Source organism: Phytoamicus setariae (genome assembly GCF_016722925.1).
Lineage (GTDB): Bacteria > Pseudomonadota > Alphaproteobacteria > Rhizobiales > Rhizobiaceae > Rhizobium_E > Rhizobium_E setariae.
On sequence record NZ_JAEQNC010000023.1, the window covers coordinates 1 to 49,486 of the forward strand.

General features: G+C 57.9%; 53 protein-coding genes and 7 pseudogenes. 19 read left to right on the plus strand and 41 right to left on the minus strand.

Translation table 11 applies throughout. The annotated features are described in order from the left end of the window. Nucleotides 1–141 (minus strand): peptidoglycan-binding domain-containing protein (locus tag JJB09_RS25390; RefSeq protein ID WP_201661612.1); only part of this gene is annotated, 141 nt, incomplete at its 3' end. 169 nt (nt 142–310) lie between these two features. On the opposite strand from JJB09_RS25390, the gene JJB09_RS25395 reads away from it, so the two are divergent. Continuing rightward, nucleotides 311–535, plus strand: coding sequence for a DUF6894 family protein (locus JJB09_RS25395; protein ID WP_201663903.1), 225 nt, complete (start codon nt 311–313; stop codon nt 533–535). 324 nt (nt 536–859) lie between these two features. Here the strand turns inward: JJB09_RS25395 and JJB09_RS25400 are convergent, their stop codons facing one another. The 8 genes from JJB09_RS25400 to JJB09_RS25435 form a co-directional block, all read right to left on the minus strand. Next, the gene (locus JJB09_RS25400; RefSeq protein ID WP_201663904.1) at nt 860–1,681 is read right to left on the minus strand and encodes a class I SAM-dependent methyltransferase; all 822 of its coding nucleotides are present in this window, start codon (nt 1,679–1,681) and stop codon (nt 860–862) included. A 189-nt stretch (nt 1,682–1,870) separates the two neighbouring features. After that, nucleotides 1,871–2,020 (minus strand): hypothetical protein, encoded by a 150-nt coding sequence (locus JJB09_RS25405; RefSeq protein WP_201663905.1) that lies wholly within the window; start codon nt 2,018–2,020, stop codon nt 1,871–1,873. 49 nt (nt 2,021–2,069) lie between these two features. Next, nucleotides 2,070–2,849 (minus strand): phage tail protein, encoded by a 780-nt coding sequence (locus JJB09_RS25410; RefSeq protein ID WP_201663906.1) that lies wholly within the window; start codon nt 2,847–2,849, stop codon nt 2,070–2,072. Nucleotides 2,850–3,065: 216 nt separating this feature from the next. After that, nucleotides 3,066–3,437 (minus strand): hypothetical protein, encoded by a 372-nt coding sequence (locus JJB09_RS25415; RefSeq protein ID WP_201663907.1) that lies wholly within the window; start codon nt 3,435–3,437, stop codon nt 3,066–3,068. A gap of 35 nt (nt 3,438–3,472) precedes the next feature. Beyond that, nucleotides 3,473–3,757: an EamA family transporter gene (locus JJB09_RS27205; protein WP_425523770.1), complete on the minus strand. Its 285-nt coding sequence runs from the start codon at nt 3,755–3,757 to the stop codon at nt 3,473–3,475. After that, a complete protein-coding gene (locus JJB09_RS25425) occupies nt 3,747–3,923 on the minus strand; it encodes a hypothetical protein (protein ID WP_201663909.1) in 177 nt (58 codons plus the stop codon). Before JJB09_RS25425 ends, JJB09_RS27205 begins: the two co-directional genes overlap by 11 nt. Nucleotides 3,924–4,077: 154 nt before the next feature. Continuing rightward, entirely contained in the window at nt 4,078–4,839 is a 762-nt protein-coding gene (locus JJB09_RS25430; RefSeq protein ID WP_201663949.1) for an LLM class flavin-dependent oxidoreductase, read from the minus strand. Beyond that, a complete protein-coding gene (locus tag JJB09_RS25435) occupies nt 4,815–5,105 on the minus strand; it encodes an LLM class flavin-dependent oxidoreductase (protein WP_343229090.1) in 291 nt (96 codons plus the stop codon). Before JJB09_RS25435 ends, JJB09_RS25430 begins: the two co-directional genes overlap by 25 nt. A gap of 124 nt (nt 5,106–5,229) precedes the next feature. Here JJB09_RS25435 and JJB09_RS25440 point away from each other — a divergent pair, with 124 nt between their 5' ends. After that, a complete protein-coding gene (locus JJB09_RS25440; RefSeq protein ID WP_201663911.1) occupies nt 5,230–5,634 on the plus strand; it encodes a PDDEXK family nuclease in 405 nt (134 codons plus the stop codon). A gap of 280 nt (nt 5,635–5,914) precedes the next feature. Here JJB09_RS25440 and JJB09_RS25445 read toward each other — a convergent pair whose 3' ends face one another. Next, a complete protein-coding gene (locus JJB09_RS25445; RefSeq protein WP_201663912.1) occupies nt 5,915–6,232 on the minus strand; it encodes a hypothetical protein in 318 nt (105 codons plus the stop codon). A 609-nt stretch (nt 6,233–6,841) separates the two neighbouring features. On the opposite strand from JJB09_RS25445, the gene JJB09_RS25450 reads away from it, so the two are divergent. The 3 genes and pseudogenes from JJB09_RS25450 to JJB09_RS25460 all read left to right on the plus strand — a co-directional run bounded on the left by JJB09_RS25450 (nt 6,842) and on the right by JJB09_RS25460 (nt 9,256). Beyond that, nucleotides 6,842–7,348, plus strand: a complete 507-nt coding sequence (locus JJB09_RS25450; protein ID WP_201663913.1) for a hypothetical protein — start codon at nt 6,842–6,844, stop codon at nt 7,346–7,348. A gap of 263 nt (nt 7,349–7,611) precedes the next feature. Next, nucleotides 7,612–7,997 (plus strand): annotated as a pseudogene (locus JJB09_RS25455) (type II toxin-antitoxin system VapC family toxin). Nucleotides 7,998–8,233: 236 nt separating this feature from the next. Next, the gene (locus JJB09_RS25460) at nt 8,234–9,256 is read left to right on the plus strand and encodes an LLM class flavin-dependent oxidoreductase (protein ID WP_201663914.1); all 1,023 of its coding nucleotides are present in this window, start codon (nt 8,234–8,236) and stop codon (nt 9,254–9,256) included. Nucleotides 9,257–9,530: 274 nt separating this feature from the next. On the opposite strand, the gene repC is transcribed toward JJB09_RS25460, so the two are convergent. The 3 genes from repC to repA form a co-directional block, all read right to left on the minus strand. After that, a complete protein-coding gene (repC, locus tag JJB09_RS25465) occupies nt 9,531–10,802 on the minus strand; it encodes a plasmid replication protein RepC (RefSeq protein WP_201663915.1) in 1,272 nt (423 codons plus the stop codon). Nucleotides 10,803–10,959: 157 nt separating this feature from the next. Next, nucleotides 10,960–11,967: a plasmid partitioning protein RepB gene (gene repB, locus JJB09_RS25470; protein WP_201663916.1), complete on the minus strand. Its 1,008-nt coding sequence runs from the start codon at nt 11,965–11,967 to the stop codon at nt 10,960–10,962. Beyond that, nucleotides 11,964–13,145 (minus strand): plasmid partitioning protein RepA, encoded by a 1,182-nt coding sequence (gene repA, locus JJB09_RS25475; RefSeq protein WP_201663950.1) that lies wholly within the window; start codon nt 13,143–13,145, stop codon nt 11,964–11,966. The genes repB and repA overlap by 4 nt, the downstream gene beginning before the upstream one ends. 579 nt (nt 13,146–13,724) lie before the next feature. Between repA and JJB09_RS27085 the strand changes: the two are divergent. Both JJB09_RS27085 and JJB09_RS25485 read left to right on the plus strand, forming a co-directional pair. After that, nucleotides 13,725–13,817 (plus strand): annotated as a pseudogene (locus tag JJB09_RS27085) (IS6 family transposase); the annotation flags it as partial. Between the two features lie 85 nt (nt 13,818–13,902). Further along, nucleotides 13,903–15,915 (plus strand): bifunctional metallophosphatase/5'-nucleotidase, encoded by a 2,013-nt coding sequence (locus JJB09_RS25485; RefSeq protein WP_201663917.1) that lies wholly within the window; start codon nt 13,903–13,905, stop codon nt 15,913–15,915. A gap of 117 nt (nt 15,916–16,032) precedes the next feature. On the opposite strand, the pseudogene JJB09_RS25490 reads toward JJB09_RS25485, so the two are convergent. Next, nucleotides 16,033–16,134, minus strand: a pseudogene (locus tag JJB09_RS25490) (IS6 family transposase); the annotation flags it as partial. Between the two features lie 207 nt (nt 16,135–16,341). Between JJB09_RS25490 and JJB09_RS25495 the strand changes: the two are divergent. After that, entirely contained in the window at nt 16,342–17,415 is a 1,074-nt protein-coding gene (locus JJB09_RS25495; protein ID WP_201663918.1) for a nucleotidyltransferase family protein, read from the plus strand. Here JJB09_RS25495 and JJB09_RS26825 read toward each other — a convergent pair. From JJB09_RS26825 to JJB09_RS25510, 3 genes and pseudogenes are all read right to left on the minus strand, one after another. After that, a pseudogene (locus tag JJB09_RS26825) lies at nt 17,339–17,707 on the minus strand (DDE-type integrase/transposase/recombinase); the annotation flags it as partial. The gene JJB09_RS25495 and the pseudogene JJB09_RS26825 sit on opposite strands and share 77 nt — an antisense overlap. 74 nt (nt 17,708–17,781) lie before the next feature. Beyond that, entirely contained in the window at nt 17,782–18,204 is a 423-nt protein-coding gene (locus JJB09_RS25505) for a hypothetical protein (RefSeq protein ID WP_201663919.1), read from the minus strand. A 724-nt stretch (nt 18,205–18,928) separates the two neighbouring features. Then, a complete protein-coding gene (locus tag JJB09_RS25510) occupies nt 18,929–19,216 on the minus strand; it encodes a WGR domain-containing protein (RefSeq protein WP_343229089.1) in 288 nt (95 codons plus the stop codon). Between the two features lie 538 nt (nt 19,217–19,754). Between JJB09_RS25510 and JJB09_RS25515 the strand changes: the two genes are divergently transcribed. Further along, on the plus strand, nt 19,755–20,318 hold the full coding sequence (locus JJB09_RS25515; protein WP_201663920.1) for a hypothetical protein: 564 nt from the start codon (nt 19,755–19,757) through the stop codon (nt 20,316–20,318). Between the two features lie 33 nt (nt 20,319–20,351). Here the strand turns inward: JJB09_RS25515 and JJB09_RS25520 are convergent, their stop codons facing one another. The 6 genes from JJB09_RS25520 to JJB09_RS25545 all read right to left on the minus strand — a co-directional run bounded on the left by JJB09_RS25520 (nt 20,352) and on the right by JJB09_RS25545 (nt 24,268). Beyond that, nucleotides 20,352–20,543 (minus strand): hypothetical protein, encoded by a 192-nt coding sequence (locus tag JJB09_RS25520; RefSeq protein WP_201663921.1) that lies wholly within the window; start codon nt 20,541–20,543, stop codon nt 20,352–20,354. Next, nucleotides 20,540–20,851 (minus strand): hypothetical protein, encoded by a 312-nt coding sequence (locus JJB09_RS25525; protein WP_201663922.1) that lies wholly within the window; start codon nt 20,849–20,851, stop codon nt 20,540–20,542. Before JJB09_RS25525 ends, JJB09_RS25520 begins: the two co-directional genes overlap by 4 nt. A 321-nt stretch (nt 20,852–21,172) precedes the next feature. After that, a complete protein-coding gene (locus tag JJB09_RS25530) occupies nt 21,173–21,628 on the minus strand; it encodes a hypothetical protein (RefSeq protein ID WP_201663923.1) in 456 nt (151 codons plus the stop codon). 567 nt (nt 21,629–22,195) lie between these two features. Further along, a complete protein-coding gene (locus tag JJB09_RS25535) occupies nt 22,196–22,471 on the minus strand; it encodes a hypothetical protein (RefSeq protein ID WP_201663924.1) in 276 nt (91 codons plus the stop codon). Between the two features lie 51 nt (nt 22,472–22,522). Beyond that, nucleotides 22,523–23,509 carry a hypothetical protein gene (locus JJB09_RS25540; protein ID WP_201663925.1) on the minus strand — a complete coding sequence of 329 codons (987 nt, stop codon included), beginning with the start codon at nt 23,507–23,509 and terminating at the stop codon, nt 22,523–22,525. Nucleotides 23,510–23,740: 231 nt separating this feature from the next. Next, nucleotides 23,741–24,268 (minus strand): hypothetical protein, encoded by a 528-nt coding sequence (locus JJB09_RS25545; RefSeq protein WP_201663926.1) that lies wholly within the window; start codon nt 24,266–24,268, stop codon nt 23,741–23,743. Nucleotides 24,269–24,659: 391 nt separating this feature from the next. Between JJB09_RS25545 and JJB09_RS25550 the strand changes: the two genes are divergently transcribed. Then, on the plus strand, nt 24,660–26,018 hold the full coding sequence (locus JJB09_RS25550) for a replication initiation protein (RefSeq protein ID WP_201663927.1): 1,359 nt from the start codon (nt 24,660–24,662) through the stop codon (nt 26,016–26,018). 55 nt (nt 26,019–26,073) lie between these two features. Here JJB09_RS25550 and JJB09_RS25555 read toward each other — a convergent pair whose 3' ends face one another. From JJB09_RS25555 to JJB09_RS25575, 5 genes are all read right to left on the minus strand, one after another. Further along, entirely contained in the window at nt 26,074–26,757 is a 684-nt protein-coding gene (locus JJB09_RS25555) for a hypothetical protein (RefSeq protein WP_201663928.1), read from the minus strand. Next, nucleotides 26,758–27,297 carry a metallophosphoesterase gene (locus tag JJB09_RS25560; protein ID WP_201663929.1) on the minus strand — a complete coding sequence of 180 codons (540 nt, stop codon included), beginning with the start codon at nt 27,295–27,297 and terminating at the stop codon, nt 26,758–26,760. A 1-nt stretch (nt 27,298) separates the two neighbouring features. Further along, nucleotides 27,299–29,203, minus strand: a complete 1,905-nt coding sequence (locus tag JJB09_RS25565; protein ID WP_201663930.1) for an AAA family ATPase — start codon at nt 29,201–29,203, stop codon at nt 27,299–27,301. Nucleotides 29,204–29,431: 228 nt separating this feature from the next. Continuing rightward, entirely contained in the window at nt 29,432–30,424 is a 993-nt protein-coding gene (locus JJB09_RS25570; protein ID WP_201663931.1) for a hypothetical protein, read from the minus strand. An 81-nt stretch (nt 30,425–30,505) separates the two neighbouring features. Continuing rightward, the gene (locus JJB09_RS25575) at nt 30,506–31,423 is read right to left on the minus strand and encodes a DNA cytosine methyltransferase (RefSeq protein WP_201663932.1); all 918 of its coding nucleotides are present in this window, start codon (nt 31,421–31,423) and stop codon (nt 30,506–30,508) included. A gap of 726 nt (nt 31,424–32,149) precedes the next feature. Between JJB09_RS25575 and JJB09_RS25580 the strand changes: the two genes are divergently transcribed. From JJB09_RS25580 to JJB09_RS25600, 5 genes are all read left to right on the plus strand, one after another. Then, complete coding sequence (locus JJB09_RS25580) at nt 32,150–32,293, plus strand: hypothetical protein (RefSeq protein ID WP_201663933.1); 144 nt, start codon at nt 32,150–32,152, stop codon at nt 32,291–32,293. 56 nt (nt 32,294–32,349) lie between these two features. Further along, the gene (locus tag JJB09_RS25585) at nt 32,350–32,901 is read left to right on the plus strand and encodes a hypothetical protein (protein ID WP_201663934.1); all 552 of its coding nucleotides are present in this window, start codon (nt 32,350–32,352) and stop codon (nt 32,899–32,901) included. Between the two features lie 144 nt (nt 32,902–33,045). Further along, nucleotides 33,046–33,300 (plus strand): hypothetical protein, encoded by a 255-nt coding sequence (locus tag JJB09_RS25590; protein WP_201663935.1) that lies wholly within the window; start codon nt 33,046–33,048, stop codon nt 33,298–33,300. A 611-nt stretch (nt 33,301–33,911) separates the two neighbouring features. Beyond that, complete coding sequence (locus JJB09_RS25595; RefSeq protein ID WP_201663936.1) at nt 33,912–34,259, plus strand: hypothetical protein; 348 nt, start codon at nt 33,912–33,914, stop codon at nt 34,257–34,259. Nucleotides 34,260–34,538: 279 nt separating this feature from the next. Then, nucleotides 34,539–36,365 (plus strand): DEAD/DEAH box helicase, encoded by a 1,827-nt coding sequence (locus JJB09_RS25600; protein WP_201663937.1) that lies wholly within the window; start codon nt 34,539–34,541, stop codon nt 36,363–36,365. Here the strand turns inward: JJB09_RS25600 and JJB09_RS25605 are convergent. Next, complete coding sequence (locus JJB09_RS25605; RefSeq protein WP_201663938.1) at nt 36,362–36,634, minus strand: hypothetical protein; 273 nt, start codon at nt 36,632–36,634, stop codon at nt 36,362–36,364. The two genes, JJB09_RS25600 and JJB09_RS25605, sit on opposite strands and share 4 nt — an antisense overlap. Before the next feature lie 172 nt (nt 36,635–36,806). Here JJB09_RS25605 and JJB09_RS25610 point away from each other — a divergent pair, with 172 nt between their 5' ends. Beyond that, complete coding sequence (locus tag JJB09_RS25610; protein ID WP_201663939.1) at nt 36,807–37,139, plus strand: hypothetical protein; 333 nt, start codon at nt 36,807–36,809, stop codon at nt 37,137–37,139. Nucleotides 37,140–37,141: 2 nt separating this feature from the next. On the opposite strand, the gene JJB09_RS25615 is transcribed toward JJB09_RS25610, so the two are convergent. Then, entirely contained in the window at nt 37,142–37,279 is a 138-nt protein-coding gene (locus JJB09_RS25615; protein ID WP_201663940.1) for a hypothetical protein, read from the minus strand. On the opposite strand from JJB09_RS25615, the gene JJB09_RS25620 reads away from it, so the two are divergent. Next, on the plus strand, nt 37,278–37,892 hold the full coding sequence (locus tag JJB09_RS25620; RefSeq protein WP_201663941.1) for a hypothetical protein: 615 nt from the start codon (nt 37,278–37,280) through the stop codon (nt 37,890–37,892). The genes JJB09_RS25615 and JJB09_RS25620 overlap by 2 nt on opposite strands. Nucleotides 37,893–38,312: 420 nt before the next feature. Here JJB09_RS25620 and JJB09_RS25625 read toward each other — a convergent pair whose 3' ends face one another. Beyond that, nucleotides 38,313–38,639: a type II toxin-antitoxin system RelE/ParE family toxin gene (locus tag JJB09_RS25625; protein WP_201663942.1), complete on the minus strand. Its 327-nt coding sequence runs from the start codon at nt 38,637–38,639 to the stop codon at nt 38,313–38,315. Further along, nucleotides 38,636–38,875 carry a type II toxin-antitoxin system ParD family antitoxin gene (locus JJB09_RS25630; protein WP_201663951.1) on the minus strand — a complete coding sequence of 80 codons (240 nt, stop codon included), beginning with the start codon at nt 38,873–38,875 and terminating at the stop codon, nt 38,636–38,638. The genes JJB09_RS25625 and JJB09_RS25630 overlap by 4 nt, the downstream gene beginning before the upstream one ends. A 311-nt stretch (nt 38,876–39,186) precedes the next feature. On the opposite strand from JJB09_RS25630, the gene JJB09_RS25635 reads away from it, so the two are divergent. Further along, complete coding sequence (locus tag JJB09_RS25635) at nt 39,187–39,891, plus strand: IS6 family transposase (protein WP_201663943.1); 705 nt, start codon at nt 39,187–39,189, stop codon at nt 39,889–39,891. Between the two features lie 180 nt (nt 39,892–40,071). On the opposite strand, the gene tnpB is transcribed toward JJB09_RS25635, so the two are convergent. The 8 genes and pseudogenes from tnpB to JJB09_RS25670 all read right to left on the minus strand — a co-directional run bounded on the left by tnpB (nt 40,072) and on the right by JJB09_RS25670 (nt 48,119). Then, nucleotides 40,072–40,260 carry an IS66 family insertion sequence element accessory protein TnpB gene (gene tnpB / locus JJB09_RS27210; RefSeq protein WP_201663944.1) on the minus strand — a complete coding sequence of 63 codons (189 nt, stop codon included), beginning with the start codon at nt 40,258–40,260 and terminating at the stop codon, nt 40,072–40,074. 32 nt (nt 40,261–40,292) lie between these two features. Further along, nucleotides 40,293–40,682: a cupin domain-containing protein gene (locus JJB09_RS25645; RefSeq protein ID WP_201663945.1), complete on the minus strand. Its 390-nt coding sequence runs from the start codon at nt 40,680–40,682 to the stop codon at nt 40,293–40,295. 8 nt (nt 40,683–40,690) lie between these two features. Further along, a complete protein-coding gene (locus JJB09_RS26990) occupies nt 40,691–41,164 on the minus strand; it encodes a 4-hydroxyphenylacetate 3-hydroxylase C-terminal domain-containing protein (protein WP_343229091.1) in 474 nt (157 codons plus the stop codon). Nucleotides 41,165–41,267: 103 nt separating this feature from the next. Then, nucleotides 41,268–42,167, minus strand: a pseudogene (locus JJB09_RS26995) (4-hydroxyphenylacetate 3-hydroxylase N-terminal domain-containing protein); the annotation flags it as partial. A gap of 16 nt (nt 42,168–42,183) precedes the next feature. Further along, on the minus strand, nt 42,184–42,720 hold the full coding sequence (locus JJB09_RS25655; protein ID WP_210341825.1) for a flavin reductase family protein: 537 nt from the start codon (nt 42,718–42,720) through the stop codon (nt 42,184–42,186). A gap of 241 nt (nt 42,721–42,961) precedes the next feature. Beyond that, nucleotides 42,962–43,621: a GntR family transcriptional regulator gene (locus JJB09_RS25660; RefSeq protein ID WP_201663946.1), complete on the minus strand. Its 660-nt coding sequence runs from the start codon at nt 43,619–43,621 to the stop codon at nt 42,962–42,964. 152 nt (nt 43,622–43,773) lie between these two features. Continuing rightward, the gene (locus tag JJB09_RS25665) at nt 43,774–46,950 is read right to left on the minus strand and encodes an efflux RND transporter permease subunit (RefSeq protein WP_201663947.1); all 3,177 of its coding nucleotides are present in this window, start codon (nt 46,948–46,950) and stop codon (nt 43,774–43,776) included. Further along, complete coding sequence (locus JJB09_RS25670) at nt 46,947–48,119, minus strand: efflux RND transporter periplasmic adaptor subunit (RefSeq protein WP_201663948.1); 1,173 nt, start codon at nt 48,117–48,119, stop codon at nt 46,947–46,949. The genes JJB09_RS25665 and JJB09_RS25670 overlap by 4 nt, the downstream gene beginning before the upstream one ends. A gap of 107 nt (nt 48,120–48,226) precedes the next feature. Between JJB09_RS25670 and JJB09_RS25675 the strand changes: the two are divergent. Then, nucleotides 48,227–49,092, plus strand: a pseudogene (locus tag JJB09_RS25675) (IS6 family transposase). A 146-nt stretch (nt 49,093–49,238) separates the two neighbouring features. On the opposite strand, the pseudogene JJB09_RS25680 reads toward JJB09_RS25675, so the two are convergent. Further along, nucleotides 49,239–49,486, minus strand: a pseudogene (locus JJB09_RS25680) (type II toxin-antitoxin system HipA family toxin); the annotation flags it as partial.

Sequence of the window (49,486 nt, forward strand, 5' to 3'; positions counted from 1 at the left end):
AATGCCGTCGACGGCCAGATGCATTGCCGTCTGGTAGCGTTTGAGCGCGGCGATCGTCTGTCGGCCAAGTATGCCGTCCAAGGATCCCGGATCATAGCCGAGCTCCTTCAGTCGGCGCTGGATATCCAACGTCGTCTTCATTGCGATTTTCCTTATTGAGAAACCGTTGATACGTGGCGCTCGCCGCTACCCTGTTTTAGAATTTGGAAACCAGTTCAACTATAGACCCGAAGACCTGTTGAACTCGTTCGGGGATATGAAATCCACCGGCAGGCGAGCATCAAAGTCATGCAAACTTCGGAGACAATGATTGCCTCTGTTCTACTTCACGCTGCGCATGCGCGATCACAGCGTCAGCGAACCCTTTGCACACGAATTGCCGGATCTTGAGGCCGCCCGGTCGCTGGCTTCTCAAGCTGCGGCTAAACTAACTCCGGAGGCTCCGGACTGCACCAGTGCCGGTCCATTCATCGAGATTTACGATCCGGCGGGCGCGCTACTGGATGTCATTTCCGTTGCCGGGTCGCTGCTGTAATGACTTGAGGGAACAATATGCCGATGTGGTTTGTTGAGCCTTTGAATATTCGGACAAGGGACATGGTCGAGGCGATAGTTGCAGGTGGTGCATTTTTGGTCTTGCTGCTGGTAATCGCGGTTGTTTGGTCTGCGTTGAGCTTTTCACCAAGCGATTACTGGTAGTTCGCCGGCTACTGATCATCGGCGACGTTAGCGAGATGGTATCCGTTTTCTGCAGCGCTCATTTTGCGACAAAAGTTTGCTCACCTATTCGACGGATGCGTCCGAAGACCGGACAACCGTCCACGTGATGTCGTGGATAGGAGGCCGAAGCGCTAACCGCCTAAACCTGCGATTTCCGCGCGATGAACGTCGCCCTTTGTCCGCTATAGTAGCGATCCTCAAGCCCCTTTGCTGTTGGCTTGAGGCGGACGATGTCACCGAAACCGCAGTATTCTAGCAAACTTTTAACTGCGGGGGCATTGGGCGAGAATTGACAAAAGTCTTTTGGTCGCCAGCGAGCTGTGCTGATGTTACTCGCATCCGGTGTCGCGGCCGAAACCCTGCGCATGTGCCACAATGGCCATCGCTCAAGGATTGGATTGATGAGCGGTACCTTCATGAGCGTGGTGTCGACCACCAAAACTTCACCCGTTATGGCCGAGATACGCTTCATTGTGAAAACCGGATTCTCCAGATGATAGAGAATACCGAGGCACAGCACGAGATCGAAGACGCCGTGCGTGGAGGGGTGGAGCTCCAGGAGATCGATCTGCTGGAACTCCAGATTCGGCAACCCGATCGTATCCTTGACGAAGTTTGCCTGCTCTATGTAGTGCGGGTCGATATCGATGCCGCATACATACTCGGCCCCTGACCTTGCTGCTTGGACTGAGAAGCCGCCGCAGTTGCAGGCGATGTCGAGAACCCGCTTCCTCTTCAATGATCCGCCGCAGGCAGCGACGATGTCGCCCCATGCGTGATCGAGGAAGGTTGGTAATCTCGTGCGTTCCCGGTTCTGCCGGGAGAGCTCCGGAACATAGGTACTGAGGCCGTAAGGCAGGTCGATGGCGTGATGGAACGGGGCGAGGTGATGAACAGTCGCCTCAATTTCAGCCTTGCTTTTCGCCTCGTTCTGAGGCGCAGCTTTTCGCAGGGGTAGCATCGTGCTTCTCCACGGTTGCAATTGTCCTAAAGCAAAATGCTGCAGGGAATCGCAATGGAACCTGCCAAACAATCAGGAGATCGAAAGGGTTCCATCACGATGTCTGTCAAAAAAGGCCAGAGCAAGTCCGACGTCCATTGCATAGAGGCTTTTCACTTTCCCACAGCTGCAGCCCCTGACGAACTCCAATTACTTTGGCCAGTAAACGTTGTTTCCGATGTCAAGCGGGATGGGGTCCATCTTCTGCAGCGCCCATTTCGCAGCGTAGAGCTTGGTCAGATAGTCGACAGACGCGCCCCATACATCGACGAGCGTCTGCCATGTGATCTCGTGTTCCACATCGCTGCCATCCTTGAACACGAACGTCGAGGTGTCCCCCGGGCGATTTTTAGCTGGGCGATGCTCGCAAGGCTTTGCAGGTTGCGCACCATCTTGTCTTCGGCGGTGATATGCACGCCGGAGAACAGCTTTCCTGCAAGCTCTCGCCGCTCATGCTCCGACTTGATCGCCCGCAGCATCTGGCCGGTATCGCGCTCCGGCTGGCCGAGTCGCTGTCATTCGGGTTCGCCTCTCGAATGGCAAGCCAGACAATGCCGTCGTTGCAGAGTGTGACGTCACCGGCGATGAACTTCTTGTTGACGTAGCCGAGCCGGGTCGAATTCCAGTCTATGACGTCGCGGGGTTCCAGCTTGCGCGCCCATGCCGGCAGCGGGATCACATGCTTGACCAGCCGCAGATTGTCGTTGACCGCAAACCTCGCCACGCGCTGTGCCTGGGTGTTCGATCGGCAATAATCGAGGGTCATCTCGATGGCGCGGATCTGGCCGTTGTCGGCCGCCAGCTGGTCGGCATTGGTGCGGCGTTTGAATGCCTTCATCTGCCCGCCGTTCTCGGGCTCGCAATAGCTGCCGGTCACGGAATTATAGACGCTCTCGCGACCGGGGAACATGTCGCCGGAAACACCCTGCGAAATGACGATATCGTCGTCGGTGATCGAGACGACCGCTGCCGGAATAGCACCGGTATAGACCTTGTAGATTCCGCCGCTTTCGACCAGGCGACCGTTGCAGGCCGAGAGAATGCGCTCGATGACGGTCAACGGTTCGGAGAGATTGATCTCCGTGCCGACCCGGTAACGCTTCTCGGTGCTACCGTTGGCAAGCGTCATGTTCTCGTCGCAGACGTTTGCAGCCGCTGTCCAACTATCATTATCGAAGCGCCGTGCCGGTCAGGCCCAGCCACCGTAAAGCCGTTCGTTGCCTCGATAGATACCGCGCATGATATCGTAGGCGGCGACGATCGGATTGGCCGAATACTCATAAGTGCTTTCATCGCCCCAACGATGCGCCCCAGACCCACCATTGGTGGAATCCTTGCGCCAGTCCTAGAGCGGCATTCCCTGCACGACGGCGGGCGCCGCCCTCCTCTCCTCCTCGTCGGGGAGCGCCTGAAAGGCCTCGCGGAAAGATTCGAGCATCGCCATCATGCCGGCGATGCGGCGTTCGAACGCCCGCGGATCGCGAGCCCAAGCGGAGAGCATGGTCTCAAGCGTGAACATCTCGGACAGCCGGAGGGCGTCTCCGGGCTCCCTACCCGGGCGCGGCTCCGACCATCGCTGTCCCGCTGTTCCGTGCACACCGTCGAGCAGCGATCTGTGCCAGGCACGGAACCTGCTCGCCCCCACGTAACGAGCGAGGGGCGCCCGGTCGCGCCGCTCGTCGTCCATCCAGTCTACCGGGAGGGAGAGCACCAGCATGGGCAGCTCCGCTACGTCTTCTTCGTGGCGTGGGCCTACCAGGAGCTGCCATCCGAGCCGCTCGCTACCATGATACAGACGCCCAGTAGCGCGAAACAACTGGTCCAAAGGGCTCTACTGGCGGGAATCTCTCCGAGCAGGCCCCAACCCAGGAAGGCGGTAACGAACGGCAGGGCGGCGTATATTACCGCGCAATGCGCGACGGACGTATGAGAATAGGCGGTGATCAGCATGACCGTTCCCGCCATCGTGTTTGCAACACATAATAATTCGGGCTTACCTATTCTAACGAATTCGCGATACCAATCCCTACCGCGCAAGGATCGAGACGCCGACTAGGCTCAATGATCCGAAGATGCCGCGCCGTGCAATCACGGTAACGCTGTCGAGCGCTATCAGCCGAGTGAAGTAACCAGTGAAGCTCCAGGCTAATGCCGACAACAGAATAAATACGATGCCTGCAATGTATTCGCGTCTATCGCTCATGGCATTCTTCTAAAATATCGATTTTAAGCGGATTTCAGCGATCTCTCCCGAACGCATTCTTCGAGCGAGATGCAAAACTTCAGCCGTTTGCGAGCCTGCGCTTTTGTTGCTGTCGACGGGCCGCGCGCTTTGTCCGCCGCTGCTCCGCTCTAGTTCACGCCACGGTTTCAAGCGAATTGACCGGCCGCTTTTGAGGATATACCGGCCCTCGGCTGAGCCCCAACGTCTCGCGCACGGTGGTACCGGGATACTCGGAACGAAACAGCTTGCGTTCCTGAAGGATTGGCACGACGAGCCGGCAGAAATCCTCAAGCCCACCCGGTCCCGAACCGAAATTCAACATGAAACCGTCGGCTCCACGCTCTTCGAACAGGTGCTGCATGTGGTCGGCAACCTGTTCCGGCGTACCAGTTACCCCAGAACCGCTGCCCACTCCCGCATACCGGCGTGCGGTTTCGGCAAGGCTCAATCCTTCTTCACGGCTGAGCGACAGCAATGTCTGGTAAATGCCGCGTGATCCCACCTCGCTCTCGAAATCAGGCATCGGACCGTCTTTCGGGAAGAGGGTGAGATCGATCCCGATATGTTTCGACGTCGTCCCGATTGCGAGTTCATCGCTCATCAAGCTGTTGCAGAATTCCAGCTTCTCGCGGGCAATTGTCTCCGTCTCGCCAACCGTGACCCTCAAACCAGATAGGATGGCGCAGTCATCGGGCGACCTACCGAACGAGGTAATGCGCCGTTTCATATCGTTGTAGAAGGGCTGCAGGTCGTTCAGATCTGTGCCACTGGCAAAAATCATTTCAGCCCAGCGGGCCGCGAACTCGCGCCCTCTTTCGGATGAGCCTGCCTGGATGATAACCGGCCGGCCCTGCGCACTTTGTGGCGTGGTCAGGGCCCCCGCGTCTTTACATATTTGCCGACATAGTCAAATTCTTGCAGTTGCGCCGGGTCTATGTACACGCCAGCGGACTTGTCGGCGACGATCGCGTTTCGTCCAAAGCTTTCCCAAAGCTGCGCCGCGGCTTCAAGAACCTCTTCGGCACGATCATAGCGAGCGACGCGATCCAGGAGCTTTTCCATTCCAAAGCATTTGGCAGATTTATCGATGGTCGACGTCACTACATTCCAGGCGATCCGTCCGCCGCTCAATAGGTCAAGTGTGCCAAGAGCGCGCGCAATGTTAGGTCAAATGCGGAAACGATTTCCGCTTCGCGCCATAGGTGGGACGTCCATCATCCGAAGCTGAAGGGAGAGAACGTCGAAAAGCAACAGGCTATGATGGGTCCATTACCCCGTTCCCGGAATGAAGCGCATCACCTGCAACATCGCCCTGCCCGCCTTAAAGATCGCAGTCTTCGATGGCTGCTTTTGGCATAGGTGCGATATCCATCCGTCATCGGTGAAGAAGAACACCTCCTTCTGGATGGAGAAGATCGAACGCAACCGCGCACGTGACAGCCGTGTCCGCGCGCACCTTGCAGAGATCGGCTGGACGACTCTTCGTTTCTGGGAGAATGAGGCGGTCGAAGCAATCGTGAAGAAGATCCTTTCGACCGTCGAACAATATAGAGCAGCAAAACTCTCACCTCGCGGCAGCGCGCGCTCGTTGCAGAACATGAAGCGGGCGCCTGGACAATTCGAAGCTGTCGACAGGGAAGTAGTTTCGACTGATGTCCAGACGGTCGAACAGCTTCCTCGCGTCCCATAGCGGGTGTACGACGACTCCCCATCGGCTCTTGTGCTCATCGAGTGAGAAGACCGGGATATCCAGTCTCTCCTTGACGCTCGAGACCGTGTTGCCGGGGATGAATGTTTTCGTCTGGAGCGCAAGCTCCATCGCGGCCTTCGGCCAGTCGCTAAGCTCAAAGTGGCCGTAATTCCCATCCATCCCGCACTCGTAGCAGGGATCTACCATCAGTCGAGAAGACCGTGAAAGTTCCTGTTGTTGTACCTCTGCAGGCACCTGTAGCAGGAAGATCCGCACCGCTTCATGTGGTCGGGGTCGACGATGTCGGTTCTCGGCCAGGCGCGCCCTCCTCGTCGAGGATGCTGCCTATCAGGGAGGAGACCGGGATGGTGCTGTCGCCCACCAGATGGCGGCAGAAGCCCGAGCCGTTCGGCAGCGCGTCCGATATCTCGAGATATGGCAGCCGCTCACCGCTCGGCGAGTGCATAATGTTCGGCGCCAGTGCGTCGAACTCCTCCGGCGCGATGTCGAGATCCAGGGCTGCGCGCTGGACGATGATCTCCGTCGCCGAGATTGCCGCGGCGCGGACGCTTGTGCGGGACGGTTCGCGGCGCCCCATGGAGAGGCCGATGTCCATGTCGAGTAGGCGGAGGTTATCCCGTCGGCGCGGGCTGCCTGGCTCGCCTCCACCAAGGTCACCAACTCGCTGCAGATCGGACCGGTCAAGCTCTATCTGGCAATCCGCTCGCCGAGCTGCGCCAATGCGCTGCCGGCGTCGGAAATCGGTCGCAGTAGGCTCGAGATGGGCAATTTCGCCAGTTCGTATCAGATTGCTTTTATAGCATAATATTTTCTAAACGGATGTTATCTATCTATTTGCATCGGTCACCGCATACCTTGCAGAAAATGTTCATCACTTTCGATAGGTAGCAAGTATCGATAGTGATGGATGTGGCGGAGAAAAGCGGCCCAATTCGTATTCCGGTGCCGCAAAACGCGCCCGAGAAACCCCAGAAATAGCAAAGGGACAGGATTCATGCCATCGAGCCCGATGATTACGTCCCGAGTGTTCGGACCCCAGCCCTACTCGTGCAGATCGGACGCGAACACCTGGTACAGGCCCAGACGACCAAGGAAGATAGATCGGCAGATATGCTCAGGTTTGGTGAGCTTGGAACTTTCCGGGCACTGACGCCGTTCCACGATCTTCAGAAGGCTGAGAAATCAGATGAGCAAGGCATTGTTGACAGCCTCCCTCCTCATATCGCTAATGGCCACATACCAGACGTTGGCCAGCGAGGCGAGTTTTCTGAATGCGATGCAAGGCTCATATGTGGGCCGGGGCATTGTTAGGCTTCGCACGAATTTGGAACCGATCAAGGTCAAATGCAGGTTCCGATCATCCGCCACAGCAAGTTCGTTGTCGCTGAGCGGTTCTTGCGCCGGTCTGGTGGTTATTTCCAAAAAAATCAGCGCAGATATTCGGCTGGCGGGCACACGCTACAAGGGAACCTACCTTGGCGCCGGTACCGGGCCTGCTGCGCTGAGTGGCAAACGACTGGGCAACGCAATCGCATTTTCCGTTCGCTGGGCCAAAAATGTCAACGGTGACCGCGACGCGACGCTGACCGTCGAGAAAGTGGGCGCAGCGGGATTAACGTTGAAAACGACCGATCGCGATCCAAAAACCGGAAAGCTGGTTATCACCAGCGAGATCGTCATGACGCGGCGGTAATTGCCTGGTGCCCGAATTGCCAATACGCGCCCCGCGGTCAAAGAGGTTGGCCTCCATCGCGTCCTCCATCTGAACATGCATGGCCGAATTATTGCAGCGCACCAGTCCTAAGAGCGCTCAGCGTCGATCAGTCTTCGCCAAGCAACTAATGTGGCTGCGCTCGGTTGATCCGCTCATCCATCTGAGTGCTCTGCCCTCCCGGTGATCGATCATCGACCCGCTGACGGAATCCTCGGGTATGACGACGACGGACTGCCGAACTGATGGTCATCGACACATCGGTCATCGTTGCCTTAGCCATGAATGAACCCGAAGCGGCTGACCTCGAGCGAAAGATCGCCAACGACCCACTTCGTCTCATCTCAGCGGCAAGCGTCCTCGAACTGGCAATGGTCATCGAAGCCCGCCTCGGTGAAGCAGGTGCCGCCGAGCTCGACCTGTGGCTGCACAAAGCAAATGTGGAGATCGTTTCTGTCGATCGCGAGCAGATAGATGCCGCCTAGCGTGCCTGGCGAAGATTTGGAAAAGGCCGACATCCCGCCGGCTTGAACTTTGGAGATTGCTTTTCCTACGCCCTCGCCTCGACCCGCGGCGAGCCTTTGCTGTTCAAGGCAATGATTTCTCCCAGACCGATATCCTGCAGGCATGAGGCCGGCACACCGGAAACGTTCGAATTCGCTGCCTGGCGTGTCTCCGTTGAACGGTTTGCGCAGACCTCGACGTCCCTGTTCTGGTCACTATCGGGGCAACCGCCGCACTGTCGAACAGACAGCATCGCTATTCAGGTAGAAATAGCCTCCTCCGCAGGCTTGCAATCCTGAAGCCGTGCTCCGACTTATGAAGTCGGTGTCCACGCGCGGCAGAAAACACGAAAGAGCTGATTATATGAAGAAAATTGGATTTCTTTCTTTCGGTCACTGGTCGCCCTCGCCCCAGTCGCAAACACGCTCGGCCTCGGACACATTGCTGCAGTCCATCGACCTTGCGGTCGCGGCCGAGGAGCTGGGTGCCGACGGCGCCTTTTTTCGGGTTCACCATTTCGCCCGCCAGCTTGCCTCGCCCTTTCCTTTACTGGCCGCAATTGGCGCAAAGACAAGCCGCATAGAGATCGGCACGGCCGTCATCGATATGCGTTATGAAAATCCTCTCTACATGGCGGAAGATGCCGGAGCGGCGGATCTGATCTCCGGCGGCCGTCTGCAGCTCGGTATCAGCCGTGGCTCGCCAGAACAGGTGATCGATGGCTGGCGTCATTTCGGTTATCAGCCGTCCGAAGGCGAGACCGATGCAGATATGGGACGCCGCCATGCCGACGTCTTTCTCGATATTTTGCGCGGAGAAGGGTTCGCCGAGCCGAATTTGCGTCCGATGTTTCCCAACCCACCGGGGTTACTGCGGCTAGAGCCGCATTCCGAAGGCCTTCGCGAACGGATCTGGTGGGGTGCAAGCTCCAATGCAACCGCCATTTGGGCGGCTCAGAAGGGGATGAATTTGCAGAGCTCGACACTCAAGAACGACGAGACTGGCGAACCATTCCATATCCAACAAGCTGCCCAGATCCGCGCGTATCGCAATGCGTGGAAGGAAGCCGGCCATGCACACGCACCGCGTGTCTCGGTCAGCCGCAGCATCTTCGCGTTGATAAGCGACATGGATCGCTCCTATTTCGGCGGAGGCCGGCCCGACGAAGACAAGGTCGGTTTCATCGACGAGCAGACCCGGGCGATATTTGGCCGATCCTATGCCGCTGAACCTACCGAACTGATCGGGCAGTTGCGGCAGGATGAAGCGATAGCCGAAGCCGACACGCTGCTCCTTACAGTTCCCAACCAGCTCGGCGTTGAATACAATGTCCATGTCATCAAGACCATTCTGGAACAGGTTGCCCCTGCCCTCGGCTGGCGATAACCATCGTTTTCTTCGGCAACCTTTCGGCGGTTGACACATACATTCCGCCTTGCTTGATTAGTGTGATCGGAGGAATGGTGCCATGACTTATGACTGGGATGGGCAGCGGACTCGACGGTTTCACCGTTTGAAACTTGTGACGGCAATGGCAATTGGGCTGGCCGTCCCACTCACAATCACAGCATTGTCCTATATCCATTGATGGCCTCGCGACGTTGAATATGGCGGGTCGGAATACGCGACCGACCGGCTTTCGAGTTCGCCGCCAACGTCCTCACGACGCAGCCCGCCGCACTCCTGCGTTGGTCCTTGACAGCGCCATCAGCATGGGGCCGAGGCCGAATTCGTCCCTTTCGGCGCGGCGCGTCAGATCGCGCAGGTAACCGCCGGCTGAATTGATGTGCCCTCCCCGTTCCAGGATGCAGGCGATAACGGTTGCGGCATTTTCTGGTCCCATCACCTCGCAGGCATCCTGATAGGCAGACGGAGAAACCCCCAGCATCGATCGGACCACCACGGCGGCCGACATCATGTCGCGCCAACTGGCGATCGCTCCGCCCGGGCCGTAATCCACAATTTGCGGGCAGGCCTGAAGAACAAAGCCCAGCGGAAATGCCCGTATGTCGGATGGACCGCTCGCCTGGGCCTCAGATTTCAGGCTTTGCCTCTGCATATTGGATCCTTCGGCCATCCTGCGCCCGGTCGTATGGTTCTCCAGCGTCGCGTCCTGCTTCTTTTCGAAGCGAGGTTCAGATTCAGAATAGGATTCGGTATTTGAATTCTGTATGTGCCGCTCACTTTGCAATGGATTGCCGTTATGATTTTGTGTTTTCATCTGCATTTCCAACGCGTTGACGATCCCTTCGCGTAAGAGCTCCATCTCATCCAGGCTAGATGCTACTTGCATCGCGGTCGGTGTCCGCGGGACGGCGTCGACAATCGCCCGGTAATGCACGTGATGCGCTTCCCAATCTCCTGCTGCACCTTCAGCGATCGCGGCAGCGATGAGCTTGGCGACATCCCGGCGGCAGATCGTCAGACGCTCGCGGAGCCGTTGGAACACAAGACGCTCTGCCGCAGCATCCGCGGCCAGCATTTCTATCTCTTCTGCTCTCGCGAGAAGCGGGGCCAGGGAAAATCCGAACGCGTCGTCGATGCCGCCCTCGCCGTCCCGCCGAGCAAAGCGCTTGCCGTTGGCGCTATCCTTTCGCGCGATCAACCCGGCGTCGACCAATATGGCCAAATGGCGCCGGATCGTTGGTTCCGCCATGCCATGCGCGCGCGCCGAGAGCTGGGCATTCGATGGGAAAACGATCAGCAAGTGCTCGGCCGACAATTCTGCCTTCGGATAAAAGGTCAGCAAGGCATTAAGCAGCGCCAAAGCTCTATCCGTCACGCCGAGGCGCGTGCGCGCTTCACAGAGCGCTCTGTACAGCATCCATTTGTCGATGGTTTTATTCTTGTCGACCTCGATCGACTGACTTGCCACCATGGCAAGCGTCATCGGCCGCCGCCCAAAGGGCGTCGTCACAGTCCCACTCTGCATCGTCCTTTACCTTTCAAAAAGGCAAAAGAAACCTACCCGCCAAAAACGGTGCCAATGACTCTTGACTGCGATTCGTGAAAATGCGATTCTCTGCTTTGCGAGAACATGAGAAGGGCTTCCACGACTTGGTCGTTTGGGGGCCTTTTTCTTTTGCTGTTTAGTCTCCTGTCTTGCTGTCTCCCGACTTGCGGAATTGCTGGTAGAGCACATCCAGATTGTCGGATATCCACGCGCCGAACCTGGCTCCCCGACCTTCACTGACAGCCAGCGTCACGCTTTTTGGACTGCGCTTCACCGTAACACTCACCTGTCGGTCACCGGGCTCCCACTTCAGCGTCTCCGTCGAGGCTCCCTCTGACGGCGCCTTTTCGGGGCTGTTTTTCAAGAATGTCAGCAACTGCTGGAAACGCGCATCAGAAGCGAGCCTCCCAAATGAGCTTTGAGAGACAAACTCGCGAGCACGACCTTCATTTCCCGGATGCATGTGGACCCTTGAGAATTCTTCCCAACGCCCTCGCCCTATCCCCGGAGCCTTTCCTATGGCACGAATGATCTCCTTCGGAAGCGAAGCCACGATCTTGATCATTTCCGATACATGCGACTTGCTGGTCGACAGCGATGCGCAGATCGTCTCGCGACGAAAGCCGTTCTCTTCCTGAGCAAGAGCAAAGGCGCACTTTTCAATGAAAGAGAGATCCTGACGGGCAGTGTTTTCCTCGCCCTGAAAGATGACGGCCTGCTCTTCCGAGAGTTCACGAACAGCAGCCTTGAATTTGACGCCCAGAGTCTTGGCTGCGGCCAGCCTTCTGCGTCCGAAGACGATTTGAAAGTAGCCGGGGCGATCGGCGGCAGGGCGCACGAGGCCCGGCACAATCTGCCCTCGCTCCCGCATCGATTCCACAATTTCAAGCACTGCTTCGTCATCATAGGAACCCTCGAAGCGATCATGGATCGAAGATGGGAGTACCTTGTCCGGATCGATCTCGACAATCCTCTCGCCATCCTTCAACAGCATGTCGGCCAGTTCACCGCGTTCCTGAATCTGGCGCACACCCTCGGCCACTTTGAGCAGATGTGGCGACGCACTCTTCATCGTCTGGCGCGGCTCGTTATCCAACTGCCCGAGAACCGCGGCGAACATTCCCTTGGAGTCTTTACGGCTCATGGTTCACGTCTCCATGCCTGGTTGATCAGGACTTCGATCTCGGCGTTTGCGGCATTGATCGACTCAATGGCGCGGTCGTAAGTCTTCGGCGCCGAAAACCGCGACCGCTGCACTTCATAAAGACTCTGCTTCCAGGTCAGCGCATCGGCAACGGCCGTCGACTTTATGACCGCATTGAGCAGCAGGTCTTCACCGAAGACCTGCCGCATCAGGGCCTGCATGTTGGCTTGCGGGTGATCGTTAGGCTCGAACTTAGTGATCAGGAATTTCGCGAAGTCCCATGTGGCCCCTGCCCCGATTTCATCGAGGATCTGCATGTAGGATGCGGCCAACTCGAGAAACTTGCCGGTCGAATCCACATCCAGCATGTGAGCCGGCACAGGAATCAGCACACCCGTCGATGCGGTCAGCGACGAAAGCGTCAAGAAGTTGAGAGACGGCGCGCAATCCAGCAGAATGACATCATAGTCGCCGGCGACCTGTTCCAAGGCCTGAGCGACACGCAAGAGAAAGCCTGTGCCTCCCGTCTTGCGCATTTCCATTGCAACCGCAGTTTCGAACTCTGTGAGCTCCAAGCCAGCACAGATAATGTCGAAACCGGCAATGTGTGTCTTGTGAATGATCCCTGCCGTCTCCACCGGGTCGTCAAAGCGTATGGCGGAATAGAGGGTATCCCCTTCCCTGTAATCGAAGCCCGGCAACGTTCCTTGCAGGCTGGTCAGCGACGCCTGCGGATCCATATCGACGGCCAAAACCCGATAGCCCCGAAGCGCGAGCCAGTGGCCAAGGTGGATCGTGGTTGAGGTCTTCGATGACCCGCCCTTGAAATTCGTAACGGCTATGATCTGGCAGGCTTCATCCCCTACCCGCCGGGGATTAATCCATTTCTTCCGGCCCTTTTCCGCAAGGTGCATCCGCAGGTCCAGGACCTGCTCCAATGAATACAGCCTTCTGCCGTTCTGGGTAATTTCCGGCTCAGGCCCGAGCCCCTTCAGAGAAACCTGCCTTATATAAGCCTCGGTCACGCCCAGAAGCGCTGCGACTTCCGAAGATGCAAATTTCCGCATCGTCCGCCTTGCGTCCGGCGGATACTGTGCCATCGATAGATTATTTAGCGCTATCTCGAGCTTGCTCGAGAATGTTTGCATGAACTGCAAACTGCTTAAACTGCGCGACACTCGATTCTCTCCTTGTCTCCACTCCTGACACAACACATCAGATATGGTTAACAAGTGGTTAACATTGCTTTGACTACGCATAATTTCGAAAATTCGGGATTTGCCCGTAGTTAAGAAAGGCTATGCCGATTCGGGAGGCAGTGGCAATCGCGGTTAAGACATCTTCAGAGTTCCCAACTGGGAACTTTGCATTTGTACGCCTGGCCGCCACCCACAAAAACAGAGTGGCCGCTTAACGGAAGCACGGGCTCTTCTCCTTTCGCACTGTTCGAATGAAGAGTTCCCTGCTGGGAACTCGCAAAAACTACCGGGGCACCGATGCAAAATCGTCGCCTTAGTGCGAAAGCGAGCCGAGGCTTGCCCTCCCCGGTTCAATGGAGAGTCCGGCGTTGGTGCATGGGGTCAGCTAAATGAAAACCGTACGCCGACAAACCCGTCGGCCACGCCAGAACTGCCCTGCTTGTCAAAACGATATCTAAACTGTCAGTTCGATGTAACCGCGCCGGGGCAGGAGGCCGTCCACCTCATAAAGCCCAGAATTCTGCCGTCAGCTACAAGCGCCACCGTTTCCCGCAACAGATCATCTCGAATGCGGTCTGGCTGTATTTCAGGTTTCCGCTGAGCTTACGCCTTGTCGAGGAAATGCTGAGAGAGCGCCGAATTGGCGGTACCCTTCATGCCACTGTCATGCGGGCTCGGTAGTGCAGCAGCGCACAGATGCTCGCATCCTGCGCGTTACTGACAAGAGGGCACACTAATGACGAAACATGAAGGCCGTTTCTCTCGGCGCTCGGTCCTGAGAGGCGGAGCAGCGCTCGCAGCCACTGCGGCCGTCTCGCCATACCTGGTATTTCGCGCTCACGCGGCGCCCGCAACGGGCGAACTGGCCATGATCGCAGGCACGCCGAACCCGAACGGTGCCTTGGAGAAGCTCTATCTGCTTAAAGGCGACCCGCTTGCGGGACCGATCCAGTCCATCGTCACTGAAACTGGGGCGTCGGTCCCTGTCTCCGGGCTTGAGCGGGGCGAGCGCCGACTGGTGCGGCTGATGCACTTCAACGACATGCACAATCACATCACCGAAATGCATGCGAAGAAGGGCGACACACACGTCTTTTCGCAGATGGTCAAGCAAGTGAAAGCGCTCCGCGCCGCCGCAGCCGCCGACGAGGTGGTCTTGTTCATCTCCGGTGGCGACGACCACACCGGCTCAATCTTCGACGAACTGATGGGCTGGTCGCCACAGGAATTCCTCGCTGATGCCGGATATAGGGTCTATTCGGCCGGAGGCGTCGATGTTGCGGTGCTAGGCAATCATGAATTCGACCGCGGCGCCGAAGTGCTCAAGAAGGGCATTGCCACAGATGCTCGCTTTCCGCTGCTCTCCGCTAATGTCCATGGATCGGCTTTCTTGAAGCGCGACGATGACTACGTGGCCGCTGCCATTGGCGAGGTAAAAGGGCTGAGGATAGGCTTTGTCGGCCTCACTACCTCCGTCGATACCCGTGTAGGGCAGCCCGCCGATCCGGGGTTGGCGGTTGCGAGCCCGCTTGATGCGGTACGCAACGTCCTGCCGGCGTTGGCCTCGATTACCGACATGGTCGTGGTGTTGTCGCATTGCGGCTATGGCAGCGAGCAGCACAAGAGCGGTAAGGCGGGCACAACACGGACTATTGGCGAAGGCGATTTTGCAATCGCCGAAACCATCGCCCCGCTGACGGACAAGCCGATCGTGATCATCGGCGCTCACACCCACACCAAGCTCAACGCCGAGGGCATAGACCCTCACAATATGGTCGAGGGCGTTCTGATCACCCAAGCCCAGGCACACGGCGCCTTCCTTGGCGAGATCGCCATGTCGATCCGCGCCGAAAATGGTCGCAAGGGCTGGTTCAGTTCAGTTGGGCTGCGCCACACCAAGAGCCGAGACAAGCGGGTCAAGGCTGGTGAACCTGGCTTCGAAGCTCTCGAACAAGAGGAGGACTATGACGTCGATTTCGAACAGGCCCATGTGGCACCGCTGATCAAGGCGCTCGACACGCGTCTGAACGAAGTTATCGGCCAAGTGCCCGACGACCAGCTTGTCTCGACCGAGCGCACCTTCGCCGACCGCTATGTCGGCGAAACGGCGCTGGCAAACTTCATGAACGATGCCCTGGTCAAGCGTTCGGAGAACTTCCCGAATGGTCGCATCGACATTGCCTTGTTTAACGCCTCGGGCCTTGCGTCGGGCCTGTCGCAGGGTTCGCTCAGCTTTCGGCAGTGGTATGATGTGATGCCTTATGCCGACGGCGTGCACGTTGCGACTATGACCGGGGCGCAGATCCGGGACATGCTCACGAGCAACGCAAAACGCATCCTGCGGCCCGAGGAGGTCGACAAGGTCGATACTTCTGCGTTTGTGTCGCGCGGGTTCCTGCACTTTTCTTCCGCCTTGCGTTACACCATCAAGCTCAATGGCAGTGCTGGCGAAGCCGAGGCGGTCGATATCACCATAGCGGGCAAGCCGATCGAGCATGCACTCGATAAGGATTACAAGGTGGCGTTCAACACCTATATTGCCCTGGGTGGATTTGGCGAGACCTGGAACGGTAAGCCGATAGGCGGCGATGTCCCCGGACAGATCCCTAGTATGGATCTCAGGGACCTGCCTTATGACCACACCGGGTTGATTTATCGCAATGAAGTCGTGGCGATGATCCGCGAAGTCAGAACCATGGTAGCGCAAACGGGCGTTGCGCTCGATCAAAGGGTTCATCTCCTCCGCTAGGATCCACCGCGCCGGATGGAACGATGCGATAACACGCAAAGCCGCGTTTCCGAAGGAGATGCTGCTTTGCGTGGGCCATAGCCATATCGAGATCATCAACGTACCAGGCGCTTCGAACAGGCTGAGCGGAAACCGGAAATATAGCCACACGGCATGGGCAACCACGTCCGCTGGAAATCGGTGACGACGATAACAAGGTGCACGGGCGAATGAGGTTATGCCGCCAGATCCCACATCTTGATCGACGTTCGGTTAACTTGACGGTGCCAGTGACGTTGCAAACATCACTTTGGCACATCGCGTTGCCGTCGGGAGGGCATCCACTCCATCAGTTCTCAGTGGGAATCAACGTCATGATTTCTCACTTTACCTTTATAGGCTCACTGTTATACTGAAATTGCAAATACAGTATAACGAGCGCGAACGATGAAACAGATTGACCTGATCTATCGCACCATGATTGCCGAACTCGGGCAAAGACTGCTCGATGCCAGCTTTGCAACTGACTTCCCAATTGAGGGCCGGTTTGTGCCGGTCACGGTCAAACAACGGGTCTACTGGTATTTCGATCAGCCCTCACCTGAAGGCGAAAAACGGCGCTATGTTGGCCCCGCTGATGATGAAGAAATTACCCGTCGTGTCGAGGCTTTCAAGGAAATCAAAGGCGACGCCAAAGCCCGTCGCAAGCTCGTTTCGACCTTGACACGGGATGCCGGTTTGCCGGCGCCTGAGCGTTTCTCGGGAGATGTCGTCGAGGCTCTTGCTGATGCAGGAATTTTCCGACTGCGGGCCTGCCTGGTCGGAACCGTCGCATTCCAGACCTATGCCGGCGTACTCGGTGTTCGCCTGCCGGCGACCTCGATGATGACAGGCGATGCGGATTTCGCCCAAGACTATGCAATCTCGGCGGAAGTGGAGGACTCCATTCCCCCTATTCTCCAAATCCTGAACGATCTCGATCCGACGTTTCGGCCGGTGCCGCACCGATCCGGTTCGGCCCGGACTACGGCATTTCAAAACGCTGCTCGATATCGGGTGGAATTTTTGACGGGAAATAGGGGAAGTGATGACTATCTGGATCAGCCGGCCGAAATGCCCGCTCTCGGTGGCGCGTCGGCCGATCCGCTGTGGTTTCTCGATTTCTTGATCTATGAGCCGATCCGCGCTGTTTTACTGCATAAGTCCGGAATATCGGTGATCGTCCCGGCTCCTGAACGCTACGCGGTCCACAAGCTTATTGTGGCCTCGCTCCGGGTGGTCGATACGACGGACGTGGCTAAGCGCGAAAAGGACCTGCGGCAAGCGTCAATCCTGTTCCAGGCATTGCAGGAAACGAACAGGGGCGGCGACTTGGGCGATGCTATCATGGAAGCATGGGGCAGGGGTGAAGGATGGCGGCTTGCGATCCGGTCTGGCCTCGCGTTCATGCCGAAAAAGGAAAAGGCGGCGGTTGCCGCCTTCCTGTCATCGCTGGGGATTGATCCTGAATCGGAAGCTTAGAGCTTCCGGCCGGGAAAGGCGTTGATGATGTAAACGCCCGCAGTTCTCGATGGTGGGCGGATGGAATATCGTGGCGGGGAATGTGCACGAGGTTGGCGATTGGGTCGTGGATGGATACGAAACGCTGAAGATGTCGTGCTGACTTAAACCTCTTCATGATCCTCTCCCGTCTTCGGATCGGCTGATGGGAATTCTCGGCTCGATTGTTCAAGCCCCTGTGCGAGCGATGTTCGACGCCGAGCATGATACCGCGTTTTGCGGCACCATAGGATCGGAGCTTGTTGGCATAAAGGTGATTACCGTGAGCTCACGTAGGGTTTCATTCCACATGCCCCTCAGACCTATCACCTGTCGAGCATCATTAATTTAAGTGGCCAAGATAGTGGCCGTGCTAGCGCGCGGGTAATCTACATCCGCCGATCGCCGCATTTGGCCCGAAATCTCCCGCCAAGCCAAGCCGAGGTCTATGAACACCTCAACCAGATCGACATCGATTGACAGGCCCTCACAGACCTTTGACCAGCGTACCCGCGCACCGGCCGACACGTCGAGACTACCGAATGCGCGTCGACCTTTTTCGCGGAGCTTTACCCGGTCAATGCCGTTCATCACCAAGAGTCGCTCGATGGCCTCGGCCACAATCAAACCGTCCAAGTCGGACGCACCGGCGAGTAACAGTTTCAAACGGTCGCCAGCACATAGTTCCGGATCGGCTGCCATGATCGCATCGATCCATAGTCTGCCCAAACGCATTTCCTGCCCGAGTGTGCATGCTTCGTGTTCGTCCATGGCCGCTGCTCCAGTTATGGCCATGAGCATGGTCTATCGCTTTGCAAGAAACCTCTGAGGCTATTGAAGGTCTGGCGCGTCACAGTCGATGTCACCCCGTGGCGCAAATTCCGCGATTCAGAAACCGGGAGTAATGGGGGGAGGGGAGCCATCATGCCAATTCTTTGCCGATTTGACTCGATAGGGTCGGCGGTCAGACAGTCGTCGGAGTAATCTGTTACGCGAACCGATTGCATGGTAACCGCGTCCGACGAGATGAAGAATTGCGGCTTCGAGGACACTATCGAGATCGGCTGACTGCCGCTTCGATTCTTTCAGAAACTGCATGACGGCAGCGGACACTGCTTCGTCGACCACGTCCAATTCGGGAATGCCGAGCCTGGCCCGCCTGTCGCGCCCCTTAGCCGTCGCTACGCGCTTCTCGGGCGATGATTTGAACTTCCTTGTCGCCATAAATGCCTCAAAACCCAGAAGAAATTGGACCGTTTGCGTCACCCCGTGGCGCACAGGGTGATGCTTGGGCAGGGGGCTGCATACAACAACAGCATGCCGAACGCGATTAATTGGAATTTTGAAGCATGGCACTTGCAGGTGCCATGCTCAAATCATCATGACTTGGAATAAAGCAGCCTCACTCGCCGACACGTAGTCCGCAGGTTGCCGGCAAACCAGATTCGGTGCCACGCGAACTGCCACGCGGTAAAGCGATTGCCGCAGGCCGATATCATCGCTTGGAAAAGGCCGCCTGATTTCCGCTTGCTTCGCCAGCGCCTGTTATCACGACATATCCGCGCCGGCATTTTACCTTCGCGATATCGATCATTGCGGCTCGCGCTGCATCGATACCTTCAAATGGTATGAAAACCGCACGGCCGTTGCTGCCAATGCGCCCCCAACGACGCGCCAGGACGACACCAAAAAGATCGCACTCCACTGAGAGCGCGTAATAGCGCGCCATATTCCGGGAGGGGTCCACCCGTTCAAGGTGGATGCGCTGGTTTCGAAATGACATGCACCACCATTCATCACCCCTTGCGCCGCGCGTCCAACGACAAATATGAATCGTTGCGGGCCCGAGGATTCACAATCTTGATGTGTCATCAAACCAATTCACGGCTGGGGCGCATCCAGGCCCCTGCAAAGGGCTGCGCCAGTGCCATTTCTGAAATGTGTTATGACAAGAGTCCGCCGCAAAGGTGGAAACGGCGACGCGCGTTGCGCAACGGATGAACGCCAGGCACGAAGCGATCAAGAACGCTTTCGCGGCCGCCTCTAGCCTCTGACTGCTGAAAAAGACTGGACTTGTCGGGCTTCCAACTATGAAAGCGCTAACGTTGCTCTACTGCGTTATGTCGAGCAATCTGTCGTTTCTATCGCTCCAATCGCAAATGGGTCTGGGTATCGATAAAGTCAGCCATTTTTTGTGAACCCTCGCACCGAATGATTCATCCACACGGTTATTCGCCTGTCTGTCTCGTCCACCGGTGCCAAACCTTTGCTCCTTGCCGCCGACCGGGAGAGGATTTCTGCACACAGAGGAGGACATGATAATGATTGCACGCATCGCCAAAGCACTTGCCGCGGGGGTAGCCGCCATCTGGCGCGGCATCACGTCTATCGCGGACGATGTTCTGAATTTCGCGCTCGCACCGCTGCGGGCATTGGGCGGCGGTCACGGAAACATGCCGGAGCCGAGTTTCACGCCAGACGTCGAACCGCGGGACCTGCTTACTGAGTTGCGCGCGCAATCCGAACAATCATCCGCCCCTCGCGCGCCGGATCGCGATGCACTTCGCACGGTGACGCAGTACGCCAACGCATCCCAGGCGCAGCGCCCCACCGTCGACCTCAGCGGCTTATCGAAGGGAGTGCAGGCGACGCTGCTCACGATGGATGAGCACGAGCTCAAGGCCCTGTCGACGGCAGGCCCGGCAGCCGTCAGACGTTTTATCGATGGCAAGCAGCACGGTATTCATGGCGTTCCGGTTGTTCGCACCGTGAATGAACCAGACAGTCGCGCGCTCGACGTGCCACAGCAGGTCTTGCTCGAGCGGGTTCGCAGGGCCCCAGCAAAGGCCGCGACATCCGAGCCCCACAGGGCACTACGGATGTAACGGCCAGTGCACCGCCAGATGGCGACCGACGTTTCAGTTCATACCGCGGCGGCGCTGCCGCCGAAGGCACTCTTCCATCTCCTCGAGCAACGCCGTCTTTTGCTCCTTACGCAAATCGTCAAGAAGCATGACTGCAATCGACGGCTCCTCAAAGACGATATCGCCGTATCGATCTCGTAGCTGGACGAATTCCGCGTCGGTCATGTCACCGTAATACTCACTCATTTGCGGCCCGCCAGCATCTGAATGATTTCCTGGCGTTGGGCGCAGGCATCGCGCAGCTTGGCGATTTCGGCTTCCAGCTCGCCCACCCGTTCGATTGCCGCTTCGGCCACGATTTGAAGCTGCTGGCCGTGCTGGATCGCACGGGAAAGCGCATCATGGTACCGGCTCTCGTAGCGTGCCTGGCTGATATCAGAAGCCACCGCGTGAATACCTTCGGCCAAGCATGGACCGACAGCCGCAACCACGCTCAGCAGCGATCCCACCTCCATCATCACGCCTGCTGCGGGGTTGCCTTGATAGTGCGCCATGTTGATCTCCCAACTCGATTTCGTTGGTGCCGTTTTGACGCGTATAGGTTGTGGCGACAAGTACCAATGCGATCGCAGGGTTAAATTTCTCCGCGTGCGAAGTCAGGCATCGACCCCGAGAGTTCCGCGGGGCAGGGGGCTGCCCCGTCTGCGCCGACATCCGCTGTTTCGGACCTTCCACATGTTCGGTTCGTTCTTGCACGACAAGCATCGCCGATACTCAGAAACTCACGATAACGGATTCGACCGGGGCAGGCCTCTACGCCGATAGATGATCCAGCGGCGGCAAGCACCATCCCCGTCACAAGTGGGCAGGGTGCATCAGGCGGCAAGAGGCTCACCACCAGCCATTGCTTCGATAACGGTCCACGCGATGCATCGTTCGAGGTCGCCAGCCTCCATCATCGCATGTAGAGCCTTGAACATGATCATGGGCGTGGCCGGCATCGCATGCACCGCCAGCCAAGGTGTGGTCTTCGGCTTTGGTACGGTAGTTTTCGAAATCCGTTTGACGACCTCCCACATCGGCGTGCTCGCCGCTCTCGTCCACGCCATATAACAGGAAAGCAGCCAGAGCCCGGAATGGTGGAGTTCGAAGCAGTGGGAGCCGGGGGCAGCCCCCTCAATCATTCGCACGGTCCAGCCGGTGTTTTCAATCTCGCCGCCCGCGCTCATGACATAGGGCATGAGCTTGTCGATAGCTTCGCGGTCGACTTCATGGCGTGGGCTGTTACGAAGATGGCCTGTAAAAAGAGTCAGGTGTGCAATAGTCCGCATTGCTGTGGCCTTTCTGGGTTGATGGAAAAGGATGGGACGGCAGAACACCGCCCCTATATGTCCTCCCGCAAAGGAGGAAAACCACCTACGCGGCGGAAAACAGACGACCCTTACGGGTCAAAGCCGCCCCGAAAGGGCAGCCTCATCTTGAGTCGGCGGCCTCCGGAGAGACCGATACCATCCCTCATGGGGAACGATTACGCAGAGTTTGCCACTTCACAGAGTGCCATTGTCTCTTGACCCCTCGTGGGATCGATAACCGGTCAGCGCTTCATTCGTCCCGCTGACAAGACAAATGGTGACGTCGATTGGAGGAGCTGGCAAGCGCAAAAATGCATTCCACGTCAATCACGAAATTCGCCACCTGGCGTTAAATTTCGTCACTCGCGCAGGACAGTACATTGGTTGGGCGGCCGCACACCGACATCAGGATACGTTGTCAGCGGCTGGCTGCTTTGCGTATCCGGAACCGCTGCGCAAACGAGGCAGGATAGGAGCCATTATGCATCTGGTCAGGAAAGGTCGAAGAAAATTCGATGGTTAGGACGAACGTGCGTGTAGCGCAACTCAATCCGGCACAGCGTCGCGTCCCGCGTTTGGCCTTGCAGCCACCAGGACGACGGCATCGACATTGGAATGGACCGCGGCCTCGATTGCATTTCGTGCAGCTGCAACATTTGGTGCCCGGCGGACACGTTGATCGGGAAGTGTCCAGCAGAGCCATGCACCGCACCCGCTCGAGTGCCAGATACGACCAACAACCTCGTCAAGCAGGCACGCTTCAAAGCCATTCGGGTGATCTTTGTCCTGATGCCAGGTAATGCGTTGATGTCTGAAGTTCATCAAATTCCTCCTGCGTCTCGAGGTTGGTGTTTCGTCGGATTCAACATGACGTTAAGCGCCCAGCCGTTGGACAGAGTTGACAAATCCCGCTCCTATCGCCGATGCGTCTTCTCGTTCGATTTGCGCAATTCTCGCTTGGCTGGTGATCTTGCCACGTTCGATCAGCAATTCGATCCAATGCATATCGGCATTATCCGGCGGCACCTCGTCACTGGCGTTGCCTTGACGATATCGGGCCAGATCCGAGCCCGTCATCCAGCCTAGATGACGTTTGACAGCACTCACGACCTGAAATGCCTCCTCCAATGGAGGATTGTTACCCCGGCCGCAAAACTGGGTGATGAGCCCGTCGATCACCTCGACAGTCGCGAGCGACGCATTGTTTCCATCTCGGATGGAATAGTAGCCGTAACCCGGCCACTCGAGCTGCCGATCATACGACCCCAGCCCGATACAATGACGCATGGCCAGACTTTCCGCATCCAGCGCCGCGGGTGACATCATCCGAACGATCGAATATACGTCGCCCAGCGCGAGTACCGTCAGTTCGTCCGCTTCTGGAAGCGGGGACCTATTGGTGAGGGTGTTGAGCATCTGGCGCATCTGTTTGTCGGCCTCAGCCTTGAGTGCGGCCAACGTGCCGCATTTCATGAGTTTTTTCGGGCGGCGCTTTTCGTCGAGGTTCTTTGTCCACGACAGCACCTGCGTTGCGGATGTATCAAGCCAGTCGACGATATGGCTCAGATCATCACCGTGCCGATCGACATAATAGGCGGCCCGTTGAAACCATTTCACTCCTAAGTCCGCGTCGGTGGATCCGATCAAGCACCCGCCGATCGAGACGGGAATTGTACCATTGTAGACAAAATGGGGATCGACTTGGTCCTGCTTTGACCAGCCACGTAAATAGACTCGGCCAGGACCCGCTACGAACAACTCCGGGAATCCGAAATGACGGCGATTGTCGATGCCGAGTTCCTTCATCAACGCCTTGATCGCAATGGTCGCTTCCGCCTGTGAGTACCTGATTTTCGTCATGACAGGCCGCCCGCAACGCTTGAGTATGCGGAACATTGTGATGGGAGAGGGTAGTGTCCCGCCACCGGTGGGCTCGGCATTCGAATGCGGCAATTAACGCGCCGCGCCGCCTTGGCAACAGGCAGAGCAAATTGGCAGCACATCACCATTCTCCTCAGGCAAGTCTCGTGTCCTTAGGAGAGTTTCGGTGCCGGCGGCGCAAGCGACAAAACCGACAGAAGGCCGAATGGCTTATGGTCGTGGCACCGTTTGCGCAAAGCGACCGAGACTGGGCCTGACTGTGCCTGCTTTGATCCGCGCGTCGAGGGTGAGCATTGCTCCGGGCTGCGCGGAGAACACAGCGTTGAGATATGCCCAAATTTGATCCGCACCCCGCAAATTTCGGCTCAGGATGAACAGCGCCGCGTCGGCAAGCGCGAGCCGCATTGATGTCGCGTCGAACCGGATACTTTCATGCCGCTCGAGCTCCCGCCTCGCGGTGGCTGTCCGCTCGAGGTTGCCTCCCGTGTATCGCGTGCTTCCACCACTGGCGGAACACCCAGCGCAGACATCGCCCGGGACCGTCCTGTCAGAGGTGGAGGCACATTGGGGTAATGTCGGATCGGTATTCGCGTCGCAATTACTTGAAACGATGACGTCGTCATCCTCAAGGAGTGACATGAGGAGTTGCGCCGTCAGGGTGGGACGGCCTATCCTGGCCGCATCACCAGGCGGCATGACAATCTCTTCTTCGATTTCGTGGTTCAGATCGTACGACACGTGCCGGTTCTCTCGGGTTCAGACACAATGATGCCTGCCGGCGGAGCGCATCTCATCTGATTTCCAGGCGTTGCACTTCAGTCTCTGGCGGCGTGCGACGGTCGAGCGGCGCGGGCGAGGGGTTTTGGATCGACGGTTCTAAGTGTTGGCGAAAGAGAGGCCTCCGCCCGTTTGGCCGAGGGAACGACGATTCCGCCTAATTCATAACTCTTGATCCCAGCATCGAAAGTCGAATTTGAGCCAAATTTCCCTTATGCCCACTGCCGCAGTCAATGTTCTTGTCAGTACGGAATGTAAAAATCTGCCGTATGCTTTGTAAATCTCTTGCCATCTGCTCCGGAGTCGAGGACCCTTTCATTAGGTCACAAGAAAGCGAGTTGAGAAATTCAATATGAATAGAGCAGAGGGCGGGCCGGCAATTTGGGGTATCCAAACACGCGGAGCCGATCGCTTCGGCATCCGCGCATCTGATCTCGTGCGTGAGGCACGCTACGACAACCTCATCACCAGCCCGCGATTTGAATACGCGAACGTGCTGATCAGTTCCGGCCGCTACGTCGAGCACGACGAGCTGACGGCACAGGATCAGGCTATCTATTACTATCTCATCGCGCGCATGCGCGACCACGTCAACGCGCTTAACAGGGCCGATACGGCAATTGAAAAGCGAAGCGCGCTCTGGAATCGCGGGCTGTCAATCGAGATCTCGGTGCGCGACCTCGTCAGCTATACCGGCACGGCCAGCCTCGTCCGCATCAGAGCGAGCCTCGAGCGCATTGCCAAAACAAGGTTATGCTACGATCTGCGTCGTCCGCTTGAACGTGATCTCAGTCCCAAAAGCCTGATCGAATTCTCGTCCATTCCGGATCGGCTGACGTCCGGGACAGTCATCCGCTACGCCATTGACCGCGCCATCCGCTCGACGATGGCGCGTGCTCGCCGCTATGTGCTCGTCGATCTCAATGCTTTCTCGCGATTTCGGTGTCGCTACGCGCCGCGGCTTTATCTCAGGCTTGCCATGCTTGCGACCTACGACCGCGATCGGCGAAAATCCTGGACCCCCGATATCGCTGAGCTGGCAGATGCGCTGGGCTATCCGACAAAGGCGTTTCATCGAGCGAATTTTATTGCCACAATCGACCGCGCGCTCCAGGAAATCCGGAATCTACCAGAAATCAATCGTCGTTTCGCAATCGCAGCCGCGATGCCATCGGCAGACGATATACGGTTTCGGTTCGCCACTAGCGGCACGCGAAAGACGCTCTATGACGTGCGCCGGCGGCTCCTGCCGCGCGACGCTTTGCGGCATGCCGAGGCCCGTGGTTGGGAGATTGGCCTGCGCGAGCATCAATATATTAATGCGTCTCATATTGGCCATGCCGCTGCTTTCACCGGCGAACCGCCAATGGACCTCAGCAACGCCTGGCGATACGATATCATCGCCGCTAATAACAATCCTCGCCACCCGATCGGCAGCATGCCTGGGGCGGAGTTCCTGGCACTGATCGATCGGTTTGGGGCTCCTGCGGCGTTCGAACACTGGTTGGGATTGAAGGGCTACGGATCGATCCTCGATGTGGATGACTACATCCCCAGCATCGAGCCGCCGGACGATTTGTTCGCCGGACTGAATTATCATGAGATCAATGACCTTCTTGACCAAGTCGACAACGAGCTCCACGAGAAGTTGCCACCGCGCGTGCAGGACGAGGATGAGGATGTTTTCAGTGGGCTGCTGAATGCAATTTGAAGACCCCAGCCTGCTATTCCGCGCGCCTTGGTTCGGCGCACTTCAATCTTGAATTTTAGGTGATCACGGATGTGGGAAGTCTGGACACCCGGTCGTCCGCACCGGCGAACATCGCCATCAATAGATCGCGCTGCGGTCCGGCGGGTAACGTGTAAATATTGTCGCCGATGACGAGATGCCCGCGAACATCGCGCGAAAGCCCGCTGATCCGGTATGCCGCCGCAATCGGCAACTCTCCGATGCGCCGAAGCACGTCGGTCACCGGATCGAGGGCGATGGACGGGCTCAATCCGAAACAGTGCGGATAGCGATCATGAAGCCGGCCGGTCATTCGGATGAGATCGTCAGCAACCGGATCGTATTGCCAATCGCCGTCGCGCATGCGCCGCCATGGCTTGCGATGGGTGTCGTAGCGCACGGTGCCAGCGCGTGCCTCGAGGTCCTGGTGCGCCCAGCAGCGGGTCGACAGACAGCCATACTTTCCGCGGCGATGTTCGCCGGGCGCACCGCAGGCCCCGCAAACATACATACTTCTGAACTCGGCGCGCACGACGACCTTGCCGATCGCGCGAAAAATTTCGCTGCGCTCGACATAGTCGACACGCAGCCGGCCATGGGCCTCACGGCAAAGGATGCCGGTCATCCGTAGCGATGCGGCGTTGAGTTCATCGACCATGCGCATGATGATCGGAATCCAGCCGTCGCGGCAGCGGATATCGACGTCTTCGATCCTGATCATCTAGGCCTCCATACCAGCCGTGAGCTCGGCGAACGTCCGCGGCGTGAAATCGACATCGGGCAAATCGACACCGACATCGCGCGAGCGGCCAAAGCCGGGAAGCTTGCCATGCGAATGGCCATAAAAATGCCAGCCGCCATGATGCTGACCGGGCCAGACGCGGTGCGCGTAATGCGCGAGATAAATCCGCCGGCCCTCGTCCTTGATTTCCATTGCCTGGGCCGGCGAAGCGGCCCAAGCCAGCCCGGCGATGGTCGGGTGGAGCGAGCCATCCCTACGCACGTCGTGATTGCCGACGATCAGGAATTTTTGGCCATGCAGCCGCTCGAAAATCCAGCGCACGCGCTCAGCGTTGCCGAGTTCGAAGGCAAAATCTCCCAAGTGATAGACGAGGTCGCTCTCGCCGACCGCAGCATTCCAACGCCGGATCATCTGCTCGTCCATCGCGCCCACATGCCGAAACGGACGATCGCAGTGGCCGATAATGGTGTTGTGTGAAAAGTGGGTATCAGCGACGTAGAATTTGCGCACGAAGCCCATATCAACCTCCCTGGATCGCATGAATTTCCGCGCGGGTCTGCGCCCGACGGACCAGTCCAACGACCTCCGCGCCGTCGATGCGGTGCTCTGTGATCAGCCGGTCGGCGAGCGCCTCGACGACCTCGCGAAATCGCTCGACAATCTCTGTCGCTCGAGCTCGTTGCTGTTGCAGCAGCTCATCTACCTTTGCTGCAAGGGCTGGACGGTGCCGGATCGCCCGGGTGATCTCGTCGGCATGGAGATCACCAGGCGATACCAGGCTGCCGCTCATACCGAAATTGTCGACCATGGTCGCCGCCCAGACCGAAGCCTGCGCGAGGTCGTGGACGACACCGTCGCAATGCCCACCGAGGAAAACCGTTTCCGCGGCGATCCCGCCCAACGTCATCGCGATCAGGTCTTCATAATGCCGACGATCTCGCCGTGCACCGCAGTCAATCACCCATGCCGCCACGCCGGCCGACTGTGTGGTACCGTCGACCGCGTACGTCGCCTCGATCTGAACCTGGTGCAATTCGCTTACGTCCAATACGACACCGACGACGGCATGGCCCGCTTCGTGGATCGCACTGGCGCGGAGGTAGTCCGGCGAATAGGCCGTTCGCTCGGGAACAGCAGCGAGCACGTCAGCCGGAGAAACAGTGCGGCGTTCACGTCGAGCGGCGCGCCGGGCATCTCGTGCGATGCGCTCAAGATCTGCTCCGGACATGCCGTCCGTGTGTCTGACGGCCTCGGGGACGACGATATCAGCTTGCAGGTGCCAGCGCAAAATCGCGCCGCGGGCCTGGGCATCGGGCAGGGGAATCTGGATATGCCGATCCAGGCGGCCGGCGCGCTTGATCGCCGGATCCACGATGTCAGGATTGTTGCAGGCTCCGATGACGACAACGCCATCCCGTCCGCCCGCGCCGTCCAGGCATTCGAGAAGCGCGTTGACCACCTGGCGAGACCATTCCGCATGCCATTCGGGCTGCGTATCGCGGTCAGCAAAGCTGTCGATCTCGTCGATCATCAGAATTGCGGGAGCGTTAGCACCGGCACGCTCAAAGCTTTCGCGCATGCGGCGGATCAGATCACCCTGCCCCGAACCCTTCGAAAACCATTTGCCGTAACTCGCCAGCTCCAGATGTGCACCACAGGTCTCGGCGAGGGCTGCGGCATAGGTCGTCTTGCCGCAGCCCGGAGGGCCGGACAGCAACAGGCCGCGGTCGACATCGTCCCAAGCGATTGCGCCGTCGCGGAAATCGCGGAGGTCCTGCGCAAGCTGGAGACCCCAGGTCTTGGCCTCGCCGTAGCCAAACAAATCTTCGAGCCGGGGGGATGTCGGCTTTTTGGGTGCTGGCGGCCCGGGATCGGCCACGACGGTGGGCAGGCTGCGGACGGCGCGCACAATATTTGTGCCGCGGCGCAGCAGATAATCGCGGTCCTGCGCCCGCATCAGCGCCAGGCGCTCGGCGACATCGTCCGGAATTTGGCGTTTGAACCGCAGGCGCGCGACCTGCTGGACAAGGGCTGAGGAGATTTCGCCGATCGAGACGACATTCGTCGCGCCGGCACGCGCAATAGCATCGATCCGGTCCCGCGCCTCAGCGACAACCAGAGACAGAACACGATTGTGTTTCGAAGCCAGATCGCCGGTCGCTCGTTCGTTGACGAGCACGACAACCGGCGACGGGGGCGAGGGCGGAAAGCCCGCGCTCAGATCAAATTCCAGATCGGTATCTTCCGCCTCGAAAATGGCTTCGGCTGCGGCCTGCCATTGGCGAACCGGGGCGGCTTCGGGCAGAAAGATGATCAGATGATACGCCATTGCACGGCGATAGGGACGCAAGACGCGACGCAGGACGATGTCGGCGAGGTGATACTCAAACGTATCAGGCGCTTTGCGCCAGTGAGATGAGGACATTTGTGGACTCCGAATGCAGGAATAGCCGTCCGCCGGGGCGGAGTGAAAAAATCAGGCTATCGGTGCTATTCGAAGGGTGCGCATGGGGTCCTCGTCGGCTTCAATGAACCACAATCTATCCGCGTATTTTTTAGGGGTCAACCAGAATGCCGCGTACCTGGTTAACGAAGGGCGATCGCGCAGACATGCCACCTGGAAATGTCTGCACCTCGCACTAATCGACTCCCGCTACACGTCGATCACCAGGTCGACGAGATCAGCAAACGCTCCCAAATGCCGCCGCGATCGTGGGTACTCAAAAGCTCTGGAAAGGTCGTAGGCGGCGACCTGAGGCACTTTGCCCGGATCAGTCATGCAGGCCCAGTCGATCAGGACCTCGAACGATGCGGGCGCTTCGTCCAGCACCGCGTTGACGAAGGCCCCGCATCGCAGGTGGTACGGAAGTAGGATCGATATGCCGGAGAATTCCGGGACTTCCTCGTCGCTGAAGGTAATACCGCTCCAGCCGACATGGAGATAGCGCTTGCCGATGAAGAACTCCGGAAACGCCGAAAACTTCTCGATCAGACCCGCAAATTGCCGGCGTATCACATGCCTGCGCCGCCGAAGACCGCGTTGGTATAGACTGTCGCAAGCGCGAAACGCTTGATCAGGGAGCCGGATCCGCACCGGGGGGTTGTCGAGCAATCGGCCGAGGCGCGAGTCACGCAAACTCAGGCTTTGCCCGCCGGGGTTGATGGCACAGAGCAACAGCATCTGGCCGATTTCGCCCCGGAACCGGACGAACAGATCGTGGACCCAGGCAAGCGTGTCCGTGTCGTCGAAGTCGTGATAAAATGCCACCCCGTAGTAGGAGTCGTGATCCCGCCAATAGTCGGAAGGGCAGTCGTAGAATTCAAACGATTCCGCTGAAATCCGCATCGAATGCCCCGCGGCACTGGCATGGGGCTCTTCGATCAGATGTTTCTTGATGTTTCGGATTATCATATCGATCTCCTCGACCATGATATCCTCAGCCCTGCCGAGAAGGGCTTTGATCTTGGCGATAGGGTCTTTCGTCATCACAGGACGTTCGTCGCCGGCCAGCAGGTTAGAGCCGGCGGAATCCGCAAGAATGTCTTCGACGAAAACCTCGCGCCTTGCGCTGTCGCTGGCCCATTTGCAAATGACCTCGCGCACTTGCTCTTGCAATCCAGAGATCGCTGAAATCGTCTCAATCATGATGTCCTCGTTTTCTTTGTCTGGAGATTGGGTTGAAATCACGGGCCGAACCGCCGCCGCTTCGGCGCTGGCCCGCCGCACTCACGCGCCGAGCTGCGTGGATTGGATGAGCTCCGCAGACCGGTGGTGCTCCAGGATCGCGCGGCCGATCTCCGCGGCAAGCGCGCAGGGTACGGCATTGCCGATCATCTGCTCCACGGCCGTTTTCGACCCACGCCACTCGTAGTCCTCGGGAAACGTCTGCATCCGCGCCCGCTCCGAGGTCGTCAGCGCCCTGACGGTCCTGATGTCGGCGGTATCGCCGGGGTGCGGCGCGAGATTGCGCGGCACCGGACGGTTGACACCGCGGATCGTTGCGGAGGGCTCGTCGACGGAAAACACGGCCCGCCGGGCGTAGCTTCGCGGATGGCGGTAATAGTGTTCGACATCGAGGTCCGGACCAAAATACTCGCGAACCGTCATCGGCGCGTCGGAAAGCGGGGCAGGGGGCATCAGCCAATTGTCGTTCGCGTCCCGCTTGGCGACCAGAACGGACCGTTTGCGGCGCTGCGGCACGCCATAAAACGCGGCATCCAGGACGAAGACTGACAGGCCGTAGCCGGCGGCGCGCAGCCTCGCCATCGCCGCGTCATAGGCTTTTGTGCATGTCGCCTGAGCGACGTTTACTATCAGGAGATACTGGCAGTCCAGGTCGATGCCAATTCTGGCAAAAGCGTAAGTCAGATCCGCGCGTTCACCCTCTCTGCGGGCCACCCCGGCACTGGAAAAGTCCTCGCAAGGCAGGCCGCCCACGATCATATTTGGTTGATAGGGATTGAGTGCTGCGACGGCCGCATCCACACTGGACAAATCCAATTTGTACGCGTTGTGGTGATGACTGGCGCGGTACGTCTCGATTGCCGCTGCCGAATGATCGAGACCGATCACGACATCCAGGCCAGCAGCGACAAGCCCGGTCGTCAGACCGCCGGCACCGCAGAACAAATCTGCGACCTTCAATGTGTCTCCATAAATCGCGGGCTGATTAATGTATTTCTTGCGCTTACTTTCTGTATAACCCATCCGTATTCTCCGTTTCCTGATGCGTTATACGAATGCTCATCCGAGATGTTGGCGCTGTAAATACTAAATATGGAAATATTGTCTGGAATATTTCATTTATATTTCTTGCAAAAGATCATTTTTTGAAGACGACATTTTCGTCTTTCCTGACTCTGACCTCGGTGCGCAAAACAGCGGGCTGCTGACAAGGCTGTGACGCAGCTCCTGAACGGTCGGGATCTTTTTCCGGCGGAGGCGTGGCTAGTCATCAAGACGTGACAAGCTCTTCATCGGCAGAAGAGTGCAACAGTGTGTGTCATAAGAACGCCCGCGCGTGAGCTTCAGTTTTCAGAGAAAAGCAATGGAGCACCACGAAATAAAACCTCCGCATGCGCAAATTCTTCTCTTCCCATGAGCGAATTTCTCGGCAACCCTTTGAAGGTGAGCCAACGCGGGAACCGTCGAGTGACAGAGTCCAATGAAACAACCGTCAAATCAAACAGATGCCGGCAACCGATAAACTTTATCGGCCAATAACCTGAGCTGGGCGTTCGGCGGCATTGCTTCCGATTAGCTTGGCCGCACGCAGCTAACTCAAAGCCAGAAAATCAGAATACGCACGTTTTCCCGGGCCGGCTCTTCGCCTCGCCCCTGGAAGGCGTGCGTCCAAAATCAGGAGAACCGATGTTCAACGAATTCGAAATCCGCCGTCACTACACCGGCCGGTTCAGCATGACCTACGGCGAAGCCGCAGCCGCGCTCGACGACCGTCGCTATATCTTAGAGTTCGCCACTGCCCGCGAACTCGGACGCGGAAGCCCTGGCTGACTGCCACGCACCGCCGATCCACCAACAGATCACAACCGGATGAAGGAATATCCAGAATGAAAGCCCTCCAATCTCAAACGCGACACATCCACGAGCTTGTCGAAGCCACCCCGATTGCCGAAATGATCAGAGATCTGGACAACGGGTCTCTACCACCCGTCGCGAAGAAGCAGTATCTGGAAGAAAGGTATCGGTCCCTTGCCGGCCCGGGATACGACCTCGAAGCATGCATGTCACATGCTTGTGCCGCCCAGGCCGACAAATCTGGGGCCGTTTTGATCATCATGGATCGTGATGGCAAGCGGGTGTTCGGGCAGGTCAATGATCCCGGCTGCGCCTTCAACGATTCCCGAATGCAGATGGCGTTCCGTTCGCTGGTAAAATCCATTCCAGCGCGGCACTCCGTTGCTGCGGCCAAGCGGTCGGCGAGGGATGGAACTCCCACGCGATCGATCGAGTATCCGATCGTGGTCATGCCGGAATTCAACTACGTCGGCGAGCGATGCGCCGCGGCAGTCCAGCGTTACGGCCGATACCTGACGTCATATCGCGTTCCGGTGCAGCCCGCTGCATTAACGACTGAGCCGGCTCGGTCTGCCCTACGGTAGATCGCCCCCTCCTGATCCATCGACAATAATGGCGCATCAACAAGACCTTGGCAGGTGATGACCTGGCCGGGCAGGGGAGGTGCGCCCTTTAAAGAACCAAACCGTTGCGTCCGGCAACACCCCAAAACATAAGGCAATACTTCAATGGCAAAACCTATCAACTTTATCCATCGCGGTACCGAATATATCGCGACTGTCGAGAACCAGTTCCACTTCAATGGCCGCCCGATGGACGAGTACTTGATCCGCGCCGATCGCGTTAAAGTAGAACACTACTACGAGGTCGAAAACTATATTCTGGTGCCACGAAGGCTGAACCGGGCGCAGCGCGAGGCCGTTATCATCAAGAAGATGAGTGGGTCGGAACCGGCATACAACGTCAAGGCAGGTGTAACTTGATGAGGCGACGGATCCATTTGCCAGAGGCATCATCCTGCAAGGCACAATCTGGTACCCCGGATCTACGCAGCACGCTTTGGCCATCAATGTCGAGCCCGGGGGCAGTCGGCGTTTCGCGACGAGCTGAAGGCCTGCGCGAAACCTTGGGCGAGCCCGCTCGCTAGCCTTCAGCTACACCTCAGCCTTGCCCTCGTCCTCAGCTGATCTCGATCGGCACCAATCCCCATTTCCCTATCCCGACCAGAGTGCACGTGTAGGTGCCATGAGATTTGTTTTTGATTTCTGCACCCCAGCACGCATTCGCAACATTCAACTCGTTGCCGGAACACGTTCCGGCAACCCTCCCAATTGAGGAGCTGCGGCATGAGGGTATGCCACGAAGGCAACATCGATTGGGGATAGCTTATCGATGAATATGAATAACGGCGAAACACCCATCAGATTCTTTACAAGCCTATGTAAATAAATATCAAATTCTCATCTCCACAATAATTCAAATTTATTTCTACATCCCCCTATTGCCATCGGCGATTTCTCAGACAAAACTTTTATAACAGGCAGCCAACAGGCAGTCATTTGGAAGAAACACAGACATCTTAACAGGAATTACAATGGAATCTCTGCTCTCCACGAACGCAATACTTGCCGCCCGCGTCTCACTCTCGAACGTCCGCAAGACGTATGAATTCGAGCAGGCATGCGTCTGTTTCGATCTCCTGATCGACGGCAAGAGCGTCGGCAGCAGCCTGGAGTGGCTTGCCGACAATGGCGAACTGGTCAGACAGGACTGTCACCTCGACATCAACCCGGACATCTTCGACGCGGCGGAACAAGCCATCGGTGACGACGAGATTGATGCCTTGGATATCTCACTGGCAGTTCAGGCTCTGCTTGAAGAGGCGCTCGCGAACGATGTCCCTGCCGGAGATTTGTTCGACTTCGACAACGACAAAGCCTGATCCTCCTACTTGTCCCTGAGCCGAGCGGGGGACTGAGGAAACCATCTGCGAAGCACCAAAACAAAGTCATTCAACCGTTTTCGCCAGAACTCGATACTGATCAAACGCCAGCATCACCGGGGACGGCATTGCTTGTCGATCTGGCGCGATCAGGCGAACGGCGAAACTCATCCAAATCATCGCGGACCCGCCAGCAAATCGGAGTTCGTTTTTTCCTCAAGGGTGGTTGACGCGCGATTGTTCTGCCGCAACCATTTTAGTGTAATTCAAGCGTAAGGCATGGACATGAAACTCGAACGTGACGGGACTAAGGGCTGGAAGGCAATCACCACGTATAGTGATACGGTTGGACGGGCGCTGGTAAAAAGGGCAGGTTTTGCATGGGACCCGGCGCGCTCCGTCTGGTCCACTTCAAGCGCTCGGAGCGCCGAAACACTGCTTGGATTCCTTGAAGACGAAATCGCGTTCGAGATTGATGCCGGCGTTGCTGAGGAGATCCGGACCGCGGCAATCGCCGAACAGCAGACCAAGGAGGCTGCAGTACTTGCATCTCGCGCAGTGAGTACTGATATCGTTGTACCCGCACCGCCGGGGCTCGAATATCTGCCCTATCAGCGCGCCGGCATCGCCTATCTTGGGGATCGACTGGCAAATGGTCCCGGTGGCGCGCTCCTCGCCGACGAAATGGGGCTTGGCAAGACGATCCAGGTGATCGGGCTGATCAACGTCATGCTCGCAGAACCGGGCCGCAGCCGGGTGCGCACCCTGGTCATTGCCCCTAAGATCGCGCTGATCAACTGGAAACGGGAACTTGAGAAATGGCTGGTTCAGCCGCACTCGATCGCAATCTGGACCACCTCTTCCACGCCGGATGCCGATATCGTCATCGTCAACTACGATATTGTTTCGAAGCTTGATCTGACCGGTTCCGCCAGCCCCTGGGACCTGCTGGTTTGCGACGAAAGTCAGGCGCTCAAAGACTCCAAGGCGGCAAGGACGAGAGCCGTGCTCGGCGGTAAAGGTCAACCAGCCATACCAGCCCGCCGTCGACTCTTCGTCACCGGCACACCGATCCTGAACCGTCCGATCGAGCTGTTTCCGATCCTGCGCAACTGCGGTGCGGATTTTGCTCAGAACTTTTACGCCTTCGCACGACGTTATTGCGCAGGGCATGAAACCCGCTTTGGCTTCGACGCGACCGGCGCTTCCAACCTCACTGAACTGCAAGAGAAACTGCGGGCCAGCGTCATGGTGCGCCGTCTCAAGTCGGAGGTCCTGAGCGAGCTGCCGGATAAACGCCGCCAGATTGTCGCGATCGATCCAGACCAGTCCGTCGCCTTGCGAAGGGCTCTACGTGAAGAAACTATGACACTCAAGAAACTAGCAAAGGATGAGGCGGCATTAAATGCAGCTGCCGTGCGCGCGGAAAAGTCGAGCGACGCGCTTGCCTATGACGAGGCCATCGAGCGCCTCTCCGCCTGCAGGGCCCAGAATCTGGCAACGATCACCAGGCTCCGCCAGCAAACCGCCCTTGCCAAAGTACCTCAGGTCATTGAATCGGTGACGACAATGCTTGAATCTGTTCCCGAAGCTGTTCTGGTCTTTGCCCATCATCGCGACGTCATCGACAAACTTGCAGACGGGTTCCGAGCCGCTGGATACGAGCCGGCGATCATTTCCGGCCAGACTTCCACGGAAGATCGCCTGCGAGCCCAGGATGATATACAGGAAGGCCGCAAGCGTGTGTTCATCGGTTCAATTCAAGCATGCGGCGTGGCGATCACCTTGACCGCGGCGAGCACTGTCGTATTCGCCGAGTTCGACTGGACACCCGGGCGAATGGTCCAGGCGGAAGATCGCGCCCACCGGATCGGGCAGAAAAATGCAGTCGTTGTCCAATACCACGTTGTCGATGGGTCCATCGACGCAGACATGCTCAAGCAATCGTGGTCAAAGGCATTGGATGCGGCCTGCGCGCTCGACAACACCCATGAACCGTCCACGGAAAGACCCGCTCCAGTTCGGATCAAGATGGATACACCTGCCCTTGATCCGGTCAACGACATTGGCGGGCGGGCGGAGAATCTAGCCGACTTGGGCTGTTAGCGGATTTCCACCGCCGCGCGGTAGTTGTGATCAACGACAGCTACAATCTGTACTGGGTTGATGCCAGGAGCATCAGGGAGGCTCTGCTGGAGTGCTTTCTCAAATTCCGCCGGAACGCCGAATGAGTCCGCAGTGATCGACGACAGCACGATTACCGAACAGGAGCGGAGCAGCTTGTGCTGCTCCTGGATCTCAGCGATCGCGGCGCTAACGCCGCAACTGACATTGCGGGCGTTTTTTCGGCAACGATTGAAAGCTGCGTCGGCCACACCCCGTTTGCGTTTTCGCTACGCCGGCCCGAAGCGCTACTTCATGTCCGGCCCCAAATAACGTTCTGAAATTTCCCGCAGCATTCCGACTGGATTTTCACGAAAGCAGAGTTGACGGGCCAGAAAAGTCGCAACACCATAGTTGAATACCATCCGTGACAAGGAGACACTCATGGGAAATTTTGTATATCTCAGTCATCGTTATGATGACGTGTACATTGATGCCAAACCTAAAGTCCAGCACCAGTTTCATCTCGAAGACGACTACGGATTTGATCATGGAAAAATCACTGTTGAGCACGAAGACGACGTTGAATTTTCGCCAGAACTACTTTTCGTTCTGGCATCAGCCGCAGCTGAAAGCGACATGATGTTTGTTGCGAGAGAGAAGGGATATCTCTACGTCAATGGGGAGGGCTACGATCTCGATCCTGCTTTGATCGACGCTATCGAGAAGCGATACGAGCCCCAACTAGACCCGGTCCCGGATGAAATATCGGCCTAAACTCAGGCCGCTCCAATAATGGAGCGGTTCGGCCCGTTGCCGCCTCGCAGGGCGCGAGCTACCGGTTCCAGCGCCTCTTCCCGCTTGCCCCTACCAAGAGACAGACCCAGCATGAATGCATCGACAACGAGGTATCCCATGACAGCAACCATCACGAATTTTAAAGACTGGTACGACAACGCCGATATTCCGACGCGCGGCGAAGACGGCGTCTGGTACGACTTGGAAGACGGAATCGCCTTTTCTCCCGACACGAAAGAAAAGCGCGTCCGTAGCAGCGCTGTCTTGAAAGCCGCCGAAGCCCGCAAATTCGCCAAGTCCTTAGGTGGAAATGCGCTCGCCGGCGGCTCTGCCAAGCAGAAAAAATGGGCCGAAGAGTTGCGCAGGTCGGCACTCAACAGTCTCTCCCCGCAACTTGCTGAGCGTGTTCTTGCCACAAAGCAAATGCAATCGACGCTCTGGTGGATCGAGAACCGTGAAAACTTTGACATCAGGTTCGTCGGATGCGCCAACACCACAGACATTCATTTCGAGCGTATCCTCAAGGACATCGAGGTCCACAACTTCCAGAAGCCGCTCCGTGAGCTTCTCAGTGCGCTCGAAAATGCTGTGAGGCGAAACCTTGGCCGCACGTTCGTAACCACGGACAAGGCCATCCAAGACTGCAACATCTTGCTCAAGTCGCGGTCGACGGATCGAAATGCATTCGCAGCTATGGCGGACCGGGCGATCGCGGAGATCGAGAAACTTTGATCCGAGGGCAATCCGCCTTGCTTCTGGGTGCTCGCCGGCGTAGTTCCGAGGATGGTCTAATCTCGGCCGGCATGTTGGCATTAATGCTGCTGGACACGTTTAAAGCTGCCAAGCGGCACGGATCGCACGCGAGTACAGAGCATTGCCTACGCTCTTGTGCTGCTGTTTATGGCCTTGTAACTCGATGCGCCGCGGGCGACGGCCAGTTCAGTCAGCCCCACCGCGCGCGGCATGGTCAGCACTGCGATCCCCTAGCGATCAGCGCGAGACTCCCGTCCTGGCGCGATAGCGAAGCTGGTGCCCAGGCGTTCCTCCGGGTGAGCACCGAAGCTCAGTGGTAACATTCATATTAAACAATCAATGATTGTATTTGCGGCGTAAGTATTATTATGGAACTAAATAGTTATTGTACAGCGCCCGCTATTGCTCTGTACTTTGCAGCCACTCCGGTATGTTCTGGCTACTGTGGAGGACACGCCAAACGTCAACGTGCCCTGGCTGCTCGTTATAGAAAATCAGATAAGGAAAGCGTTTGAGGCGCGCCGTCCTAAGGTTGGGGATTGTGAGTTCATATGCATATCGAAGCGAGCCGGAAGAAGGATGGCGCGCGATCAAGGCATATGCTTGTTGGAGGTCCTCAACGAAGCCCAGAGCCATGTCTGCGCCAGCCTGAGCAAGATAATAGTCAACAACTTCTTCGACATCCTGGCGGGCTCGCGCACGCGGAACGATTGCTTTTGTCGTCACGTTTCCCGCAGACCTTCAGCTCGGGTACGGAGACTGGCGAAGTAGTCCTCATCGATCGGAGCTGTAGGCTCCGATGCAGCACCTTCGAGCAGTAAACTGCGCAAGTGGAGTCGGTCCTGGTCACGACGGATCAGTTCGCGGACATACTCGCTACTGGTACCATAGCCCCGCCCCGCAACTTGCTGATCAACAAAGCTTTTCAGGCTATCGGGAAGGGAGATGTTCATTGTGCTCATGACACTAAAATAGCGCAAATGACAAAAATTGGCAAGCGCTTCAACGAAGGCGGCGTGGACTTGCTTCGGCATTACGGTTTCCTTTCAACTCAGGAAAACCTCTCCACTTTCCCGACGCAAGTCCACCTGAACCCCTCCACCATTTCCGCGAGATATCGGTGATGTCAGGTTAACTGGATCAAGTACACCATCGGCATGGCGTTTTGATCAGGCGGCAGTTGCGGTGACGGCTTTCCAATGGGTTCTGTTGCAAACCCAAATCATTAGGATCTGCCTGGCATTGATCGCCTGTAATGTTCCGGAGATTTACAATGTTTAAAGGTCGGCATTTCGAGCAGTCTGTGATCATTCTGTGCGTGCGCTGGTATCTGACTTATGGCCTGAGCCTGCGCGACCTGAAGGAAATGATGGCCGAGCGCGGCATCAGCGTCGATCATTCGACGATCCATCGCTGGGTCGTGCATTTTTCGCCTCTGCTGGCTGATCGTTTCACTCGTCGCAAGCGCGCCGTCAGCGGTAGGTGGCATGCCGACGAGACGTACATCAAGGTTCGAGGCCAGTGGACGTATCTCTACCGCGCGATTGACAGCAGCGGTGACACGGTCGAGTTCTGGCTCAGCGAGCATCGCGATCTTTCTGCTGCCAAACGCTTCTTCAGAAAGGCTTACGCCCGGCATGGCCGGCCGGAACGCATCGTTATCGACGGCAGCCAGACCAACCGGGAAGCGATCATTTCCTGTGACACCGTCAGCCGCCTTCAGGACCCGTCGCGCCGCCGACTTGAACCCGTCCGCGTCCGACAAAGTCAGTATCTGAACAACCGCATCGAGCAGGATCACCGGCGGATCAAGCGACGTGTCAGGCCGATGCTCGGCTTCAAGTCTTTCAGATCCGCAGTCGCCACATTGTCTGGTGTCGAGATGATCCACATGCTGCGCAAGCACCAACTGCAAGACGCTCACGCAGCCAGCTTGTCGATCGCCAAACAGTTCGAAACCCTCGTTACCACGATCTAAGCAGCCGCAGAAATCGCCCGGCCTCGCGGATAGCTCAAACTTTGCAACAGAACCCTTTATAGGGCGTGTTGCAAAGCTATTCGCAGGGCGCGATTAATCGCCAGTTTCGAAGCGATGCTATTGTTGTGGGAAGGCTTCGGCTTTTCCGGTGGCTGGATCGTCAGCGATCAGAACGATCTTTTAGTCTGCGCGATGTCGCCTAGGGGCACCCTTTGACGCCGGCCAAGGAAAGCGACACCGCTGAAGTACCATATGATGAAGGCAGAAGCCCGGGCTGCCCCGACAAAGCAGCTTCAAACGATCACCGCGTCGTCCCCGAAACGCAAAAACCGCACCGCCCATCGGCTTCTGACGCAACGACGTTATCATGTCTGGGTGGCGCCGATCTCAGACAGTTTTTTTCACGGTGCAGACTGCTCGTAGTAGTGAAGCTCGAGCAACAGGCACCCTGTCTCGGATTTGAAAGGTCCGTGATAGATGCCTGGTGGCCGGCAGGCATAGGTGTTGGGCGCAAAGCTCGATATGCGTTCTGCAGGGTTCGCGTCGCCGACGATGAGATCCCCTGAGATCAGATAGACCTCCTCCCAGTAGTCGTGCACGAACGGCTTCGTGGTGTAGGCGCCCGGCCTGAAACGAAGCAGCCGCGTTCGGTTGCCGGTCTTGTTGATCTCATCGAGACTGCCGGCGAGTATCTTCTGCTCGATTTCCTCCGGATAGCCTGGCGGGGAATGCCAGCCGTCGCCATCCATCTCGACGGCGTGGAATTCCTTGTGCTCTTTCTGGATGGGCATGGGATACCTCAGGCAGCTGTTAGCTTTTCTTTGGCGAACTCATCTTCGAGCGAATAGCCGTCAAGCATGTGATCGACGAGTTGCGTGCAGCGATCCCAATCAAACGTGCGATAGCTGTGTCCCTTGGTCACGAAAGTCGCGCCTGCATAGAACATTTCGTATTGTGTGTGGCGTGAGGCGAATTCCGAGCCGACTGCATCCCAGGCGAGCTTGAAGAATTTTACGCGGCCCTCCGAAGACGTGACGGGCGATTGCTGCGTCTTGCCGATCAAATCGCGCAACTCGCTGTTGGCGAAGTCGGAGACGGACGAAGGCAGCATGATTAGTCCCCCTCCAGCCAGTTCGCGTAGTGCCACCATGACCTGCGCATAGAGTTGCTGGGTCAGCACCTGCGCGGAATACAATGTGTGGCCGTCGGGAATGAAATAATTGCCCCGCATCCGGCCTTTCACCTCCATGGAATGGACGAGGGCGTCCACCATGGTGTTTTGAGCGGCGAGCGTACCAAGCGTTTCCTAAGCTGATGACGCCGTTCGTCTCGGCAATGCGCTTTGCGATGCCGACAAGGAAGCGCATCTTCACCATGAGACGTATCTGGGCCTGGTAGTTCTGATAGACGTGGGCCGGCGTGGCGTGGAACTGTTTTTGGCACATGGCGATGTCCTGATTGACGAACACGCGCTCCCACGGCACCTTCACATCGTCGAAGTAGAGCACCGCGTCATTCTCGTCGAAGCGGCTGGCGAGCGGGTTGTCGAAGATGCTGGTCGCACTTTCCTCATAGGATTTGCGGGACAGGACTTTCATCCCCTTGGCATTCATCGGCACAGCAAAGGAAACGGCGTAGCGCTCATCGCCCTCGCGTAGCGGCTGGATGCATGTCACGAGCACTTCATTCGCCACAATGCTGCCCGTTGCCAGCATCTTGGCGCCACGGATCGTTATGCCTTCGCTGTCCTGGTCGACAACACCGGCGGTGAGGAACGGGTCCAACTGCTCGTTCGCGGCTTTGGAGCGATCGGCCTGGGGATTGATGATGACATAGGTGAGGTAAAGTTCGTTGTCCCGGGCAAACCGATAGTAGTCGGCAATGGCCCCAGCACGAGCGCCGTCATAGGCCTTGAACACCTCTATCCCCATGTACATCCCTGCGATGCAGGAAGCGACATGGTCGGGCGCACGGCCCAGAAAACCGCAATGAAGTTCGGTCCAGGCCTCGAGAGCCGTTCGGCGCTCCACCAGATCCTGATAGCTGTGCGGCAGCTGCCAGATGCGATTGGCGCGTTCCCCACCGCCATCAGGCACTTCGAACGTCATCAACTCTCTGTTGTCCGGACTGGCCTGGAAATCATAAAGCATTCCCGTCGACTGCACAGTCCATCGGAAAGCGGGATGCTCGGTGACATCTCCAGCCAGTCGGCCGTTGATGTACACCTGCCTGCCGTCCTTCAGCGTCTCTATATGCTTTGAGCCGGTCTTGATCATGTTTCCCTCCCGATCGTCAGTAGTGAATGTCGAGCGGCCAAAGTGGCGCCACGGACTCTGTCGGCTCAAGCTTTGCGTAGCGCCCTTGGCAGAACACAAGCGGCCTGCGATCGGCGGACGTCAGGAATCGCTTCACCCGTGCGATGAAGAGGATGTGGTCGCCACCGTCGTGCCTCGCCCAGGGAGCGCACTCGAACACGGCGGCAACGCCTCGCAGCACCGGCGCATCCGAGCCTCCGTTCGCAAATCTCGCGCCTTCCCACTTTTTGGAAAGCGGTCTCGCAAACCGATTGGAAACGTCCTTTTGATTTTCGGACAATACATTGATCGCGTAGCTTTCGGCCTTCTCCCACAAGGGCAGGCTCGCAGCCCGGTGATCGATGCTGAACAGAACGAGAGGCGGATCGAGAGACACGGAATTGAATGAGCTCATGGTCATACCGAGCCGCTCACTATCCACCATGCAGGTCACAACGCAGACGCCGGTGGGAAACTGACCCAGCGCCTGTCGGAACGCACGTGGATCGATAACGGCTTCCGGCTCGACAATCATTTCCCTCTCCACTCAGGTAATCGGGATAACAACAGCCTTCTCTGCGTTTGCTAACGGACCCTGCGCAACCATGGCCCGCCTGGCACTTGCACCACATTATCATTGCCGGCCTCCCCGCGCATCGGCCGGGCCGTATGCCTACAACATCGGCACGAAAATCGGAGTCGATTTTCGGAAAGCACGATGCGTAGATTCAAAGAGTTAGAGCGTCCTTTGCGTGTCCACTCGGACACACGGCGCTCTAGCCAGTCGCAGTCGGCAGTCGCAGGGCAACGAGTGTGTTGGATAAATGCAGTGCCATCGCGGCGGCCGCGCGCTCGGGATCCCCCAAACGAACCGCCTGGACGATGGCAGCATGTTCGGCCAGCACGGTGCTACTACGCGCCTCAGAGGCCGCGATCGCGAGCAGTCCCATTCGCAACTGGCGATCCCGCAGGCTCTCATAGAAGTCAGTCAGGATCGGATTGCCGGCAGAGCGAACGATCGCCCGATGAAACTCCCGGTCGCACTCGATGAACTTTACCGGAGTCTGCTGAAATTCCTCCTGCTGGCTCACCAGCCGCTCCAACTGCACCGCCAGCGGCTCGTTCGACACAGCCGCACGCCGTACGCACCAATCCTCGACCAAGCCGCGAGCCTGCATGACCGCTTCGACCTCAGTCTCGGTGATAGGCGGGACATACGCGCCCTTTTTCGGCACGATTTTAAGCAGGCCATCAGATTCCAGCCGCAGCAAAGCCTCGCGCACGGGGGTTCGCGAAATTCCAATCGCCCGGCATACCTCGGCTTCCGTCACAAACGTTCCTTCATGGCGCGGCAGCGTCAGGACGTGCTGTTTCAGCCATCTGTAGACTATATCCTGGGCGCTGTCGGCCTGCTGGCCCATAAACGGGTGGTTCATCGTTGGTTGTAGGCCTTTCATAGGCATCTTGTATACATGATGTTGATATGTTGCGCAAGACTCTCGCGGGAGACCGTTCTTAAGATCGGCTTTATTGAGGTTTCAGAGACTCACGCCCGCGCTCACTTGCGATCAGAGTGTCTCCTTGGGGATCACCTGACGGCAGCTTCCTCCGCGACCACCACAGGATGGATCGTCTTCGAACGGCGTGACCTGAGAAGGACGTAGAAGACCGGCGTCAGGAACAATCCGAATATCGTGACGCCCAGCATGCCTGAGAATACGGCCGTGCCGAGGGACTGCCGCATTTCGGCACCCGGTCCGGTCGCGATTACCAGCGGCACGACGCCGAAGATGAAGGCGAACGCGGTCATCAGGATCGGGCGCAGGCGCAAGTGACATGCCTCGATGGCGGCCTCCACGGCGCTTTTGCCTTCGTCCTGAGCCTGTCGGGCGAACTCGACAATGAGGATCGCATTCTTCGCCGCCAATCCGATGAGCACGACAAGGCCGATCTGGGTGAGGATATTATTGTCCATTCCTCGCAGATAGACGCCGATCAGCGCGGCCAGGATCGCAAGCGGCACAATCAGGATGATCGCCAGCGGCAGCACCCAGCTTTCGTATTGGGCGGAAAGCACAAGGAAGACGAAGATGACCGACAGGGCGAAGATGTAGATCGCCGTATTGCCGGTATTCTTCTCCTGCAGTGCCAATTCCGTCCACTCGAAGGTCGTGCCTGCCGGCAGAAGTCCCCGCGCAAGGGCCTCCATCGAGTCCAGCGCGGTGCCGGTCGCGACGCCCGGCGCGGGATTTCCCTGCACTGGGACCGATACATACATGTTGTAATGCTGGACGAGCGATGGACCACTGGTGTCAAGGATATCCACCAGCGTCCCGAGCGGCACGAGCGCGCCGCTTGCCGACCGGACCTTCAGCGCCAGGATGTTGTCCCTGTCGCCGCGGAATTGTTTGTCGGCCTGCGCGCGGACTTGATAAAGCCGGCCAAAGGCATTGAAGTCGTTGACATAGGACGTCCCGAGATTGATAGCGAGCGTATCGAAGATATTCGGAATCGGCACGTTCAGCGCGCGTGCCTTATCGCGGTCGATGTTGAGGAAGAATTGCGGGCTCGATGCCGAGAACGTCGTGAACACGCCTGAGAGTCCCGGCGTCTGGCTCGCTTTGCCCATGAGCTGATAGGCAACCCCCAGTACGCGGCGCATGCTCGAGCTCTCAAGGTCCATCAGCTGCATCTTGAAGCCGCCGCCATTGCCGATGCCGGCGATGGCGGGCGGGGGAACGGCGATGATGAAGGCTTCCTGGATGCCCTGCAATTTCATGTAAAGCTGGCCGATGATCGAATTCGCGTCCTGGCCGTGCTTCAGCCTTTCCTCGAAACTTTCGAAGGGCGTGAAGATGACGCCTGAATTGGACGCGTTGGTGAAGGTCGCCCCATTGAAGCCGGCAAAGGCCACGGCGTTCCTCACGCCCGGAACCGACTTGGCGATCTCGGAGGCCTTTTTGATCACGGCATCGGTGCGCTCGAGCGACGCACCGTCAGGCAATTGCACGACCACGATGGCGTAGCCCTGGTCCATCGTTGGAACAAACCCGCGCGGTACCGTTGTCGCCATGTAGTAGGTCGCGTAAAGTAGTCCGGCGAAGACAATCAATGACATCGTGATCGCCAGACCGGTCTGCACCAGATGGCGGACGATCCAGGAATAGCCGGCGCTCAACCTGTCGAAACCTGCATTGAAACCGTTTGCGAGCGCGGCACCAAAGCGCCCGATCGGATTGCGCGACCGGTGTCCTGTCTCGTGCGGTTTGAGGAGGATCGCCGCGAGCGCAGGCGAAAGCGTCAAGGAGTTGAGTGCGGATATTCCGGTCGCCACCGCAATGGTCACAGCGAACTGCCGATAGAACTGACCGGAAATGCCGGGAATGAAGGCGGTCGGCACGAAGACGGCAATCAGCACGAGAGAAATGGCTACGACGGCGACGCCCACTTCGTCCATGGTAACATGCGCTGCTTCCTTGGGCATCATGCCCCGCGCGAGATTGCGCTCGACATTTTCGACGACCACGATGGCATCGTCGACGACAATGCCGATCGCCAGCACGAGGCCGAAGAGCGTCAGCATGTTCAGCGAGAAGCCGAAGGCGAGGAGGAAGGCAAGCGTGCCGATTAGCGATACCGGAATGGCGACGATCGGAATGATCGCCGTCCGCCAGGATTGCAGGAAGATAAGCACGACGATGGCGACGAGGATGGCCGCCTCGGCGATGGTCTTGTAGACTTCGAAGATCGATTCGGAGATGAACTCAGTGGGATTGTAGATGATGTCATAGGCAAGACCCGGCGGAAACTCCTTCGCCAACTCCTTTATTGTCTGCTGGATCGACTCGGCGGCCGCAAGCGCATTGGTCCCGGGGCGCGCGAAAATACCGATCGCGACGGCCTGCTTTCCGTCCAGGTAGCTGTTGGTGACATATTCCTTCGCACCGAGCTCGACACGTGCGACATCCTGCAACTGCACCAGGCGCCCGTCCGGGGCGGCCTTCACGATGACATAGCGGAATCGCCGCGCATCGGAAAACCGGCCTTCCGTGATCACGCTATACTGGAAGGCATTGTCGCCCGAGGCCGGCGGCGCGCCGATCACTCCCCCGGAGACCTGGACGTTCTGATCGCGCAGCGCCTGCACCACATCGCTCGACGTCATGCCGTAGGCAGAAAGCTTTTCCGGATCGAGCCAGATACGCAGCGAATATTCGCGTTCGCCGAACAGGACGACATCACCCACGCCATCAAGCCGCACCAGCTTGTCGCGAATGCGGCTGCGCGCATAGTTCGACGCATAGAGCTGATCATATCTGCCATCCGGCGAGAGGATGTGAATGACCATCATCAGGTCGGGCGAACTCTTGGCCGTGGTGACGCCGATACGGCGCACATCTTCCGGCAACCGGGGCTCGGCGATGGCTACGCGGTTCTGGACGAGCACCTGCGCCTTGTCGAGGTCGGTGCCGAGCTTGAAGGTGACAGTCAGCGACATGGAGCCGTCGGCAGTCGAATAGGAAGACATGTAGAGCATGTCTTCGACGCCGTTGATCTCCTGCTCCAGTGGCGTCGCCACCGTATTGGCGATCGTTTCGGCGTCCGCGCCCGGATAGGCGGTGCGGATGACAATGGTCGGCGGGGCGATTTCAGGATACTGGGCGACTGGCAGCTGGAAATACGCGAGACCGCCCACAATGAGCAGCACGATCGACAGGACCGACGCGAAAATCGGGCGGTCCACGAAGAAGTGAGCAAATCTCATTGGGCGAGCTCCAGATCGACCGCATCCGGCACAGCGCCTTCACGCGTTTGCGGCAGCTCGATCAGCTTCGGAGTCACCTTGGAACCTGGGCGGGCGCGCATCAGGCCATTGACAACAATGGTTTCCGAGCCGTCGAGACCGTCATGAATGAGCCGGTAGCCATGAAGACGGGAGCCGAGGCGGACGGGTTTGGCCGAGACGCTTCCATCCGCGCCAACGACATAAACGACGCGCTCGTTCTGGTCCGAGCCGATGGACTCATCTGGAATGAGGATTGCCCGATAGGTATTCGACGCCTCCACCTCGACGCGGCCAAAAAGACCGGGCTGCAGGATCAACTGCGGATTGTCGAGGCGCGCGCGTAGCCGCATGGTGCCGGTTTCCCTATCGATCCGGTTCTCGGCGAAGTCTAGCTTGCCCGTGAAAGGCTTCTCGTCGGAATCGGCGATCGTGACCCTGACCTCGACGCCGCCACCGCCGACCTGCAGGTCATCGCCACGTCCGCGTGCGGTGCGGGCGAAATTCAACAACCGCCGCTCGTCGACATCGAAGTAGAAGTCGATTGGGTCGAGCGTGACGATCGTCGTCAATATGGACTGGTCGGCCTGGATCAGGTTGCCAGCCGAGATCAGGGCGCGGTCGATGCGGCCATCAATCGGCGCTGTGATTTTCGTGTATTCAAGATCGAGCTTAGCGCGATCTGCGGTTGCCTGCGCAGCCCGAACGCTCGCCTGCGCGGAAATCCACTCGCGGCGGCGCTCATCGAGTGTTTCCACGGTTTGGCCACCGCTCTTGACGAGTCTCTCCGCCCGCTTGAGCTGCGCGGCCGCATAGGTCACGGTTGCCTCGGCCGACTGCAGCTCTGCGTCGGCCTGTTCCAGCGCGATCGCGTATGGCCGCTGGTCGATCACGAACAGCAGGTCGCCTTTCTTGACCAACATCCCGTCGGTGAAATGGACTTCCTGCAAATAGCCGCCAACCCGAGCGCGCACGCTTACCTCATCTACGGATTCGAAGCGGCCGACAAATTCGTCATTGTCCACGACATCCCTGATAACCGGCTTGGCAACGGTAACGGGTGGGGGAGCGGCTGCGTCCTGTGCAAGGACACTGAGTGGAAGAAGGCAGAGGAAAAGACCGGGTAGTGTTGAAATCAACCAATTCCGCATTCTCATGCCCCTCGGTTCATCATCAATCCAACAATGCTCGTCGCTCAATTGACCAATGTCAACCCGGTACCTCGTCCCACGATTTCGGCCACGCCGTCGGCCTGGATATGACGCGCCGAGACGTGCAGATCGCCGCGCGCGAAAAAAGCCGCCTACGGGACATGGGCAAGGCCTTCGGCCGGTCCGCTCCCATCGGGCAGATCGCTCCCGTCTCATACTGGAATGCCGTCGCAGGCGCGGAGATCACGCTCGACGTCAACGGCGAACGCAGGCAGAGCAGCAAGACGCCCCGCCACAAGCGTCATCGTTTTCCCGCCGAGATCATAGCGCATGCGGTGTGGCTCTATTTCCGCTTTCCGCTGAGCCTGCGTCATGTTGAAGATCTGCTGGCTGAGCGCGGCATTGAAGTTTCGTTCCAAACAGTCGCCGAACGGGCTGCCAAGTTATGCCTGTGCCATCCGACGTCGATCCAGGGGAAGTTTTGCCGACAAATGGCATCTGGACGAAATGGTCGTTGCTATCAAGGGCAAGAAATACTGGCTGTGGCGCGCCGTCGATGCCGATGGTTATGTTCTCGATGCCCTGATCCAAAGCCGTCGGGACAAGACGGCGGCCTTGAAGCTGTTGCGAAAGCTCTTGAAGGGCCAGTGCGTCACACCGCGTGTCATGCTCACCGACAAGCTCAGATCGTATGACGCATACCAAAAGGCAAATCATGCCCGGTGTCGAGCACCGTTCGCATAAGGGTCTAAACAACCGAGCGGAAAATTCGCATCTGGCTGTTCGACGACGAGAACGAGGCATGATCCGGTTCAAGTCGGCAGGGCAATGCCAGCGCTTCATCTCCATCCATGGCCCGATCGCCAACCTCTTCCATCTTCACCACAACCGGGCGAGCACGGCTGAACATCGCAAACTGCGAAACGCCGCCATGAACACCTGGCGAGAAATCACCCTGTCGATGGCGGCATAAACTGGCACCATGATGGCCATCCTGTGCCCCACCAAAGTTAAGGCGACGCTACCCACGCCAGACATGGTCGCTTTCTGCCTCAGGATAAGGCCGCGCTGGCAGCGACGATCCTGAACCGGGTGTGGGAGGCCGCATAAGCGGCCTGTTCACGAGCTCTCAATAATTCTTAGCAGATGCGCGGCCCGGCTGCTGATGATCCCGCGCACTGCTTTCAAGATAGGGTGCTTGATGCCCGCGTCCGAAAGTTCGCGTAGCAGCGCGTCGGCTTCGCTCTCGATGTTGGCAGCCAAATTGGAAACGTCGCTGACCAGAAGACGCTGCGCCGCCTTCGTATCGGGGACGAGGGTTAGCCAGTGTTTCAATTGGATCGTGTCGGGAACCGCGCGGCCGCCGA

Coding starts and splice junctions, on each gene's coding strand:
- JJB09_RS25400 (WP_201663904.1), bottom strand. CDS start 1,681: ATGCTACCCCTGCGAAAAGCTGCGCCTCAGAACGAGGCGAAAAGCAAG.
- JJB09_RS25410 (WP_201663906.1), bottom strand. CDS start 2,849: ATGACGCTTGCCAACGGTAGCACCGAGAAGCGTTACCGGGTCGGCACG.
- JJB09_RS25415 (WP_201663907.1), bottom strand. CDS start 3,437: ATGCTGGTGCTCTCCCTCCCGGTAGACTGGATGGACGACGAGCGGCGC.
- JJB09_RS25425 (WP_201663909.1), bottom strand. CDS start 3,923: ATGAGCGATAGACGCGAATACATTGCAGGCATCGTATTTATTCTGTTG.
- JJB09_RS25440 (WP_201663911.1), top strand. CDS start 5,230: ATGAAGCGCATCACCTGCAACATCGCCCTGCCCGCCTTAAAGATCGCA.
- JJB09_RS25445 (WP_201663912.1), bottom strand. CDS start 6,232: ATGGGGCGCCGCGAACCGTCCCGCACAAGCGTCCGCGCCGCGGCAATC.
- JJB09_RS25450 (WP_201663913.1), top strand. CDS start 6,842: ATGAGCAAGGCATTGTTGACAGCCTCCCTCCTCATATCGCTAATGGCC.
- JJB09_RS25460 (WP_201663914.1), top strand. CDS start 8,234: ATGAAGAAAATTGGATTTCTTTCTTTCGGTCACTGGTCGCCCTCGCCC.
- repC (WP_201663915.1), bottom strand. CDS start 10,802: ATGCAGAGTGGGACTGTGACGACGCCCTTTGGGCGGCGGCCGATGACG.
- repB (WP_201663916.1), bottom strand. CDS start 11,967: ATGAGCCGTAAAGACTCCAAGGGAATGTTCGCCGCGGTTCTCGGGCAG.
- JJB09_RS25485 (WP_201663917.1), top strand. CDS start 13,903: ATGACGAAACATGAAGGCCGTTTCTCTCGGCGCTCGGTCCTGAGAGGC.
- JJB09_RS25495 (WP_201663918.1), top strand. CDS start 16,342: ATGAAACAGATTGACCTGATCTATCGCACCATGATTGCCGAACTCGGG.
- JJB09_RS25505 (WP_201663919.1), bottom strand. CDS start 18,204: ATGGACGAACACGAAGCATGCACACTCGGGCAGGAAATGCGTTTGGGC.
- JJB09_RS25510 (WP_343229089.1), bottom strand. CDS start 19,216: ATGTCATTTCGAAACCAGCGCATCCACCTTGAACGGGTGGACCCCTCC.
- JJB09_RS25515 (WP_201663920.1), top strand. CDS start 19,755: ATGATTGCACGCATCGCCAAAGCACTTGCCGCGGGGGTAGCCGCCATC.
- JJB09_RS25520 (WP_201663921.1), bottom strand. CDS start 20,543: ATGAGTGAGTATTACGGTGACATGACCGACGCGGAATTCGTCCAGCTA.
- JJB09_RS25525 (WP_201663922.1), bottom strand. CDS start 20,851: ATGGCGCACTATCAAGGCAACCCCGCAGCAGGCGTGATGATGGAGGTG.
- JJB09_RS25530 (WP_201663923.1), bottom strand. CDS start 21,628: ATGCGGACTATTGCACACCTGACTCTTTTTACAGGCCATCTTCGTAAC.
- JJB09_RS25535 (WP_201663924.1), bottom strand. CDS start 22,471: ATGAACTTCAGACATCAACGCATTACCTGGCATCAGGACAAAGATCAC.
- JJB09_RS25540 (WP_201663925.1), bottom strand. CDS start 23,509: ATGACGAAAATCAGGTACTCACAGGCGGAAGCGACCATTGCGATCAAG.
- JJB09_RS25550 (WP_201663927.1), top strand. CDS start 24,660: ATGAATAGAGCAGAGGGCGGGCCGGCAATTTGGGGTATCCAAACACGC.
- JJB09_RS25555 (WP_201663928.1), bottom strand. CDS start 26,757: ATGATCAGGATCGAAGACGTCGATATCCGCTGCCGCGACGGCTGGATT.
- JJB09_RS25560 (WP_201663929.1), bottom strand. CDS start 27,297: ATGGGCTTCGTGCGCAAATTCTACGTCGCTGATACCCACTTTTCACAC.
- JJB09_RS25565 (WP_201663930.1), bottom strand. CDS start 29,203: ATGTCCTCATCTCACTGGCGCAAAGCGCCTGATACGTTTGAGTATCAC.
- JJB09_RS25570 (WP_201663931.1), bottom strand. CDS start 30,424: ATGATTGAGACGATTTCAGCGATCTCTGGATTGCAAGAGCAAGTGCGC.
- JJB09_RS25580 (WP_201663933.1), top strand. CDS start 32,150: ATGTTCAACGAATTCGAAATCCGCCGTCACTACACCGGCCGGTTCAGC.
- JJB09_RS25585 (WP_201663934.1), top strand. CDS start 32,350: ATGAAAGCCCTCCAATCTCAAACGCGACACATCCACGAGCTTGTCGAA.
- JJB09_RS25590 (WP_201663935.1), top strand. CDS start 33,046: ATGGCAAAACCTATCAACTTTATCCATCGCGGTACCGAATATATCGCG.
- JJB09_RS25595 (WP_201663936.1), top strand. CDS start 33,912: ATGGAATCTCTGCTCTCCACGAACGCAATACTTGCCGCCCGCGTCTCA.
- JJB09_RS25600 (WP_201663937.1), top strand. CDS start 34,539: ATGGACATGAAACTCGAACGTGACGGGACTAAGGGCTGGAAGGCAATC.
- JJB09_RS25610 (WP_201663939.1), top strand. CDS start 36,807: ATGGGAAATTTTGTATATCTCAGTCATCGTTATGATGACGTGTACATT.
- JJB09_RS25620 (WP_201663941.1), top strand. CDS start 37,278: ATGACAGCAACCATCACGAATTTTAAAGACTGGTACGACAACGCCGAT.
- JJB09_RS25615 (WP_201663940.1), bottom strand. CDS start 37,279: ATGGGATACCTCGTTGTCGATGCATTCATGCTGGGTCTGTCTCTTGGT.
- JJB09_RS25630 (WP_201663951.1), bottom strand. CDS start 38,875: ATGAGCACAATGAACATCTCCCTTCCCGATAGCCTGAAAAGCTTTGTT.
- JJB09_RS25635 (WP_201663943.1), top strand. CDS start 39,187: ATGTTTAAAGGTCGGCATTTCGAGCAGTCTGTGATCATTCTGTGCGTG.
- tnpB (WP_201663944.1), bottom strand. CDS start 40,260: ATGATAACGTCGTTGCGTCAGAAGCCGATGGGCGGTGCGGTTTTTGCG.
- JJB09_RS25645 (WP_201663945.1), bottom strand. CDS start 40,682: ATGCCCATCCAGAAAGAGCACAAGGAATTCCACGCCGTCGAGATGGAT.
- JJB09_RS26990 (WP_343229091.1), bottom strand. CDS start 41,164: ATGGTGGACGCCCTCGTCCATTCCATGGAGGTGAAAGGCCGGATGCGG.
- JJB09_RS25655 (WP_210341825.1), bottom strand. CDS start 42,720: ATGATTGTCGAGCCGGAAGCCGTTATCGATCCACGTGCGTTCCGACAG.
- JJB09_RS25660 (WP_201663946.1), bottom strand. CDS start 43,621: ATGAACCACCCGTTTATGGGCCAGCAGGCCGACAGCGCCCAGGATATA.
- JJB09_RS25665 (WP_201663947.1), bottom strand. CDS start 46,950: ATGAGATTTGCTCACTTCTTCGTGGACCGCCCGATTTTCGCGTCGGTC.
- JJB09_RS25670 (WP_201663948.1), bottom strand. CDS start 48,119: ATGCGGAATTGGTTGATTTCAACACTACCCGGTCTTTTCCTCTGCCTT.